The organism is Nannocystis pusilla (assembly GCF_026626665.1).
Taxonomy (GTDB): domain Bacteria; phylum Myxococcota_A; class Polyangia; order Nannocystales; family Nannocystaceae; genus Nannocystis; species Nannocystis pusilla.
This window is the reverse complement of sequence record NZ_JAPNKE010000002.1, coordinates 1878395-1934789: the sequence shown is the minus strand read 5'-3', so window position 1 is coordinate 1934789 and position 56395 is coordinate 1878395. Positions and strand designations below refer to the sequence as shown.

54 protein-coding genes and 6 pseudogenes (1 of these 60 only partly in view) are annotated in these 56395 nt (G+C 71.3%); 31 read left to right on the top strand and 29 right to left on the bottom strand.

Annotation, left to right across the window (positions count from 1 at the left end):
* Positions 1-374: the start of a S46 family peptidase gene (locus OV079_RS08600; RefSeq protein ID WP_267767355.1), read on the bottom strand. Its footprint begins 1900 nt before the window's first position; only the first 374 of its 2274 coding nucleotides appear in the window; it begins with the start codon at positions 372-374; the stop codon falls past the left edge of the window.
* 189 nt (positions 375-563) lie between these two features.
* Between OV079_RS08600 and OV079_RS08595 the strand changes: the two genes are divergently transcribed.
* From OV079_RS08595 to OV079_RS08580, 4 genes are all read left to right on the top strand, one after another.
* The gene (locus tag OV079_RS08595; protein WP_267767354.1) at positions 564-1763 is read left to right on the top strand and encodes a diacylglycerol/lipid kinase family protein; all 1200 of its coding nucleotides are present in this window, start codon (positions 564-566) and stop codon (positions 1761-1763) included.
* A gap of 725 nt (positions 1764-2488) precedes the next feature.
* Entirely contained in the window at positions 2489-3055 is a 567-nt protein-coding gene (locus tag OV079_RS08590) for a DUF3829 domain-containing protein (RefSeq protein ID WP_267767352.1), read from the top strand.
* Between the two features lie 68 nt (positions 3056-3123).
* Positions 3124-4164, top strand: coding sequence for a zinc-binding dehydrogenase (locus OV079_RS08585; protein WP_267767351.1), 1041 nt, complete (start codon positions 3124-3126; stop codon positions 4162-4164).
* Between the two features lie 175 nt (positions 4165-4339).
* A complete protein-coding gene (locus OV079_RS08580; protein ID WP_267767350.1) occupies positions 4340-6421 on the top strand; it encodes a GAF domain-containing protein in 2082 nt (693 codons plus the stop codon).
* 489 nt (positions 6422-6910) lie between these two features.
* On the opposite strand, the gene OV079_RS08575 is transcribed toward OV079_RS08580, so the two are convergent.
* The 3 genes and pseudogenes from OV079_RS08575 to queF all read right to left on the bottom strand — a co-directional run bounded on the left by OV079_RS08575 (position 6911) and on the right by queF (position 10124).
* The gene (locus OV079_RS08575) at positions 6911-7231 is read right to left on the bottom strand and encodes a hypothetical protein (RefSeq protein ID WP_267767349.1); all 321 of its coding nucleotides are present in this window, start codon (positions 7229-7231) and stop codon (positions 6911-6913) included.
* A gap of 1009 nt (positions 7232-8240) precedes the next feature.
* Complete coding sequence (locus OV079_RS08570) at positions 8241-9674, bottom strand: OmpA family protein (RefSeq protein ID WP_267767348.1); 1434 nt, start codon at positions 9672-9674, stop codon at positions 8241-8243.
* A gap of 43 nt (positions 9675-9717) precedes the next feature.
* Positions 9718-10124 (bottom strand): annotated as a pseudogene (queF, locus tag OV079_RS57470) (preQ(1) synthase).
* 266 nt (positions 10125-10390) lie between these two features.
* Here queF and OV079_RS08560 point away from each other — a divergent pair.
* The gene (locus tag OV079_RS08560; RefSeq protein ID WP_267767347.1) at positions 10391-10867 is read left to right on the top strand and encodes a hypothetical protein; all 477 of its coding nucleotides are present in this window, start codon (positions 10391-10393) and stop codon (positions 10865-10867) included.
* 902 nt (positions 10868-11769) lie between these two features.
* Here OV079_RS08560 and OV079_RS08555 read toward each other — a convergent pair.
* From OV079_RS08555 to OV079_RS08530, 6 genes are all read right to left on the bottom strand, one after another.
* A complete protein-coding gene (locus OV079_RS08555) occupies positions 11770-12069 on the bottom strand; it encodes a hypothetical protein (protein WP_267767346.1) in 300 nt (99 codons plus the stop codon).
* Positions 12030-12632: a hypothetical protein gene (locus tag OV079_RS08550; protein ID WP_267767345.1), complete on the bottom strand. Its 603-nt coding sequence runs from the start codon at positions 12630-12632 to the stop codon at positions 12030-12032. Before OV079_RS08550 ends, OV079_RS08555 begins: the two co-directional genes overlap by 40 nt.
* A gap of 116 nt (positions 12633-12748) precedes the next feature.
* Complete coding sequence (locus tag OV079_RS08545) at positions 12749-13033, bottom strand: hypothetical protein (RefSeq protein WP_267767343.1); 285 nt, start codon at positions 13031-13033, stop codon at positions 12749-12751.
* On the bottom strand, positions 13027-14268 hold the full coding sequence (locus OV079_RS08540; RefSeq protein WP_267767341.1) for a UPF0158 family protein: 1242 nt from the start codon (positions 14266-14268) through the stop codon (positions 13027-13029). Before OV079_RS08540 ends, OV079_RS08545 begins: the two co-directional genes overlap by 7 nt.
* Positions 14269-14583: 315 nt before the next feature.
* Positions 14584-15372 (bottom strand): hypothetical protein, encoded by a 789-nt coding sequence (locus OV079_RS08535; RefSeq protein WP_267767340.1) that lies wholly within the window; start codon positions 15370-15372, stop codon positions 14584-14586.
* Positions 15369-15872: a hypothetical protein gene (locus OV079_RS08530; protein ID WP_267767339.1), complete on the bottom strand. Its 504-nt coding sequence runs from the start codon at positions 15870-15872 to the stop codon at positions 15369-15371. The genes OV079_RS08535 and OV079_RS08530 overlap by 4 nt, the downstream gene beginning before the upstream one ends.
* A gap of 346 nt (positions 15873-16218) precedes the next feature.
* Between OV079_RS08530 and prfA the strand changes: the two are divergent.
* From prfA to tyrS, 3 genes and pseudogenes are all read left to right on the top strand, one after another.
* Positions 16219-17296, top strand: a pseudogene (prfA, locus tag OV079_RS08520) (peptide chain release factor 1).
* On the top strand, positions 17293-17637 hold the full coding sequence (locus tag OV079_RS08515; protein ID WP_267778484.1) for a cell division protein ZapA: 345 nt from the start codon (positions 17293-17295) through the stop codon (positions 17635-17637). The pseudogene prfA and the gene OV079_RS08515 overlap by 4 nt, the downstream one beginning before the upstream one ends.
* Positions 17638-17642: 5 nt before the next feature.
* On the top strand, positions 17643-18917 hold the full coding sequence (gene tyrS / locus OV079_RS08510) for a tyrosine--tRNA ligase (protein ID WP_267778483.1): 1275 nt from the start codon (positions 17643-17645) through the stop codon (positions 18915-18917).
* A gap of 313 nt (positions 18918-19230) precedes the next feature.
* Here the strand turns inward: tyrS and OV079_RS55670 are convergent, their stop codons facing one another.
* Entirely contained in the window at positions 19231-20310 is a 1080-nt protein-coding gene (locus OV079_RS55670) for a ribonuclease H-like domain-containing protein (protein WP_267767337.1), read from the bottom strand.
* A 300-nt stretch (positions 20311-20610) separates the two neighbouring features.
* On the opposite strand from OV079_RS55670, the gene sppA reads away from it, so the two are divergent.
* Entirely contained in the window at positions 20611-22365 is a 1755-nt protein-coding gene (gene sppA / locus OV079_RS08500) for a signal peptide peptidase SppA (RefSeq protein ID WP_267767335.1), read from the top strand.
* Between the two features lie 112 nt (positions 22366-22477).
* On the opposite strand, the gene OV079_RS08495 is transcribed toward sppA, so the two are convergent.
* On the bottom strand, positions 22478-23284 hold the full coding sequence (locus OV079_RS08495) for a hypothetical protein (RefSeq protein ID WP_267767333.1): 807 nt from the start codon (positions 23282-23284) through the stop codon (positions 22478-22480).
* 100 nt (positions 23285-23384) lie between these two features.
* Here OV079_RS08495 and OV079_RS08490 point away from each other — a divergent pair, with 100 nt between their 5' ends.
* The gene (locus OV079_RS08490; protein WP_267767331.1) at positions 23385-23720 is read left to right on the top strand and encodes a hypothetical protein; all 336 of its coding nucleotides are present in this window, start codon (positions 23385-23387) and stop codon (positions 23718-23720) included.
* Between the two features lie 25 nt (positions 23721-23745).
* Here the strand turns inward: OV079_RS08490 and OV079_RS08485 are convergent, their stop codons facing one another.
* Complete coding sequence (locus OV079_RS08485; RefSeq protein WP_267767330.1) at positions 23746-23979, bottom strand: hypothetical protein; 234 nt, start codon at positions 23977-23979, stop codon at positions 23746-23748.
* Positions 23980-24054: 75 nt separating this feature from the next.
* Between OV079_RS08485 and OV079_RS08480 the strand changes: the two genes are divergently transcribed.
* Together OV079_RS08480 and OV079_RS55665 are read left to right on the top strand one after the other, a co-directional pair.
* Complete coding sequence (locus OV079_RS08480) at positions 24055-24225, top strand: hypothetical protein (RefSeq protein ID WP_267767328.1); 171 nt, start codon at positions 24055-24057, stop codon at positions 24223-24225.
* Between the two features lie 107 nt (positions 24226-24332).
* Positions 24333-25589 carry a sensor histidine kinase gene (locus tag OV079_RS55665; RefSeq protein ID WP_267767326.1) on the top strand — a complete coding sequence of 419 codons (1257 nt, stop codon included), beginning with the start codon at positions 24333-24335 and terminating at the stop codon, positions 25587-25589.
* Positions 25590-25935: 346 nt separating this feature from the next.
* Here the strand turns inward: OV079_RS55665 and OV079_RS08470 are convergent, their stop codons facing one another.
* Complete coding sequence (locus tag OV079_RS08470; protein ID WP_267767325.1) at positions 25936-26853, bottom strand: hypothetical protein; 918 nt, start codon at positions 26851-26853, stop codon at positions 25936-25938.
* A 143-nt stretch (positions 26854-26996) separates the two neighbouring features.
* Between OV079_RS08470 and OV079_RS08465 the strand changes: the two genes are divergently transcribed.
* Positions 26997-27737: a hypothetical protein gene (locus OV079_RS08465; protein ID WP_267767324.1), complete on the top strand. Its 741-nt coding sequence runs from the start codon at positions 26997-26999 to the stop codon at positions 27735-27737.
* 132 nt (positions 27738-27869) lie between these two features.
* Here OV079_RS08465 and OV079_RS08460 read toward each other — a convergent pair whose 3' ends face one another.
* The 8 genes from OV079_RS08460 to efp all read right to left on the bottom strand — a co-directional run bounded on the left by OV079_RS08460 (position 27870) and on the right by efp (position 38148).
* Complete coding sequence (locus tag OV079_RS08460; RefSeq protein WP_267767323.1) at positions 27870-31955, bottom strand: thrombospondin type 3 repeat-containing protein; 4086 nt, start codon at positions 31953-31955, stop codon at positions 27870-27872.
* A gap of 59 nt (positions 31956-32014) precedes the next feature.
* A complete protein-coding gene (locus OV079_RS08455) occupies positions 32015-32416 on the bottom strand; it encodes an ExbD/TolR family protein (RefSeq protein WP_267778482.1) in 402 nt (133 codons plus the stop codon).
* A 285-nt stretch (positions 32417-32701) separates the two neighbouring features.
* The gene (locus OV079_RS08450; RefSeq protein ID WP_267767321.1) at positions 32702-33226 is read right to left on the bottom strand and encodes an ExbD/TolR family protein; all 525 of its coding nucleotides are present in this window, start codon (positions 33224-33226) and stop codon (positions 32702-32704) included.
* Complete coding sequence (locus tag OV079_RS08445; protein WP_096332814.1) at positions 33226-33963, bottom strand: MotA/TolQ/ExbB proton channel family protein; 738 nt, start codon at positions 33961-33963, stop codon at positions 33226-33228. Before OV079_RS08445 ends, OV079_RS08450 begins: the two co-directional genes overlap by 1 nt.
* 327 nt (positions 33964-34290) lie before the next feature.
* The gene (locus OV079_RS08440) at positions 34291-35094 is read right to left on the bottom strand and encodes an energy transducer TonB (RefSeq protein ID WP_267767320.1); all 804 of its coding nucleotides are present in this window, start codon (positions 35092-35094) and stop codon (positions 34291-34293) included.
* Between the two features lie 50 nt (positions 35095-35144).
* Positions 35145-36218 carry a tetratricopeptide repeat protein gene (locus tag OV079_RS08435; protein ID WP_267767318.1) on the bottom strand — a complete coding sequence of 358 codons (1074 nt, stop codon included), beginning with the start codon at positions 36216-36218 and terminating at the stop codon, positions 35145-35147.
* Between the two features lie 364 nt (positions 36219-36582).
* Complete coding sequence (locus OV079_RS08430) at positions 36583-37584, bottom strand: amino acid--tRNA ligase-related protein (protein ID WP_267767317.1); 1002 nt, start codon at positions 37582-37584, stop codon at positions 36583-36585.
* A gap of 3 nt (positions 37585-37587) precedes the next feature.
* Positions 37588-38148 carry an elongation factor P gene (efp, locus tag OV079_RS08425; protein WP_224192084.1) on the bottom strand — a complete coding sequence of 187 codons (561 nt, stop codon included), beginning with the start codon at positions 38146-38148 and terminating at the stop codon, positions 37588-37590.
* Here efp and OV079_RS57465 point away from each other — a divergent pair.
* From OV079_RS57465 to OV079_RS57460, 4 genes and pseudogenes are all read left to right on the top strand, one after another.
* A pseudogene (locus OV079_RS57465) lies at positions 38147-38644 on the top strand (hypothetical protein); the annotation flags it as partial. The gene efp and the pseudogene OV079_RS57465 overlap by 2 nt on opposite strands.
* Before the next feature lie 59 nt (positions 38645-38703).
* On the top strand, positions 38704-38931 hold the full coding sequence (locus tag OV079_RS08415) for a helix-turn-helix domain-containing protein (RefSeq protein ID WP_267767314.1): 228 nt from the start codon (positions 38704-38706) through the stop codon (positions 38929-38931).
* Between the two features lie 16 nt (positions 38932-38947).
* Entirely contained in the window at positions 38948-39895 is a 948-nt protein-coding gene (gene cysK / locus OV079_RS08410) for a cysteine synthase A (protein WP_267767312.1), read from the top strand.
* Positions 39896-39901: 6 nt separating this feature from the next.
* Positions 39902-40144, top strand: a pseudogene (locus tag OV079_RS57460) (HesA/MoeB/ThiF family protein); the annotation flags it as partial.
* 16 nt (positions 40145-40160) lie between these two features.
* Here the strand turns inward: OV079_RS57460 and OV079_RS08405 are convergent.
* A complete protein-coding gene (locus tag OV079_RS08405; RefSeq protein ID WP_267767310.1) occupies positions 40161-40322 on the bottom strand; it encodes a hypothetical protein in 162 nt (53 codons plus the stop codon).
* Here OV079_RS08405 and OV079_RS08400 point away from each other — a divergent pair.
* From OV079_RS08400 to OV079_RS08375, 6 genes are all read left to right on the top strand, one after another.
* Positions 40245-40643: a ThiF family adenylyltransferase gene (locus OV079_RS08400; RefSeq protein WP_338089058.1), complete on the top strand. Its 399-nt coding sequence runs from the start codon at positions 40245-40247 to the stop codon at positions 40641-40643. The two genes, OV079_RS08405 and OV079_RS08400, sit on opposite strands and share 78 nt — an antisense overlap.
* Before the next feature lie 31 nt (positions 40644-40674).
* Positions 40675-40947 (top strand): ubiquitin-like small modifier protein 1, encoded by a 273-nt coding sequence (locus tag OV079_RS08395; RefSeq protein WP_267767305.1) that lies wholly within the window; start codon positions 40675-40677, stop codon positions 40945-40947.
* Positions 40948-40960: 13 nt separating this feature from the next.
* Positions 40961-41941 (top strand): PLP-dependent cysteine synthase family protein, encoded by a 981-nt coding sequence (locus OV079_RS08390; protein ID WP_267767304.1) that lies wholly within the window; start codon positions 40961-40963, stop codon positions 41939-41941.
* Between the two features lie 5 nt (positions 41942-41946).
* The gene (locus tag OV079_RS08385) at positions 41947-42426 is read left to right on the top strand and encodes a M67 family metallopeptidase (RefSeq protein ID WP_267767303.1); all 480 of its coding nucleotides are present in this window, start codon (positions 41947-41949) and stop codon (positions 42424-42426) included.
* 251 nt (positions 42427-42677) lie between these two features.
* A complete protein-coding gene (locus tag OV079_RS08380; protein WP_267767302.1) occupies positions 42678-43169 on the top strand; it encodes a YcbK family protein in 492 nt (163 codons plus the stop codon).
* Entirely contained in the window at positions 43169-44323 is a 1155-nt protein-coding gene (locus OV079_RS08375; RefSeq protein ID WP_267767300.1) for a hypothetical protein, read from the top strand. The genes OV079_RS08380 and OV079_RS08375 overlap by 1 nt, the downstream gene beginning before the upstream one ends.
* Before the next feature lie 6 nt (positions 44324-44329).
* Here the strand turns inward: OV079_RS08375 and OV079_RS08370 are convergent, their stop codons facing one another.
* A complete protein-coding gene (locus tag OV079_RS08370; RefSeq protein WP_267767298.1) occupies positions 44330-44620 on the bottom strand; it encodes a hypothetical protein in 291 nt (96 codons plus the stop codon).
* Between the two features lie 254 nt (positions 44621-44874).
* On the opposite strand from OV079_RS08370, the gene OV079_RS08365 reads away from it, so the two are divergent.
* The 4 genes and pseudogenes from OV079_RS08365 to OV079_RS57455 all read left to right on the top strand — a co-directional run bounded on the left by OV079_RS08365 (position 44875) and on the right by OV079_RS57455 (position 48529).
* A complete protein-coding gene (locus OV079_RS08365; protein ID WP_267767296.1) occupies positions 44875-45591 on the top strand; it encodes a vWA domain-containing protein in 717 nt (238 codons plus the stop codon).
* A gap of 133 nt (positions 45592-45724) precedes the next feature.
* Complete coding sequence (locus OV079_RS08360) at positions 45725-46966, top strand: vWA domain-containing protein (protein WP_267767295.1); 1242 nt, start codon at positions 45725-45727, stop codon at positions 46964-46966.
* An 80-nt stretch (positions 46967-47046) separates the two neighbouring features.
* A pseudogene (locus tag OV079_RS08355) lies at positions 47047-48132 on the top strand (glycoside hydrolase family 18 protein); the annotation flags it as partial.
* A gap of 16 nt (positions 48133-48148) precedes the next feature.
* Positions 48149-48529 (top strand): glycosyl hydrolase family 18 protein, encoded by a 381-nt coding sequence (locus OV079_RS57455; RefSeq protein WP_420829396.1) that lies wholly within the window; start codon positions 48149-48151, stop codon positions 48527-48529.
* 50 nt (positions 48530-48579) lie between these two features.
* Here the strand turns inward: OV079_RS57455 and OV079_RS08350 are convergent, their stop codons facing one another.
* The 4 genes and pseudogenes from OV079_RS08350 to OV079_RS08335 all read right to left on the bottom strand — a co-directional run bounded on the left by OV079_RS08350 (position 48580) and on the right by OV079_RS08335 (position 51478).
* Positions 48580-49347, bottom strand: coding sequence for a sensor histidine kinase (locus OV079_RS08350; RefSeq protein WP_267767291.1), 768 nt, complete (start codon positions 49345-49347; stop codon positions 48580-48582).
* Positions 49296-50315, bottom strand: coding sequence for a PAS domain-containing protein (locus OV079_RS08345; protein WP_267767289.1), 1020 nt, complete (start codon positions 50313-50315; stop codon positions 49296-49298). The genes OV079_RS08350 and OV079_RS08345 overlap by 52 nt, the downstream gene beginning before the upstream one ends.
* Positions 50312-51024: pseudogene (locus OV079_RS08340) on the bottom strand (response regulator). The gene OV079_RS08345 and the pseudogene OV079_RS08340 overlap by 4 nt, the downstream one beginning before the upstream one ends.
* Positions 51025-51052: 28 nt before the next feature.
* The gene (locus tag OV079_RS08335) at positions 51053-51478 is read right to left on the bottom strand and encodes a CBS domain-containing protein (protein WP_267767287.1); all 426 of its coding nucleotides are present in this window, start codon (positions 51476-51478) and stop codon (positions 51053-51055) included.
* Positions 51479-51554: 76 nt separating this feature from the next.
* Here OV079_RS08335 and OV079_RS08330 point away from each other — a divergent pair, with 76 nt between their 5' ends.
* A complete protein-coding gene (locus OV079_RS08330; protein WP_267767286.1) occupies positions 51555-51998 on the top strand; it encodes a universal stress protein in 444 nt (147 codons plus the stop codon).
* A gap of 302 nt (positions 51999-52300) precedes the next feature.
* Here OV079_RS08330 and OV079_RS08325 read toward each other — a convergent pair whose 3' ends face one another.
* Positions 52301-54094: a hypothetical protein gene (locus OV079_RS08325; RefSeq protein ID WP_267767284.1), complete on the bottom strand. Its 1794-nt coding sequence runs from the start codon at positions 54092-54094 to the stop codon at positions 52301-52303.
* A 250-nt stretch (positions 54095-54344) separates the two neighbouring features.
* On the opposite strand from OV079_RS08325, the gene OV079_RS08320 reads away from it, so the two are divergent.
* Genes OV079_RS08320 through OV079_RS08310 form a run of 3 tightly spaced genes read left to right on the top strand, consistent with a single transcriptional unit; the run spans position 54345 to position 56295 of the window.
* On the top strand, positions 54345-55550 hold the full coding sequence (locus tag OV079_RS08320) for an NAD(P)-dependent oxidoreductase (protein WP_267767282.1): 1206 nt from the start codon (positions 54345-54347) through the stop codon (positions 55548-55550).
* Complete coding sequence (locus OV079_RS08315; RefSeq protein ID WP_267767280.1) at positions 55547-55948, top strand: sirohydrochlorin chelatase; 402 nt, start codon at positions 55547-55549, stop codon at positions 55946-55948. The genes OV079_RS08320 and OV079_RS08315 overlap by 4 nt, the downstream gene beginning before the upstream one ends.
* Positions 55945-56295 carry a hypothetical protein gene (locus OV079_RS08310; protein WP_267767278.1) on the top strand — a complete coding sequence of 117 codons (351 nt, stop codon included), beginning with the start codon at positions 55945-55947 and terminating at the stop codon, positions 56293-56295. The genes OV079_RS08315 and OV079_RS08310 overlap by 4 nt, the downstream gene beginning before the upstream one ends.
* Positions 56296-56395: the final 100 nt, after the last annotated feature.

The window sequence follows — 56395 nt, the reverse complement described above, 5'->3', positions numbered from 1 at the left end:
TTGGCCTGCAGGTAGCGCGTCACGCAGTGGTGGTTGGTGACGATCAGGCCCTCGGGCGACACGAACGAGGCCGAGCAGCCGCCGAGGCTGACGATCGCGCCGAGCGGGAACGCCGTCGGGTCGGTCAGCGCGGCCGGGTCGTAGGCGAGCCCGAGGCTCTTCAGCGTCTCGGCGTGGGCCGTCATCTGCCCGGGCATCCACATCCCGCCGGGGTTCTCGAACTTGACGGCGGGCGTGGTCGGACCTGTCTCTTGGGCCACGCTCTCGCCGCCGCCGTTCGGACTGGCCGAATCGGCGCCCTTGCCGGCGCAACCGGCGATCAGGAGCACGAGGGTGAGGCTGGAAGGCAGCGCGGCGGGGAGGGTGCGGAGCATTCCGGATGGGTATCAGATCCGCGCGGCCGCGGCGCGAGACGCTCGCGTGACCTCCCCGGGTGAAGGGCGCTGAAACCCCGCAGCGGCAGGCGGGACGCGGGCGGCCCGCGCGACCGCGTACGCGGCCCCGGTGCGCCTCCGCGCACGGACTTGCCCCGCGCGGCCCCTGAGGTTTAGCCTTCCGCCGCCGTGCCTCGCCCTCGCGTCTCGCTGCTCGTCGGCAACCCCACGGCCCGCAGCGGCAAGGCCGAGGCGGCCATCGCCGCGGCCATGGAGGGCCTCGCCCGCGCCCGCCTCGAGCCCGAGTTCTTCTCGACCCTGCCGCAGGGAGCCACCGTCGCGGCGCTCGCCGACCGGCTCGAGCGCGGCGACGTCGCCCGGGTGATCTACCTCGGCGGGGACGGCACCTTCGCCGAGACCGCCAAGGGCATCATCCTCGCCCGCGAGCGCTGCGGCATCGACACGCCGATGGGCATGTTGCCGATGGGCACCGCCAACGACCAGGGCCGCAGCTTCGGCGTCCACTCCGGCCTCAAGGCCCTGCCCGACAACATCGCCATCATCGCCGGCGGCGTCGAGCAGTGGCTCGACGTCGGCGAGGTCGAGGCCTGCGACGCCGCCGGCGAGGTCGTCGACCGCGACCTCTGGTTCGACAGCTGGGGCCTCGGTCTGTCGGCGCAGATCCTGGCCAAGCGCAACCGCGACCGCAAGATCGTCGCCAAGATCCCGGTGCTGCGCCAGCTCTACCGCGACAAGCTGGTCTACATCCGCGCCGGCCTGTCGAGCCTCGCCAAGAACGCCCTCAAGTCGCTGATCGGCAAGGCCCGCTTCGCCGCGCTCATCACCATCGACGGCGAGACGCGCGAGCTCGGCGGCATCAACGACATCGTCATCAAGGGCACCGTCCTGTACGGCGGCGACTGGATCTTCGACCCCACCTCCAAGCCCGACGACGGCAAGTTCGAGGTCATCATCGTCGAGAACCCCGCCGACTGGGGCGCCATCACGATCCGCGCCCACAAGCGCAACCCGGTGACCCAGGACGACCTCGCGGTCCTCGGCGTCGCGCCCAAGCAGATCCCGCGCGGCTCGCAGATCGAGGTCAAGATCTTCCGCCCCGCCGGCATGGGCCCGGTCCCTCGCAGATCGACGGCGAGGAGTACGTCTCGACCGACCACTACCGGATCCGCAACCTCTTCCACTACCTGCGCATCATCGTCCCCGAAGACCCGCACTGGGTCTGACGCGCACGAGCATCGCCCGCCCGTCGCGCCGTACCGCGCCGCCGACCCGCGTCGCGCCGCTGCGCCCACGCGCTCGCGTCAAGCCGCCGACCCGCCTCGCGCCGCTGCACCCGCGTCGCACCGCGCCCCCGCGCGCCTCTCGTGACTCGGGTTGCGCCGGCAACCCGTGTCGCGCCTGCGACCCGCGTCGCTCCTGCGACCCCGCCTCGCGCCGCCGACCCGCCTCACACCGCTGCACGCGCGTGCACCTCTCGTGACTCGCTCCGCGCCGGCGCCCCGCGTCGCGCCCCGACCGCGTCGCGCCGCCGTCCCGCCTCGCGCCGCTGCTCCCGCGCGCACCTCTCGTGACTCGCGTCGCGCCGCCGCGTCGCATCGTCGGGCTCGCTGGCCGCCCGGGCGCTTGCGGGGCGCCGGCGGCCCGTGGCACGCTGGTCTGCCGGTTCGGCATGACTTCGGGCCCGGCCACGCATCACTCTCGGCTCCGCGGGCCTTTGCTCGCCGCGCCGCTGTGCGCCGTCCTCGCCTGCAACGGCGGGGTCGCGGGCCTCCAGCGTCAGATCAGCGAGCGCCTGCAGCAGGGCCTCACCGCCACCGACAGCAAGCGGCCCGAGGAGCCCGACCGCCTGCCGCCCGAGCTCGTCCTCAACAAGCTGCGGCTCTACGTCGACTGCGTCGGCGCCACCCGCGTCCCGCTGTACGACGCCTACCGCGAGGGCGCGGCCGCGTTCGCCGGACGCACGCGCACCCCACCGGCCGAGATCCCCGGAGGCGATCGGCGAGTGCGACAAGGCCGAGCACGAGGGTCCGCTGCTGAAGCCGCCGCAGCCGGCGCTCGAGCAGGCCGCCGCGGTCTACGTCGACACCTCCAAGGTGTTCGCGGCCACCATCGACGCTGTCCGCGAGGACATGTCGCACAAGTCATCCTCCATCGAGGAGGACGGCGAGCGCTCGCCGATCTACAACAACTTCAGCGACGCCTACCGCGCCTGGGACGACTCGCGGCGGGCGCTCGAGGAGCAGATCGCCGCCCGCCAGGGCCGGCTCGACGCCGCGGTCCTGGCCGAGATCGAGGCGCGCGCCGGCGCCGGCCTCGAGTGGCACACGCGCAACGTCATCATCCAGGCCAAGCCGTACGTGCGCTGCATCGGCGACCACGACGAGTTCACCGCCGGCGTGTGCGAGGCGTTCCACACCGCCTACAACGCCGCCTACGCCGAGTTCCGCGCCGCCTACGACTCCGACCCGCAGGCCGCGGGCACCGTGTTCTGGCTGCCGCAGTTCGCCGCCAGCCTGGCCCAGTACACCGCCGCCGCCGACGCCCTGGCCCAGGCGATCCGGGCCGGCAAGGCCCGCTCGGGCGACATCAGCGCGGTCGTCCAGGAGTACGGCGACGCCGTCCACGACGGCGAGACCGTCAACTTCGCCCGCCTGCGCTGAGCCGACCTGCGCTTTCATACCTGTCTCTTTCACCCTGTCCTTCTCGACCTGTCCTTCGGAACATCGCCATGAGAGCCGTCGTCCTCCGCCGCCACGGCGACCCCAGCGTCCTCGAGCTCGCCGACCTGCCCGACCCCGAGCCCGGCCCCGGCCAGGCGTTGGTCGAGGTCCGCGCCTGCGCCCTCAACCGCCTCGACCTCTGGGTCCGCGGCGGCCTGCCGGGCCTCAAGCTGCCGCTGCCGCACGTGCTCGGCTGCGACATCGCCGGCGTCGTCACGGCCGTGGGGCCCGGCGTCGACGCCGGCAAGGTCGGCGCCGAGGTCGTCGTCAGCCCCGGCGTCTCGTGCGGCCAGTGCGAGGCGTGCCTGTCGGGCTGGGACAACCTGTGCCCGAAGTACGGCATCCTCGGCGAGCAGCTCGCGGGCGGCTACTGCGAGAAGATCGCAGTGCCGGCGCAGAACCTGCTGCCCAAGCCCGACAACCTCGACTTCGTCGGCGCCGCCGCGGTGCCGCTGACCTTCCTCACCGCCTGGCAGATGCTGGTCGTGCGCGCCCAGGTCAAGCCCGGTCAGACCGTGCTGATCCACGCCGTCGGCAGCGGCGTCGGCGTCGCCGGCCTGCAGATCGCCCGCCTGTTCGGCGCCCGCGTGATCGCCCTCGCCAGCAGCGACGCCAAGCTGGCCCGCGCCCGCGAGCTCGGGGCCGAGCTCACCTTCCGCAGCGACGACTCCGAGTGGGAGCGCCGCGTGCGGGCCGTCCCGTGGGTGCAAAAGCGCGGCGTCGACATCGTGTTCGAGCACACCGGCGCCGCCACCTGGGAGGCCAGCCTGCGCCTGTGCAAGCGCGGCGGCGTGGTCGTCACCTGCGGCGCGACCTCGGGCCACGCCGCCACCACCGACCTGCGCCAGGTGTTCTTCCGCCAGCTCCAGGTCCTCGGCAGCACCATGGGCAGCAAGTCCCTGCTGTTCCCGATCCTCGCCCACGTCGGCCGCGGCGAGCTGAAGCCGATCCTCGACCGCACCTTCCCGCTGGCCGAAGCCGAGGCGGCCCACCGCTACCTCGACCGCCGCGAGCAGTTCGGCAAGGTCGTCCTCACCCTCGACCGATGACCTGCGCCCCGCTCCACCATCTGTCCTTTCGACCAGCTGCCGCGACGACCTCGACCGGTGACCCGCACCGATCCATCACCTGTCCTTTCAGCCAGACCCCGCGACGACCTCGACCGACGACCTGCGCCGATACATCACCTGTCTTTTCGGCCAGACTCGTCGACGACCTCGCCCGATGACCCGCCCCCTCTACCACCTGTCCTTTCGGCCATCCGCCGCGACGACCGCGATCGATGACCCGCCCGCCTCACCACCTGTCCTTTCGGCCAGCCGCCGCGACGATCCTCGACCGATGACCCGCACCGATCCATCACCTGTCCTCTCGGGCAGCCGCTTCGACTACCCCCTGCGCCGCGTCCGCGAGCTGTGCGGCGGCGTCGTCGTCGAGCTCGACGTGGTCTCCAGCCTCGACGCCGCCATCGACGCCCTGTGCGACGAGGTCGGCCGCAGCCTCGACGACGCCCAGGCGCTGCGCCTGGTCCCGTACTTCGGCACCCTGTGGTCGGCCGGCCGCGCGCTGGCGTCCCACCTCGGCGAGCGGCCGGCCCTCGTCCGCGGCCGCCGCGTCATCGAGGTCGGCTGCGGCGTCGGCCTGCCCGCCCTGGTCGCCGCCCGCCTCGGCGCCCACGTCCTCGCGTGCGACGCCCACCCCGACGTCCTCGCCCTGCTGCGCCGCAACGCCGCCCTCAACGACGCGGTCATCGCCTATCACCCCGGCGACGTCGCCGACCCCGAGGCCCTGGTCGCCTCGCTCGGCACCGCCGACGTGGTGCTCGCCAGCGACGTGGCCTACGAGGCAGGCCTGGCGGAGCAGGTCGCCCCGGCGCTGGCCCGCCTGTGCCGCCCGGGCGGTCGGATCATCCTCGCCGACCCGGACGTCCCTGTTCCAGACGACCGTCAACGCCCTCGAGGCGCTGGGCTACCGCAGCGAGGTGGAGATCCGTCGCGCACGCCGCGGAGACGACAGCGCCACCACCGGCGCCGCCGGCACCGACAGCGAACAGGAAGTCTTCGTCGTCACCTTCGAGTGACGGCCGGCCGAGCCCGATCGCCGATCGGCCCGCGAAACCGCCAGCGCCGCGGCCGCCGGGACATGTCCTTCCAGACATGTGACGCGGATCCGGCGGCCACACCGCTCGCGCGCCTCGTGTTGCCGGTCATACTTGCCTTGGAGGGAAGCATGAACCTGCTCGACCGAGCCGCGAGGATCGCCGCTGCCGCGCGCATCGCCGAGGACCCGGATCGGGCCCGGGCGCGCGTGCTGGCCGAGCTGATGTGCGGCGGCGACGAAGCGGGCGACAACAAGAACCTGGCCCGCCAGCTGAGCGCCCTGCTCGAGCTGTCCCGCGATCGCGAGCGACCGGACGTCGACCTCGCAACCGGCCTGAGGCGGATCACCGAGACCGCGATCGACATCCTCAAGATCCATCGCGCAGGAGTGTGGTTCTTCACCCCCGACGCTTCGGCCCTCGAGTGCGCGGATCTGTACGACGTGGCGACAGCCGCGCACACCTCCGGCTCCGTGCTCTACCGCTGCGACTTCCCGATCTATTTTGCCACCCTGGCGACCACCCGCGTGCTGGACGCCTCCGACGCGCAGACCGACCCGCGCACCCGCGAATTCTCGGCCATCTATTTTCGCCGCCACGGCGTGTCCGCCACCCTCGACGCCCCCATCCGCTCGCGCGGCGGCCTGTCCGGCGTGCTCTGCTGCGAGTACATCGGCGACCCCCGCGTGTGGACCGACGACGAGTTGGCCTTCGTCGCCTCGCTCGCCGACGCCGTCACCCTCCTGCTCGAGACCGATCGCCGTCGCACCGCCGAGCGCGACCTGTTGCACAAGATGTCGGTCATCCACGCGCAACGGCAAGAGATCGCGCGCCTCACCTCGCCGGTGCTGGAGATCTGGGACGGCGTCCTCGCAGTGCCGCTGATCGGTCACCTCGACGGCGATCGCCAGGCAGCGACGATCGGCGGCCTCGCCGAGGCCATCTCCCGCCAACAAGCCGCGTGGGTGGTGCTCGACCTGCAAGCCCTCGAGGCGATCGACGCCGTCAACGCCGAGTCCGTCGCCCAGATCGCCCACGCAGTCCGCCGCCTCGGAGCCGCCTGCGTGCTGTCGGGCGTCAACCCGGACGCCGTCACCCAGCTGGTCGCCCTGTGCCCCGAGCTGGCCCGCCTGCCCGCGACCGCCAGCCTCAAGTGCGGGCTGCAGCACTGCCTGCAGAGCTCCTGTCCCGAAGGCCAGCTCGCCTGAGGCGAGCCCACGCGATCGGGGGTACGCGCCGCCTCGCGGTTCGGGGTCGGCACTCTCGATCGCATGGGCTCGCCGGCTTCGCATGCCGGACGAAGGCTCGCGCCGGTCACCGAAGCATGAAGGGCGAGGCACGTCGTGCCTCGCCCCGCGATGGCCAGCACACGCGGTGTGCTCGCCTGCTTCGCTCGGTTCGGGCGAGGCACGCGGTCTCGTGCCTCCTCCCGCGATGGCCAGCACACGCGGTGTGCTCGCCTGCTTCGCTCGGCTCGGGCGAGGCACGCGGTCTCGTGCCTCCTCCCGCGACGGCCAGCACACGCGGTCTCGTGTGCTCGCCTGCTTCGCTCGGTTCGGGCGAGGCACGCGGTCTCGTGCCTCCTCCCGCGACGGCCAGCACACGCGGTCTCGTGTGCTCGCCTGCTCCGTCCTCGCCTCTGCGGCCCGGCATGTCCCGAAGGACATCCGCGAGCGGGCGACCCGGCGCGTCGGGCGTCAGCGGGCCCGGGTCTTCTTCGCCTTGGCCGCGCCGGCGGTGGTCTTGCGCGCGGTCGTCGGCGCCGTCTTGGCGGCGCGGCGGCGACGGGTCTCCCAGCCCTTCTTCGCCGCCTCGCTGCGCGACTTCGACGTCGGCGCCGCGGCCTGCTTGCCGGTGCGCCCGGCCGTCTTGCTCGTCGCCCGGCCGGCGGTCGTCTTGCCCTTCACCGCGGGGCTCTTCGCCCTCGTCTTCGCCCCGGTCTTGGCCGGCGCCGTCTTGCGTACTTTCGCGCCGGCCCGCGCCGGCCCACTCTGCTTCGTCCGAGTGCTACGTGCCATGCTCTCACTCCTTCTGTGGCGCAAGTCTGGAACACGTTGGCCGGCCTGCAACCTCTTCATCGATCACAGGCTGCACGTGGGCACCTGCCGCGTGGCGCAGGTCCCAAGGGCCACATCGGCGAAGACGCCGAATTCGCGGCGCCACATGCCTCTCTGCGGCATTTCTCGCTGCAACGAACGCCGGCGATCGCGGCTCGCTCGAGGCCACGACCTCGCGGCTGTCCTCGCGTACCGTGCTCGTGCGCCACCCCCGTCCGCGGCCTCCATCGGTGCGACGCCGCGCGATCCATGCCCTCGTCGATGCATCGGCATCTCGACGCATCGGCCCTCACCGTGTGCGACCCGTGGGGCAACCGTCCTGCATCGGGCCTCGGAAGCACGACCCTGCTGCCCGCCGGACGGCAGTGAAGCCGTCGCGCACGTGAAGCGGACCGCAAGCCGGAGCTCCGCTCGCGCCGCACGAGCAAGCAGGAGGAACCGCGGGCCCGGGCGCCCGTCCTCCGGATCGCCGACTGCCGTACGAAGAACAGCGGGCCCGAGCGCGCCGCGCCCCCGAGGAGAGGAAGCGCGGGCCGGGCGACCGATGGCTTGTCCCATCCACCGCGAACGCGCCTGCGAAGGAATGAGAACGGCGACGACCCGGCCCGGCCCGCACACGTCAACGACGGGCATCCGCCCGCACGCCGCGAGCACGAGACCACCGAATCCCAGCAGCCCCCGTTCCGCGCCGTGTCAGCGAAGGAAGAAGGCCCGACAAGTTCAGCCGCGACCGGGTGGCCGAGACGATCCGCGACCTCTCCAGGGGTCAGCGAACTGCTCCGCTTCGAGCGCGCCGGCCTGCTCGCCGACCCCCGATCGGGTGCCGTGTCAACGGTGGCCGAGTCGATTCGCGACCTCTCCAGGGGCCCGCGCGTTGCTTCGCTTCGAGCGCGCCGGCCTGCTCGCCGACCCCCGCTCGGGTGCCGCGACGACCGAGCCCGGCGCGCACGAGCGGCCGGGCCCGCGGGCCTCAAGCAGCGTGCCCGCGACGGCGACGCAGCGTCAGCAGCCCCGCGAGCAGCAGGATCGTCGCGCCCGGCGTCGGCTCTGCGCTCACGTTGCAGCCCTTCTTGCTCGCCCCCGGCTCGCCACCGACCTCCGGCGGGCCTTCGGCCGAGCCCAGGTACGGCTCGCCCGATCCACTGCTGCTGCTGCTGCCCGACGTGCCCGAGGCGTCGTCGCCGGACGACGAGTCACTCGAGCTGCTTCCACCGCTGCCCTCGCTGGACGACGAGCCGCCGTCGGGCTTCCCGTGGCGCTTGTTGTCCTCGTACTCCTTCCACTTCTCGGGGTACGGCGGCAGCTCGGACGGGCGCGGGCGCGCGTTGGCGACCTTCTTCCACGCTCCGGGCGACGGGAACCACGGCCCGGTCGGCGGCTGGAAGCTGATGACATAGACCGCCCGGCGGTTCTTCTCCTCGTCGAACGAGTCGGGCGTCTGGACCTTGAGGCCCTTCTCGCCCATGCCGGTGTAGTAGATCTCGGCCCACACGCCCTTCTCGTGGAAGCGCTCCGCGATCGCCCGCGCGCGCCCTTCCGAGAGCTTCTGATTGTCGCCGGGCTTGCCGACGGTGTCGGTGTAGCCGGCGATGAACAGCTTGGGCACGTAGCCGGCGCCCTCGAGCGCGTTGCCCACCGCCTTCTTGGCGTTCTCGACCGCGGCCAGCTTGTGCATCGCCACCGCCGCGGCCTCGTCGATCTTCGGCGCCTGCTCGCCACGGATCAGCGCCTTGCCGCTGTCGAACACGACCTCGGTGTGCGGGATCTCGATCGCCATCGGCGCCAGGATGTGCTCGCCGAACTGGCCCTGCGCGCCCTCGAAGCGGACCTTGACCAGGAACACGTCGTCGTTCGTGTCCCACTTGAGCTCGATGCGCTCGTTGGCCTTCCAGCCGCCGGTGCCCGAGTCGTTGTGGATCACGTCGCCGTCGGTGTTGTAGACCTTGAACTCGTAGCCGCTGACCTCGAAGCTCGTCGTGTACGCGACCTTGTGGTCGTAGAGGATGTCGGCCGCGGACGCCATCGCCGTGACCTTGCCGGCCGCACCGCCGCCGCCGCCGCCGCCACCACCGCCGCCGGACGGCTTGCCGGCCCCGCGCGCGACCTCGAAGTTGGCGTTGGCCTCGCCGGCGGACGACACGATCGCCATCTCGTAGGCCGAGTTGTCGCCGTTCTGCGTCCAGACGATCTTGAACTCTTTGCCCGCCTTGAGCGCCGGGATCTTCTTGCGGATCGTCTGGCGGTCGCCGGTGATCGTCACCTCCATCGCCTGCAGGTCCTCGTTGGCCCGCAGGAGCACGTGGGCCTGGCCCTTCTCGTCGGTGACGCGCGAGAACTCGTAGTTGAAGGGACCGTCGAGGAGGAGAGCGATCAGGGCGCCGGCGAGGGTCGAGAACATGGGCATGGCAGCGAGTCCGGGCGGACGTTATCACGCCCGCCCGCCGCTTTCAGCCCGGCAGCGGCGCGCCCACGTGGCGAGCCCGCACGACCGTGTGGATCCCGCCGCGGACCAGGAAGTCGCCCTCGACCTCGAGCAGCTCGGGGTCCAGGACCGCGACCAGATCGTCGAGGATCTGGTTGGTGACCGCCTCGTGAAACGCCCCCGTGTCCCGGAACGACCACAGGTACAGCTTGAGGCTCTTGAGCTCGACGCAGCGCGCCCGCGGGCGGTAGCGGATCCGGATCGTGGCGAAGTCCGGCTGGCCCGTCATCGGGCACAGACAGGTGAATCGGGGCAATCGAAGCGGACCTCGTAGTCGCGCCCGGGGCGCGGATTGGCGAACGTGGCGAGCTCTCGGAGGGCACCGTGGACACGGCGCGCACGCTGCCATGGTCCGCGGGCCGCGGGCCAGATCTCGGGCCGTGAGCTTGAACCGCGCCGCCGCGGCCGGCATCATCCGACCCTCATGGGTGAGCATCCGCCCGGCGCCCGCCTCGCCCGCCTCGCCGCGCTCGCGCTGGCGGCCTCGTTCGCGTGCGAACCCGCGCCAAAGCCCGATTGCGCGGCGCCCTGCGGCCCTGGGAGCACCTGCGTCGAGGGCCAGTGCGTCGCCGACGCGCCGATCACTCCCCGTCGCCGACGACGGCAAGAAGAAGAAAAAGCGGCGCAAGAAGAAGCGTGTGCGCCGGACCACGCCGGGCTCGGCCGCAGGCGGCGGGGGCTCCGATCCGGCGCCCGCCCCCGAAGACGAGGTCGAAGAGGCCGAGCCCGCTGGCGAGAAGCTGCCCCCGTTCGTCCCCGTCGACGATCGCAAGATCCCCCAGTTCTCCAACGACAAGGCGCAGACGATCGATCTCGAGGCCGGCAGCGAGCGACCGAACGAGCGGGTCCTCGACCAGCACTTCGCCAAGATCACGCCGAAGATCACCGACTGCGTGGTCACGGCCAGCCGCTACGGCGACGTCGGCAGCGGCCGCCTCGCGGTCCAGCTGCGCCTCCTGCCCTCCGGCAAGGTCGAGAGCGTGTCGGTCAAGGCCCCCGCGAGCCTGAACGTCTGGGGCATCGTCCCCTGCGCGCGCAAGGCGGTCTACGACCACCGCTTCCCCAGCTACGACGGCCCGAGCGTCGGCGTCGACTTCGCGGTCGACGTCGACTGAGCGCTGACCTGTCCTTTCGACCAGCTCGCCGGTGACTCGGCCAGAAGTCATCCGACGCGCGCGCGAGGCCGGCGCATCGACCTGCCCCTTCCGCCAGCTCACGGGCGGACTCGGCCGGTGGTCATCCTCGACACACGTGAGAGCCGCCGCGCATCGACCTGCCCCTTCCGCCAGCTCACGGCGAACTCGGCCGGTGGTCATCCGCGATGCAGGCGAGAGCGCCCGCGCATCGACCTGCTCCTACCGCCAGCCCGCGGCGGGCTCGGCCGGTGGTCATCCTCGACGCACGTGAGAGCGCCGCTGCATCGACCTGCCCCTTCCGCCAGTTCACGGCGGACTCGGCCGGTGGTCATCCTCGACGCACGTGAGAGCGCCGCTGCATCGGCCTGTCCCTTCCGCCAGCTCCCGGCTAGCTCGGCTGGTGCTCATCCGCGGTGCAGGCGAGAGCGTCCGCGCATCGACATGACCTTTCGGCCAGCCCTTGAGCGAACCCTGTTTGGGCTCACGCGCGACGCAGCCGTCGTGCTCCGCGAGCGCCGACACCGGTTGTCACTCGATAGCCTCACCTCACAGACATGTCCTTTAGGCCATATCATGAGCTTCGCCGGCTCGCCAGCTCCTGCTCGAGAGCTGCGGCGCCTCCACTCGCCACGGGCGGGCGCGCGAGTGAATCGGCGCTCTCGCCTCGCCGACGCTTCACCTGTCCTTCGAGCCAGGATGAGAAGCACCGCCGACGCTCGCGCCGGCCCTCCGGCTACAGCCCCTCGCTCTTGGGCTTGGCCGCCTTCACGGCCTTCTTCTTCACCACTTCGGTCTCACCGCCGATCCAGCGCTCCACGCTGGAGTCGAGCGCGAGGGCTGCATCGAAGTAGCGCTCGGCGTCGGCGGCCTTGCCGGCCGCCTCACGACACAGGCCCAGGCCTGCGAGGGCTCGCGCGCTCGGCCGCCGGACCGTTGCTGTTGGCGACCGCCGCGTACTCCGCCTCGGCCACGTCGCAGCGGCCCTTGTGGCGGGCCCGGTCGCCGCTCTCGAGCTGGTCGCGGACCGACTCCTTGTCGGCGTCGACGCGCTGCTCCTCCGGCACGCCGAGGCCGGGCAGCGGCCCCGCGTCGACCTCCATCGCCTTCTTCTTCGCCGGCGCCCCGCCGCGCGCGGCCTTCATCATCGGCGAGGGCGGCTCCTGCTCGATGGCCCCCGGCACGCTCGCAGCGTCGGCGGCCGGCATCGTCGGCGCGGCCTCGGCGGGCGCTTCGGCCTTGGGTTCGTCTGTCGGCGGGGACATGTCCTTACGGGCATCCGCCTCGGGCGCCGCTCGCAGCTCGCGGGCCGCCTCCGAGCAGCAGGCGCGGGCGACGGCGCGGGCGCAGCTTCGTCGCGGATCGAAGGCCCCGCCTCGTCGACCGGCCGCGCGACCCACAAGAGCAACGCCGCCGTGCCCGCCAGCGCCACCCCCGGTAGCAAGAACGAGCGCCGCAGCCGCTCCCACAAACTCGGACCCGGCGCGGCGGCCGGCGCCGGCGGAGGCGCCGCCCTGCGGGCCTCGGCGAGGATGCCGTCGAGCACCCCGGGCGAGACGTCCTCCTCCGGCATCACCTCGCGCGTCATCGCCAGGATCGCGGCGTACTCGTCGGCGCGCTGGCGCAGCGGCGCGGGCATCGCCTCGAGATCGCCGCGGCGCGCGGGATCCTCCACCCACTCGAGCGCGTCCTCCAAAAGATCGAGCTCGTCGGGGGTGAAGTCGCTGCCGTGGGCCGGGTCTCGCATGCGTCTGGGGTCCGAGGGCCTGTAGCCTGTCTACTGTGCACCTGGCGGCGCATCGCAGGCAAGCAGGGGAAGCAACGACCCGCGCGAGCCCCCGGTCTGCGCCAAATCGTGCAGAATCACACGCGTCCGCCTCCAGGAGCCGGTGGGGCCCAGATCCAGCCGTCTTCGAGCCAGCGATCCTCGAGCCCCGCGATCGCGGCGCGCAGAGGATCGGGCGTGACGGCCTCGCTGGTGGCCGCAGACTGCGCCGGCTGGAGATCGAGCGGCCCCTGCCAGCCCTGATGCGCCCACAAGAACGCAGTGACGCCGGCGATGACGGCGTCGAAGACGTGCGGGCTGCGGACCACAACCTCGGGCCAGACGAAGTCGAACGCGAGCACCGAGTCGAGCGCGGTCAGCATCCGCTTGCGCAGCTCCACGCCTGCTCGCTGTCGCTGCGCCGATGCCGATGCTCGACCTCGGCCCCGAACAGGCGCGTCACGGTCGCCGGCGGGTAGACCTCGATCAGGTTCTCGTGCAGTCGCAGCAGCGGCGACAGCACGCGCCGCAGATAAGCGGCCCGCGCCGCCAGCGGCCCCATGCCCTGCCCCAGCGACTCGCGCGGCGACAGCCCCACGTGCGTCAGCAAGACGTCGACCGCCCGCTGCGTGTACGGCGTGACCGCCGGCTTGCCCGGGTCCGAGCGCCGCGCCGCGTGCAAGGCCGGCGCGTGCTTCCGCATCCACGCGACCACCGGCACGGTGCACGCCTGTACTCCGGGACAGGCCAGCGGGCAGCGGATGCACGGCGGCAACGTCAGCGGCGCGTCGATCGCCACCACCGTATCGTCCGACACCCACCGCTGCAGGTACGCGACCAGCACCTCGTCGCGAAACAACGGATCGCCGCCGCCCTCGCCGCCCTCCTCGCCGCTGCCGCGGTGGCCGTGGCGGAGTCGGGCCTCCGCCAGGCGCACGCGCGGCGCATCACCCTCCGCCTCGACGCGCTCGAGCCGCGCGACCGCGGTCGTCTTGCCGCGGCCGCCGCCGAGAGCCACGCCGATGAAGCGGGTGAAGCGTCGCGCCGGAGATGTCGCAAGGGACAGCTCGATCGGACGGATCACGTGGTCGGCTCGTGGTGGACCGAAGGCTGCTTGTCGAGCAGGTACTGCAGATAGGCGATCGCGGCCGGCAGCTCGATCGCGGGCAGACGATCGATGAGATCGCGCGCGGTCCGGCGCAGCGTCTCCGACGGCCCCGGCGCGCTCGCTCGTCGGCTTCTCGAGCGGGATGTTCGGCTCCGGCGGATCCTCGGGCTTGCCCCACGGCGGATACGCGCCGAGCACGACATCCTGGTTGGCCAGCCAGCCGTCGATGTAGATGTGCAGCAGGTTCGCCCGGTACGAGAACCACCGGTCGCGCTCGACCGGGTACGACAGCAACACGTCCTTGAAGCGACGGAACGCGCCCTTACCGTCTATCGCCAGCGTCAGCCGCTCGCGCAGCGCGGGATCTTCCACCGAGGCGACGAAGCGCTCCATCCAGCGGTACTGCTCGCGCGACGACGCCGGGTCGAGGTGGATGAAGCGCCCGGTCGAGCGCGCGATCTGCTGCCGCTTCTCCTCGTCTTCGGGGCGGGTGTCGTTGATCGTCACCACCTGCCCGTTCTGGAGATCCAGATAGGCGTGGTGGTCGGGGGCGTTGTGCTCAAAGAGGTCTCGAGGGCCGACCAGTCGGGGATCGGCGCTTCCGGGGAAACTCGCATGGCTAAGTCGCTTCCGCTCTAGGGGGGTGATGGTTCGGTGCGCACAACCGTGACCGGCCCGAAGTCCGCGGTGGTCAAGCGCAGACGTGCTTGCGGCCGCACGGCGAGGCACGCGGGTCTGGGTCACCAGCGCGCCTCGGCCAGGATAGTCCGGCGCGCCCGGCCCCGGCAACCATGTCGCGGCACGGCCGGTCGGCGACCGACGCCGCTACGAGGGCTCGGCCGTCCCGGTCGGCGGCGGTCCAGCGAGCTCGAGCAGACGGTCGCGGACGGTCTGCAACTCGCCCGCCAGGCCCTCGTCCGCCCCGGCTCGCTGCGCCAGCGCCTCGACGGTGGCCGCGCAGGCGTGCAGCGCCCCCAGCCGCGCCTGGGCCGCCGCCAGCGACCGCTCCAGCTCGTCCGCCGGCCGGGCCGTGACCCGCCGCAGCTCGCCTTGCAGCTGTTCGAGCTCCCAGCGGGCGCTCTGCAGCGCCGCCGCCGCCGCGTCAATTCGCCGCGGCCCCTCCTCGTCGGGCTCGCTCGCCTTCGCCGGAGCCGGCGCCCGGCCCGCCAGTTGGTCCTCCAGCGCGTCGATGCGGCCCTGCGCCGCGTCGAGCTGCTCCACCAGCGACTGGCGGGCGATGCTCGCCAGCTCGATCTGCCGCCGCGCCTGCGCCAGCTGCCCGCGCAGCGCTTCGCCCTCCTCGTCGCGGGCCCGCTCCGGCCGCGCCCGCTCCGGACGCGCCGGCTCCGGCCGGGCCGGCTCCGCGGGCCCTGTCGGCGGCAGCTCGAGCAGCGTCACCCCGCGGGGCACGTCCCTGGCGCCGACCACCGCGAGCAGGCACTCGAAGCCCGCGTCTTCGCCGAGGCTGTTGTCGAAGGCCAGCGGCACCGGTCCGCGCTCGTCGGCCTCCTCGTCCTCGACCTCGTCGCTGGTGACCTCGCCGCAGTCGATCACGCTGGCCGCGCGGGTCAGGGAGAGCGCGTAGATCCGCGCCCGCGGGAAGTGCTGCGTCACCAGCTCTGAAACAGCCCCAGCTCGAGCCCGCCGGCCGCCTCGCCCGGGGCGCTCACCACCACCACGCGACCGGCCTCGGCCCCCTCGGCCAGGGCCGTCAGCAGGCGGAACGCTCGCGTCTCGAGGCGATTCTCCAGCCGGCTCTGGGCCCGCGCCGCGAACCGCGACAGGTTGGCCGCGTCGACGAAGTGGCGGGCCAGGTCGACGATCGCCACCTGCCACGGCGCCTCGGCCAGCAGCTCCTCGAACGCGTCGAACTCGGCCACCCGCGGCCCCGTGCGTCCGCGCCCGGTCCCGGGCCTCGCCTCGTGCGCCAGCAGCCACGCCTGGTTGCCGCCGCCCGGGAGCAGCTCGGCGAGCAGCGCCGCGAACGGGGCGGGCAACGTCTTTGCGCCGCGCAGCGCCGCCTCGAGCGCGGGGTCGGCCAGCACGCGGCTGCGGCCGGCCCACAGCTCGCGGAGAAAGCCGTAGCGGGCGGCCCAGCGGTCGGCGTGGAGCATGGCGCGCACACGGATAGCGCGCGCCCCGGCCGGGAGGCAAGGGCGCTCGCCGCCCGCGTGCGCTTCGGCGCACCGGGCCACGCCCCCGCGGACTGCCCCCGGCCTCGCGGCGGCCCGATGCGTGGGCTCGGCGCCGGCCCGCGATCGCGCGCAAGGCAGCTGCTCCTGGGCCGCTGCGGCGCCTCGCCGGCAAAATCACGCCCGCGTCGCCCTCACCGCGGACACGTGTGCTCGCCGCCGGCCGTGCTTTGTCGCGTCGCCCCGTTCATGGTGAGCCGTTGGCGCCGGCCGCGGCGGCGTGGCCCTTGAGCGCCACAGGCCCTGGTGCTAGCGTCGCGCGCTCGCCATGGACCCTGCCCTGCGCGCCAAGCTCGAGAGCATCGCCGAGCGTCACGAAGAGCTGGGCGTCATGCTCTGCGCCCCCGAAATCGCGCAGGACAAGACCCGCCTGCTGGCCCTCTCGCGCGAGCACGCCGAGATCGCCCCCATCGCCGCCGCCGTCGCCCGCTACCGCGACCTCGAGGCGCGCACCCGCGACGCCGAGGAGCTGCTCGCCGACCCTGACCTTCGGGACATGGCCGAAAGCGACCTGCGCGATCTCAAGCAGCAGCGGGCCGAGCTCGAGGCCGAGCTGCAAGCTGCTCCTGCCCAAAGATCCCAACGACAGCCGCGACGTCGTGCTCGAGATCCGGGCCGGCACCGGCGGCGAGGAGGCCGCGCTGTTCGCCGCCGATCTCTGGCGCATGTACACCCGCTTCGCCGAGCGGCAGCGCTGGACCGTCGAGCCGCTCAACATGTCCGAGGCCGGCGCCGGCGGCTTCCGCGAGATCTCGGCCATGATCCACGGCCGCGACGTCTACGCCCTCCTCAAGTTCGAGAGCGGCGTGCACCGGGTCCAGCGCGTCCCGGCCACCGAGGCGCAGGGCCGGATCCACACCTCCACCGCGACCGTCGCCATCATGCCCGAGGCAGAGGAGGTCGACATTCAGATCAGCCCCAAGGATCTCGAGGTGCAGTTCATGCGCGCCTCCGGGGCCGGCGGTCAGAGCGTCAACACCACCGACTCGGCCGTGCGGATCACCCACATCCCGTCCGGGTTGGCGGTGCACTGCATGCAGGAGAAGTCGCAGACCAAGAACCGCGAGCTGGCGATGAAGCTCCTGCGCTCCCGCCTGCTCGACCGCGAGATCCAGCGCGTCCAGGCCGAGCGGGCCGCCCACCGCCGCAGCCAGGTCGGCACCGGCGATCGCAGCGAGAAGATCCGCACCTACAACTTCCCGCAGGACCGCGTCAGCGATCATCGGATCGGCCTCACCCGGCACGCGATCACCGACTTCATGGCCGGCGACATCGACGACGTGATCGCCGCCCTGCGCGCCAGCGACGAGGCCGATCGCCTGGCCGAGGCCCAGGGTCAGCCATGAAGCGCTCGGTGCAGGTCGAGATCGCCGGGCAGACCCTCACGATCCGCAGCGACGAGGGCCCCGACTACGTCCAGCAACTGGCCGAGTTCGTCGACGGTCACCTGCAGCTGCTGAGCGGCAACAAGCGGGTCAACAGCGCCGCCAACGCCCAGCGGGTCGCCCTGCTCGTCGCCATGCAGATCGCCGACGAGCTGTTCCGCGAGAAGGACCTGCACCAGCGGTTCCGCCGCAAGGTCCACGAGCGCCTGCTCGGCCTGCGGATCGCCCTCGACCAGCACGAGCAGCGGCTGGCCGCCGCCGAGGCGGCCACCGACACCCTCGACGAACCCCCGACCGCGTGAACGTCATGAACGCCACCCCGCCGCAGCCGCCCCGCTCCGCCGCCCTTCAGCGCATGCTCGAGCGCGGCTATTTCGAACAGGCCAGCGACTTCGCCGCCACCGACGCCGCGCTGGACAGCGGCATGGTCACCTTCTACGTCGGCTACGACCCGACCGGCGCCTCGCTGCACGTCGGCCACCTGGTCCAGATCATGGGCATGCGGGCCCTCCAGCGGGCCGGTCACAAGCCGATCGTCATCGTCGGCGGCGGCACCGGCATGATCGGCGACCCGTCCGGCAAGATGGAGACGCGCAAGCTGCTGACGCGCGAGGACGTGGCCGTCAACGCCGCCGGGCTCAAGGCCCAGCTCGGCCGCTTCCTCCACTTCGACAGCGGCCGGCCCAACGACGCGGTCATGCTCGACAACGGCGACTGGCTGCTCGGGCTCAAGTACATCGAGTTCTTGCGCGACGTCGGCCGCCACTTCACCGTCAACCGGATGATCGCGGTCAAGACCTACCGCGACCGCCTCGACGCCGAGATCCCGCTCAGCTTCCTCGAGTTCAACTACCAGCTGCTGCAGGCCTACGACTTCCTGCACCTGTTCCGCCACCACGGCTGCACCCTGCAGTTCGGCGGCTCGGACCAGTGGGGCAACATGGTCGCCGGCATCGAGCTGATCCGGCGCATGACCCCCGAGGGCCAGCCCAACGCCGCCTACTGCCTGACCCTGCCGCTGCTGCTCACCGCCGACAACCGCAAGATGGGCAAGACGGAGCGCGGCGCCGTTTGGCTCGACCCCGAGCGGCTGACCCCGTTCGAGTACTACCAGTTCTGGATCGGCTGCGACGACCGCGACGTCGCCCGCCTGCTCAAGACCTTCACCGACGTCCCGATCGCCGAGATCGAGGCGCTCACCGCCGAGGGCGGCGCGGCCCTCAACGCCGCCAAGGCCCGCCTCGCCTTCGAGGCCACCGCCCTGCTCCACGGCCTCGATCACGCCACGCAGGCCAGACAGGCCAGCGAGCAGGCTTTCGGCAGCAGCGAGGACTGGAGCGCCGTCCCGCTCGTGACCGTCCCCGGCCCCGAGATCCGCCTCGTCGACCTCGTCACCCACCCCGAGATCGAGGCCTTCAAGTCCAAGCGCGAGGCTCGCGAGCGGATCGCCGCCGGCGCGGTCAAGCTCAACGGCGAGCCCGTCACCGACCCGGCCCACCTCGTCATCGCCGCCCACGCCGGCGATCAGGGCCTGCGCCTGCAGTCGGGCAAGAAGTGCCGCTTCCGCGTGACGTTCGCCTGAGCTGACCGCACGGGCATGTTTTTGACGGCATGCCCCTGCGGACATGCCTGAAAACACATGCTCGTACGGACATGTCCCTGCGAGCATCCACGGCACGCGGCGTCTCTCCGCGTCGCTCGTCCGACATGTCCTTGCGAGCACCCACGGCACGCGGCGTCTCTCCGCGTCGCTCGTCCACCTTGTCCTTGCGAGCACCCGCGAGACGCGGCGTAACGGAGCGTCGCTCCTCCGACATGTCCTCGCGACCATCCACGAGACGCGGCGCCTCTCGACATCGCTCGCCCTGGCGCATGTCTCTTCAGACATGTCCGTTCTACCAGTCGTCGCGGAAGCGCAGCACCGTGTCGCGCACGCGCTGGTACACGCTGGCGGTCGCGCGCACGTCGCCGCGGTTGTACGTGGCGATCGCCCCCAGCTCGCCGCGGGCGTAGGCCGGGGCGACGTCGGCCCCGCTCATCCCGTCCTTCGGGCTCTCGACCCCGAGCGCCCAGCAGACCGCGTCGAGCGAGGCCGGGGCGACCGAGCGGCCGGTCGCGACCATGCGGTAGAGATCGAGGTGCGGCCGCACCTGGTACGGGCTGCCGAGCAGGTCGACGCGCGCCGGCACCTCGTGGACGAGGCTGCGCCCGAGCAGGAACGGCACGTCGAAGTTGCGCCCGTTGTAGCTGACCACCACCTCGGCCTGCGCCGCCAGCAGCCAGAACGCCTGCAGCAGCTCGCGCTCGCTGACGAGCTGCAGCCACGGCGGCACCTCGCCGACCAGCCGCCGCGGGTCGTTCCCCGGCGGCACCCCCAGCGCCCACACCTCGCTGTCGAGATCGTCGCCGTCCATGAACGCCAGCGACACGATCTGCCCGAACAGCGGCGACAGGCTCATCACCAGCTCCGGCTCGCAGCCCTCGCGCGTCGCGTGGCGGCGGATCGCCTCGACCACGCTGGCCGGCATCGTCGCCGGATCGTGCGCCGGCGCCGTCTCGAGGTCGAACACCAGAGTGCGGCACAGCTTGCCCGCGACCCGCTCGAAGCCGTCGCCGAACACCCGCGCCGGCGCGTAGCCGTCGTCGTCGTCCTGCGCGCCGCGGAGCTTGCGGACGTTGAGCTGCAGCGCCCCCTGGTACTGCTCGACGCGGAACAGCAGCTTGACCGGCTGCCCCCGCCGCGCCGCCCTGGCCGCCTCCATCGCCTCGGGCGCGTCGTCCCAGATCTTCGCGGCGATGGTCCGCGCGGCGTCGCTCACCACGAGGTCGAAATAAGGACGACCCTGGCGGGTGCGGCCCTCCTGCACCTGCATGAGACTCGCATAGGCCACGAACAGCCGGTTCGGGTCGGGCACCAGGGTCGTCAGGTCGGCGAGGAGTTCAGGCCCCTGAGGCCGCGGGACGAGCTCGGACACGGGAGTTTGCATGGACGAGTGCCGGGAGGATACTTGCGCGGAAGCGACCCGCCCAGCCGTCCGCTCGCGACACCACGCGCGCCCGGTCCGGGTCCACATCGCCCGGAGGAAACCCCTTGCGCGTCTCGCGAGCCACCACCGTCCTGCTCAGCCTCGCCACTCTGTGCGCCACCGCCTGTCGCGGCGACCAGAAACCCGGCCAGCCCCCCGCCCGAAGCCACCGACAAGCGGGACGTCGCCCCATCTTCGCCGCCGCCGCCCGCGAGCGGCCCGCTCGCCAACCTCGGTCCGCTGAGCAGCATGCTCGCCGACAAGCTCGACGCCCCCGGTCCCTACGACCCGCCGCGCCAGTCGCCCGGCTTCGACGCCGGCAAACCGCACTGGCTCACCCTCGACCTCGGCGGCGAGATCGGCGAACTCGCGCCGATGTCGCTGTTCGGCGGCGGCGCCCTCATCGAGCTCCACGCCCTGCTGCAGCGCCTCGACCGCCTGGCCGCCGACGGCAACGTCCAGGGCCTTTTGGTCCGCTTCACCGACGTGAACCTCGACATGGCCACCGCCGAGGAGGTCCGCGGCGCCTTCCTCGCCTTCAAGGCCGAGGGCAAGCGCAAACTCGTCTGTCACGCCGACGTCCCGACCAACGCCGTCTACTACCTCATGAGCGCCTGCGACGCCGTCGGCGTCCAGCCGGTCGGCGAGGTCCTGATCCCCGGCCCGATGGCCATGCCGCTGCACCTGCGCGGCCTCCTCGACAAGCTCGGCGTCGTCCCCGACTTCGTCCACGTCGGCGCCTTCAAGGGCGCGGCGGAGCCGCTGACGCGCACCGAGCCGTCGAGGGAGATGCGCGAGACCCTGGCCGCCGTGGTCGACCAGGCCTACCTGACCATGCAGTCGGGGATCGTCGCCGGCCGCAAGCTGTCCCCCGAGACAGTCGCGCAGCGCATCGACGAGGCCGTGTTCACCAGCGAGGCCGCGCTCGCGGCCGGCCTCGTCGACGGCGTCGCCACCTACGAAGACTTCCGCACCCAGCACACCAGCGGCGCCCCGTGGAAGCAGGTCAAGCTCAAGGACAGCCCGAGCGGCGGCGGCTTCGACATGGAGAAGCTGCAGACCTTCCTCGGCCTCGTCCCGCCCAAGCGGCCCAAGGAGCCGCACATCGCCCTCGTCTACGCGCTCGGCGGCATCATCGACGGCCGCGGCCAGGGCACCATCGGCGCGCGCAACCAGATCGCCGGTCGCACCCTCGCCGCCGCGATCGACAACCTCACCGACGACGCCAACGTCGCCGCGATCCTCCTGCGCGTCGACTCGGGCGGCGGCAGCGCGATGGCCTCGGAGCAGATCTGGCGCGCGCTCCAGCGGGCCAAGGAGAAGAAGCCGGTCATCGTCTCGATGGGCGGCGTCGCGGCCTCGGGCGGCTATTACATCTCGTGCGGCGCGACCAAGATCTTCGCCCTCGCCAACACCCTCACCGGCTCGATCGGCGTCGTCGGCGGCAAGATCGCGCTCGAGGGCATGCTCGAGAGAGTCGGCATCCGCACCTTCCCGATCACCAAGGGCAAGCGGGCCGCGATGTGGTCGGCGATGACCCCGTGGACCGAGGGCGAGCGGGCCAGCGTCCTGGCGATGATGGAGGATGTCTACAAGATCTTCGTCGGCCGCGTCGCCAGCGGCCGCGGCAAGTCGCCGGAGGAGATCCACGCGATCGCCCAGGGCCGCGTGTGGACCGGCGCGGCCGCCAAGGAGCGCGGCCTCGTCGACGAGCTCGGCGGCCTCACCGAGGCGCTCGCCGAGGCGCGCAAGCTGACCGGCATCGCCCCCGAGGTCGCGCTCGAGGTCTACCCGCCCGAGCCGACGATCAAGGACCTCATCGAGGGCTTCGACAGCGGCCCCAGCCTGCTCCGCGCCGCCGCCGACCACGAGCTCGTCCCCGGCCTCGCCGCCGCTCTCGGCGCTGACGGCGTCGCGGCCGTCTCCGGCGTCCTCGCCCAGCTCGACGCCCTGCGCGACGACCCGGTCCAGACCGCCCTCGTCTGGCCGGTCCTGCTGCGCTGAGCGGCGGTCCGAGTCGCTGTCTGAAGGGACATGCCCGCCTGGGCATGTCCCTTCGCGCATGTGCCATCGGGCATGCTCGAACGGACATGCCCGTCGATCCGGGTCGCGCCCGCTAGCCGTCGCCGATGTCGATCACGTCGCCCTCGTCGGTGACCTCGAACAGGCGGTCGCGGCGGCCGCCGTTGGCGCGGACCTGGGCGCCGCCGGCCTCTTGCGTGAAGTCGAGCACGATCGTGTGGTTGAAGGGCGTGTCGACGGCCGCGAGGCCGGCGAACGGCATCAGCGCCTCGGGCCCGAGCAGGAGGCCGGCGAGGTCGGCCTCCCAGGTGCCCATCAGCGTCTGCCAGCGGCGCCAGCCCTCGACCTTGAGCGCGTCGTCGACGCGGGACAGCAGGCGGTCCGACTGGATCTCGACCTCGCGCTCGGTCGCAGTGTCGACGCGGATCTCCGTGACCAGCCGCTGGCTGCCGTCGGCCGCCCACGTCAGCTGCGAGAAGCCGTCGAGCAGCGTCGAGTCGCCGCGCAGCGGCTCGTAGTAGATCGAGGCCAGCAGGCCCTGGCCGTCCGGCCGCGTGTACACCACGCGCATCGTCCCGCTGAGGCCGATGCCGGCGTAGGGGCACGGCGAGTCCTTGCTGCCGAACCAGATCCGCAGCGCCACCGCGCCGGGGCGGCTGACGACCGCGCAGGGCGTGTGCATCGCCACGCCGGCCGCCACCTCGTCGGTGATGCCGGCCAGGCCGCCGTCCGGGTCGACGCTGCCGACCAGCGCGACCATGGCGTTCTCGATCGCCATCGCGCGGCCCTGGTCGACCACCTCGACCACGGTCTGGCGCATCTCGACCGTGCTCGCCGGCTCGGGCGTACACGCGAGCAGCGCGGCCGCGGCGGACAGGGTGAGGGCTGCGAGGCGGCGCACCGCGGGATCTTGCACGGGGTGGCGCGGACCGGCAAGCACGCGGCTCGCGGTCCGCCGACGATTGCCTCGTGGGGCCGGCCCTGCAACAGTATGCCCACGCATGGCCCCCCGCGTCCTTCCCGTGCTCGCCGCGCTCGCGCTCCTGTCCGCTCCGGCGAGCGCGACCGCGGGCGTCCAGGCCCCGCCCTCGCCGCACGTCAGCAGCAGCGGCAGCGCCGACCTGGCGCCGATGCCCGCGACCCAGCCGATCCAGGGCAACCCGCCCGATCTCACCCAGCCCGCCAGCGTCCCGGCCTGGCAGCCGCCGCCGCCCGACGTCGCCGCCCCCGCGGTCCCGGCCACCGCCGGGCCTGCCCCTGCGACCATGGCCCCAAAGCCAGCCGAGCCCAAGGGGGGCCGAAGCGCGGGCCGCTGTGGACCGAGGGCAAGCCGCTGATCGGCGGCGGCTCCAAGGTCGGCGCCTACATCGCTCCCACCTTCAAGCTGACCGGCTTCGGACGCTCGCCCGGACTGATGCTCGGCGCCGACTTTGCCGTCATCGTCAACGAGCGCTTCATGTTCGGCGCCGCCGGCACCGCGCTCGCCACCCCGCTGCCGGCCCAGCGGAGCGACGATCGCACCTTCAACATGCGGACCCAGTACGCCGGCGTCACGCTCGCCGTCGCGTTGCTGCAGGTCCGATTCTTTCGCTCCAAATCGGCGCGCTCATCGGCGGCGGCCGGGTCTGCCTCAACGACGAACGCCTCGACCGCTGCGTCAATCGAGCCGCGATGTTCGTGGCCGAACCGGAGCTCGGCCTGTCGTTCGCGCTGACTCGCGTGCTGCGTCTCGTGCTCTCGGGCGGCTATCGCTTCGCCGTGGCGCAGCCGTGGAGCGGCCCGAGCGACCGGATCCTCAGCGGTCTGACCGGCACTCTCGGGCTTCGCCTCGGCAAGTTCTGACAGCGACGACAGTCGCTCGCTCGAACAGCTGCCCGCGGACAGCCGTACGTGGCAGATGGCGATGAAGACGACTTGCTGGGCTCGAAGCGGCGAGTATCGTAGAAGCCGTGGAGTGGGCCGCGTCGTCTGAGCTCGAGGCCAAGCCTGCGGCCGCGCCGGAGCGTGCGGCCGTCGGCTCTGCGCGCGAGCAGGCCTTCGACGACCTCACGCGCCTGGCCGCCACGCTGCTCGGCGCGCCGATCGCCCTCCTCGCGCTCGTCGACGAGGGCTCCGCGTGGCTCGCCGCCAGCGTCGGCCTCGACGTCGTCGACGCGTCGCCCTACCTGTCCTTTTGTACCTCCGTGATCCAGCGCGACGAGCCGCTCGAGCGCAGCGATCTCGCCGCCGATCCGCGGTTCGCCGCGCACCCGCTGGTGACCGCCGGGCCCCGGCTGCGCGCCCTCGCGGCCGTCCCGCTGCCGGGCCTGGGCGGTCCGCCGCTGGGCGCCCTGTGCGTCCTCGACGTCGTCCCGCGCCGCTTCACCGAGGACCAGCGGCGCGGCCTGCTCGCGCTGGCCCGCCAGGTCGCTGCGCGCCTCGAGCTCGATCGCCGCGAGCGCGAGCTCGCCGAGCAGCGGGTCGACCTGGCCCGCGCGCGCGCCGAGGCCGTCACGTCGGCCCGCGCCAAGGACGTGTTCCTCGCCAACATGGGCCACGAGCTGCGCACCCCGCTGAACGCGATCCTCGGCTGCGCCGAGCTGCTGCGCGAGGAGGCCACCGCGGCCGGTCTGGGCCAGCTCTTGCCCGACATCCAGACCGTCGACCGCTCGGGTCGTCACCTCGTCGCCGTCATCGAGGACATCCTCGACCTCGCGCGCCTCGAGGCCGGCGTGCCGCAGCTGCGGCGCGAGCCGGTCGCGGTCGCGCCGCTGGCCGAGGAGATGGAGGCCGCCGTGCGCCCGCAGCTGCGCAACAGGCCGCTGCGCTGGCGGCTCGCGCTCGAACCTGGCCTCGGGGACATCACCACCGACGCGACCAAGCTGCGCCAGATCTTGCTCAACTTGCTGAGCAACGCGATCAAGTTCACCGCCCGCGGCGAGATCGAGCTGGCGGTGCGGGTCGCCCACGAAGGCGACCGCGAGTTCATCGCCTTCCGCGTCGCCGACACCGGCATCGGCATCGCCGCCGACAAGCTGTCGCTGCTGTTCCGCGACTTCTCGCAGGTCCACGACGCCCGCCACGGCTACGGCGGCACCGGCCTCGGCCTCGCCATCAGCCGTCGCTTCGCCCGCCTGCTCGGCGGCGACATCCTCGTCGACAGCGAGCTCGGCCGCGGCTCCCGCTTCACCCTGCTGCTGCCGCGTGGCCCGCAGGGCATGTCCTGAACGACATGCCTTGAAGGGCATGCCCATTGGGACATGTTCTTTCAGACATACGAACGCCTCGGCCCGGGCGCGCCATGCCCGCACGCCTCACGCCGTCGCTTCACTGCGCCCGCTCTTGACCGAGCGACCCTTCGGGTCGCTATCGCTATCCCGGCGTGACTTCCATGCAGCGGCTGAGCGACGGCTATCCAGGGCCGCTCGATTCGAGCCGTCCAGTCCTGCTGCAGGCTTCTCGAGCCACGGCGTAGCCGTCGTCGGGTCGAGTCCTCGTCACCCGCCGCAGCGCCCCGAACCACGAGGTGACCGACGCACGCCCGCGCCGCTCCCGGTCAACCCCGCTCGCCGCCTAGAAGCGGCCCTGCAGCACGAACCCGCCCATCGTCGGCAGCACGCGCACGCGGGCGCGCTGGCTCGACTCCCACTCGGCGGTGGCCCGCTTGCTCTGGGCGAACGCCACCGCGCCGCCGATGAGCAGGCCGAGGCCGACGACCCCCACGGCCATCATCCCGAACGCGACCCCGTTGGCGCGCGCCCCGTCGGTCTTGAGGTCCTGGCGTTCGCTGCGAAGCGCGTCGCAGGTCATCGTGTCGGCGCCCTGCGCGTCGTCGACCTGCGTCAGCCCGCAGCCGCCCGCCTCGAGCTGGTCGTAGATCCCGCCGTCACCGTTGAGCTGGTCGTGCAGCCGGGCGCCCTTGCTGGCGAACGCGGCGCTCACCGCCACGCCGACCACCGTCAGCGCCCCACCGCCGCTCATCAGCCCGATGCCGAGCATCCGCTTCGGCTTGCCGGGGTCGACCGGATCGGGCGCCGGCGGCGGCGGTTCGGGCTCGGGCGCCACTTCGGGCGGACGAATCCGCTCGATCTCGGCGTCGATCTCGGCCAGCACCGGCTTCACCTCTTCCGGATCGGCGCCGAGCGTCGGGTCCTTCTCGATCGCGTCGACGTACTCGACCAGCGCCTTCTTGGCCGCGTGCAGCAGGTCGGGCTGCTGCTCGGTGTCGTAGAGCCGCTTGTAGGCCAACCCGATGTTGTAGAGGATCAGCGGGTTCTTCGAGCACTTGTGGGCCGCCTCGAACTTCTCGATCGCGGCCTTGGTGAACTTCTGATCGTAATCCTTGAGGCCCTCTTCGTAGAGGGCGCTCGGGTTGCGGCAGTTGGACGCTGGCTTGTCCTTGATCCGGCAACGGGACTCGCGGCGAAGTTGGCCGCGAGCACGAGGTGGAGCGTGAGCCGCAACATCGGGCGCGAGGCAGACCCATACCACGGATCAGCGAAGGGCGGCGGGATTCGGAACGGCCGGGCCCGCTCGCGCGCGAAAATCCCTGCGCGCCGCGTCGCCCTGGTCTCGCGGCCGCCCGTCGCGGGCCCGCTCTGGTCGCCCTCGGATGTTCGCGTTACTGTCCTCGCGTGTTGCGAGATCTGCTGCGCAAGGCGCAATCGATGGCGGAGAAGCACCTCCCCGAGGGTGTCCGCGAGACCGGCCGCAAGCTCTTCGAGCAGGTGCAGGAGCGCGCCGCGGCGCTCGGAGGGCGTCACGACGCCCCCCCGGAGCCGCCCGTCGAGGAGGCGACGCTGCAAGATGAACCATTGGACAGGTCCGATCCGATCGTCGTCGTCGTGTTCGGCTACCCCGGCGACGCGGCCACCGATCGCGTGGCCGCCGTGTTCACCGCCGAGGGCATCCCGTTCCGCCGCATGAACCTCCACGATCAGCCGCAGGCCGCCCGTCAGATCGCCGGCGTCACCGGCGTGATGGCCCCGCCCTACGTCTACGTCCGCGGCCGCTTCTGGGGCGGCGAGGGCGAGGTCGACGGCCTGCGCGCGCTCGGAGAGCTGCACACGGTGGTCGCCGGCGACCTCGCCGGACTCAGCGACGAGGCGCGCCGGATCGGCAAGCTGCGCGAGGAGTTCGACGACGCCCTGACCGCCGAGAACATCATTCTACGGCTCCGCCGCGGCCATATCCTCACCCTCGACGACCTCGACTGCTGGTTCGAGCCAGGTCCCGAAGGACAGGGCCGATTGTTCTACGAGGGCGCGCCGCGAGCCGCGGACGAGCTCGCGGAGGTCGCAGCCGAGATCGCCGCGCGCAGTGCCGCCGGCGATCTGCGCGCGGTCTGGCGCTTCGAGCCGGCCGTGTCGATCTGAACCGCGGGCCAGGCCCGCCTCTCCTCGCCCGCGCACGCGGGCTTTTTGCGGCCACGCGCCCGACGCGAGCCGCAAAGCAAAAAGAAGAGGCCGCGTGAAGCGGCCCTTCTTCGTCGGTCCGTCCAGCTCGGCTCAGCCGCCGGTGGTGCTCGAGCCGCTGGTCGTCATCATCGTGTCGGTGCCGGTCATGCCCACGTCCTCGGACAGGTCACCGCACTGCGAGAGCAGGCGCGGCGCCACGTCGACGGCCCACACGCCGCTGCAGTACTGGCCGTAGTTCGGCCACACCTTGTTGTTCTGGTCCTTGTACAGGGTGTTGTCCTGGTCGAAGGCGAACGGGCACAGGTCGCACGAGTCGCCGATGCCGTCGAAGTCCTGGTCGCGCTGCGGCAGCGTGCACATGAACTTGTACAGCTCGTCGGCGTTGCCGTTGATGCTCGGGCTGTCGAGCGTGAGCGGCTGGCCGGCCTCGGCGCAACCGGGCGGCAGGTTGACGACGCCCGGCGTGTTCAGGACCTTCTCGGGCAGCTTACGGCACTTGTCGGGGCCCTCGCCGCCGCAGTCGGCCTTGAGCGGGACGAACAGCGGGGGCTTGGGCGGCTCGCTGCCGTCCATCGCCATCGTCCACGCCTCGCGAGCGGCCTGGTACTCCATCATCAGGCGCTCGACCTCGTCGCGCTCGAGCGGCTCGCCGTCGGGCATGAGGCGCGGAGCGTCGAGCGTGTCGGTCGGGAACACGGCGGTGCAGCACATGCCCGAGGGCGCGACCTTGTCGTAGAACGCGATCGGGCGCGCGTCCGGGGTCTCGTAGCACTCGCTGTTGGTCTCGCAGTTGAAGCCGACGAAGTCGCCGTCGGCGTCGTTCTCCTCCGACATGCCGACCTGGACCTGCTGCGGGTTGCCGACGTACGGGCAGGTGTCGCAGATGTCGCCGACATCGTCGCCGTCGAAGTCCGAGTGGTTGCTGCAGAAGCCCGCGTTGCAGGTCACGTTCTCGTCGCCGCAGTCCGCGTCCTCGGTGCAAGCCTTGACGCGCTGGCGCGGGCACTTGTCGTCGCCGTTCGGGATGCCGTCCTGGTCGAAGTCGTCCTCGAGCCCGAAGCCGACCGGGCCGGCCGCGCCCTGATCGGGCATCGTGATCAGGCCGGCGCACGCGTCACCGATGAACGGGTTGGCGTCGTTGTCGACCTGGCACTGGCCGTCGTTGTTGAACGGGATGGCGTCGCCGATCTTCGCCGGGGTCAGGTTGCCCGTGTTGCCGAAGTCGCCGCAGTTGGGCACGGTGATGCAGTTGTCGCAGACGTCGCCGATGCCGTCGCGGTCGAAGTCCGACTGGTCCGGGATGTTGCGGACCCGCATGCGCTCGGGCGCCATGGCCGCCTGCGCGTTCTTGTTGTAGGTGTTCACCGGGCGCGTGCAGAAGTCGCACTCGTTGCCGATACCGTCCTTGTCGGTGTCGGCGAGCGTGTTCATCGTCGCGATCGTCGGGCACAGGTCGACCACGTCGCCGGCCTCGTCACCGTCGCTGTTGAGCTGATCCGGGTTGAAGTCGTCGGGCGCGTTGTCGCAGGAGAACGGGAAGCCGTCGAGGTCGAGGTCTTCCTTGCACTTCGGCGAGTCGATCTCGAAGTCGTACCAGAAGTCGGGCTTGCTGGCCTTGCCGCCCTTGGCCACGTTCCCCTCGGCGTCGATCTTCGGCATGCTGAGCACGAGCGGCATGCCGCACGCGTCCCAGAACGCGGCCGCGTAGTCGGCCGGGCGGTTCTTCATCGCCTCGTACACGTCCTCGCCGTCGGCGAGCGTGAGGCCCGGGACCTTGAAGCGATAGCGGACCGGGTTGTCGCCGGTGTTCGGCTGCAGGATGGCGCCGAACTCCTTGGCGTCGATCTCGACGCGGACCGAGCCGATGTCCTGGTCGCGCACGTTGACCGACAGGCACGGGACGGTGCCGTTGCCGGACTCGAGGTCCTCGGCCGTCTTGGCGCAACCGGGGCCGCCGGCGATGACCTTGCCCTCGACCGGCGCCTCGTCGGTGCCGCCGAGCTCGACGATCTGGAGCTTCTGCAAGTTCGACGGGCTCATGTCGTACTTGTTCGAGAAGCGCAGCTCGAAGTCGTCGCACGCGCCGATGCGCAGGTTGTTGGTCGGGAAGCCGCTGCCCGGGACCACGTGGAAGTCGGGCGTGTGGATGACGTAGGTCGCCTTCTTGAGCAGCGTGTTGCCGACCTTGTCGCGGATGTACTGCAGGATGTTGCCGTCGTCGTCCTTCGAGTTCTCGTGGTTGAAGACGATCTTGTAGGTCGAGCTCGAGCACATCGCGCGGTCGAAGTTCTCGTAGTTCTCGAAGAACCCGTTGTCGTTGCCGCGCCAGCCGTCCTTGATGTTGAGGGCGCCGGCGCCCTTGGCCCGGCCCGCCGAGCACGTCTCCGCGAAGCTCCGCGGCATCGCGCCGAGGTCGGCCGGCAGGAACAGCACGCCCTTGATCGCCGGGTCGTAGATCACGCCGCCGTTCTTCGACACGAACTTGAGCGCGTACTGGCCGATCTTCTCCTTGATGAGCGGCTTGCTGATGTCGCCGCCCTCGTGGCACAGCGACGCGACCAGGTCGGTGCAACCCGCCGCCGGCGACTCCTCGCACACGCAGTTGCGGGCGATGCTCGGCAGGGTCTCCTTGCGGTCGTAGCGGGGCGTCGGCTTCACGCCGGACTGGAAGTACGGGTCGCACTCGGCCGGCAGTTGACCGCCGCTGAGCTCGCCGCGGCAGCCCTCGAGCGCCGAGATCGTGTTGCTGATGTCGGCGTCGGCGAAGGCGAAGCGGCGGCCCTTGGCATTGTTGCCCGACTCCGCCTTGGTCTGCGTGCAGCTCTCGTCGAGGCAGATCGGGTACGGGACGTCGGTCTGGAAGCACGCGGCGGTGCCGGTGCCGTTCCAGCGCTTGTCGACGCAGTAGCCCTGCTCACCGGTCGTGGCCGGCTCGGCGCGGCACTCGACGAACCACTCGGCGCGGCAGTGCTTCTCCACGCAGTCGGGATCGTTGCCGGTGCACGCGGCGCCGTCCTTGGTGCCGACGCAGTTCATGCCCGGCAGGTTCGGCGACGGCTTGGCCGCGCAGTCCTCGTCGGTCTGGCACGGGACGGTCTCCTGCTCGACGTCGGCAGGCCGCAGGTCGGGGTGGGTCTCGCGCAGCTTGTCCTGCAGCGGCAGGCGGAACGTCTGCTTCCCGTCCTTCCCCCACACGTACGAGAACTTGCGCACCTCCTCGGTGCGGTTCACGTACGGGATGAAGTCGCGACACTGAGCGAACTTGTCGCCCATCAGGTCGCACTTGATCGCGGTGCCGGCGTTGGGGCTGGCCAACTGGTTACGGCTAGCCTCCTGATCCTCGGGCACGCTCTGGGTCACGCCGTACTTGGCGATGTTGACCGCCAGTTCGTAGTCACACGCGTCGCAACAGGTGTCGACGCCGTCCTGCGGGGTCGTGCACGACTGCGAGGCGCGGCGGGCGTCGGTCTCGCCGGTGTAGGTCTTGACCTCTTCGCCCATCCGCATCTTCAGCGGGATGGTCTTCTTGCTCTTCGAGTCGACGAACAGGCCGTCGCAGGTGTTGTCGTCGACGTTGGTGTGGTCGAACAGCTTGCCCTGGTCGTTCAGGTTGTCGATGCACGCCAGGTTGACGAGGCGGTTGATCTGGTCGGGCTGGGTCTGCGAACCCGGGCGGTAGTCGCCGTTGTAGCGGGTGATCGGACCCTCGAGGTGGACGATGTTCGTCTTCCAGTCGTAGACCTCGAACAGCTGCGGGTTGACCGGCGACTTGCGGACGAGCTCGACCGACTGCGGATCCAGCAGGTTGTTGAAGATGAACTGCAGGCCGTCGGTGACGATCAGCGGCGAGACCTTGCACCACTCCTGAGCGCCGCGCGGGGCCTCGATCGCCTCTTCGGTCTCGAGACAGGGGATGACCTTCTCGACGAAGTAGTTGCCGCTGTTGATCTCGCCGGGACATTCGTCGTCGTCGCACTCGGGGCCGAGCAGCTTGACGACCTTGCCGGCGTAGTTCACGCCCGCGACGGTCTCGAGGATCAGATTCTCGGGATCACACACGCCGCAGTCGGGGTCGGATACACAGCCGCCCAGCGCGGTCGAGGCGCCGAACATGGCGAGCGCGGCGAGGGCCCAAGCGCCGGTGCCGGCGTCGCCGCGGTGAATCGGGCGCGACAAGCGGGGAATGCTTCGAAGGAAGTTGTTACGCATGGCGACGGTCCTGCTCATCGAGTCGGTTAGGTTTTCTGCCGCAGGGTGTCCGGAGTCGGCTTGTCCTTGTTCTTCATGATGCCCAGCACGTCGGCGCCGGAGTGCTTGGCGATGTCGAGCACCTCGACCGCGAGCCCGTAGACGGCGTCGTCGTCGAAGTTGACGAAGATGACCTTCTTGTCGCGGAACTTGAGCTGGTTCTCCAGCGTGTCCTTGAGGCTCGACTTCTCGACCGGCGTGCGGTTGAGCGTGATGGCCCCGTCCTTCGTCAGACCGAGGACGAGGTTCTCACTCTCGGGTTGCGGCTTCTGCCGCGTCTTGCTCTCGGGCGGCACCTTGACCGAGAGCTCGGGCACGTTCTTCGGCAGCATCACCATGAAGATGATGAGCAGCACGAGACAGACGTCGACGAGAGGGGTGACGTTGATATCGCTCTGGGCTCCTTTTGGAGCCGCCTGCTGACATGCTCATGAGGCGATCCTTCGCAGCCGCCGGGGGCTCGCGCTGTTGTTAGCCTACCGCCGTTTGCCGCTGAGGTATAGGAAAAACGCAAGCGGCGCGCCTCGGGGAGGGGCGCGCCGCGGGGTTTGGAGGGGGTTTGGTTCGGACTGAGTTCGGACGCGGGGAGGTCGTGATGTGAAGGTCGGTGACGGGGCCGACCGCGCCGGGTCGGTGCGGCCCGGCCGCTCGACCGGCCGCGACATCACAGACCGTCAGGTCGGGGGTCCGGACTGATTGGCGACCTCGACCACGAGGGCCACGTCCTGCATCTGGACGTTGCTACCCGTGATCCACTCCATGACCGTCTTGACCCGGCCCCACTGGGTCCCCTTGTCGCCTTTGACGAACAGGATCGGGCCCTTGTAGTCGTTGGCCAGCGCCTTGCCCGAGGCGATCTTGAGGTCCTCGTCCAGGCGGGCGAGGAACGGCTCCTTCTCGGTGTACATGTCCGTCTCGACCCAGGCCCCGTCGTCGTTCACCGAGACGAACACCTGGTCGCCCTCCTTGTGCATCGTCGCGGTGCTCAGCGTGGGCAGCTGGACCGCGACGCCACGCCCGAGCATCGGCGTCACCACCATGAAGATGATGAGCAGCACCAGACACACGTCGACCAGCGGGGTGACGTTGATGTCGCTGTTGGCCTGCGCCGGCTGGATGCCGTGGTCGCTCTTGTACGCGACGTGTCGGCGGTGCTTGCCGCCCTTGCCGCCACGGCGCGAGCTCGTGGAAGCGGACATCAGGGGTAGCGCCCTTCCTTGAGGACGAAGTCGATCAGCTCCGACGCCACGTCGTTCATGTCGATCTGGAAGCCCTCGACCCGCGCGTTGAAGGAGTTGAACATCACGACCGCCGGGATGGCGACGAGGAGGCCCACGGCGGTGGCGACGAGGGCCTCGGAGATCCCGCCCGCGACCGACGACAGACCGCCGCCGCCGTCGGACGAGATGCCCTGGAACGAGTTGATGATGCCGACCACGGTGCCGAGGAGGCCGACGAACGGGGCCGTCGTGCCGACCGTCGCCAGCGAGGTCAGGCCGCGCTTGAGGTTGGCCGTCTCACGCTCCTTGGCGCGCTCCAGCTGGCGGTTGACCGCGTCGACGAGGTCGAAGTCGCCGACGTCCTCGGGACCCTCCTCGTTGAGGGCCTCCATGCCCTTGATGTACTCGTTCAGGCCGGCGCCCACGACCTTCGCCAGCGGGCTGTCGCCGTGGGTCTGCGCCGCCGCGACCGCCTCTTGCAGCTTGCGCTCCTGCAAGAAGTTGCGCAGCAGCATGATGTACTGGATCGAGTGCCGCCGCGACCGCGAGTAAGCCCGCAGGCGCTCCAGCACGATCGCCAGAGACAGCAGGAACATGAGCAGGAGCAACACCAAGATGACCTTGGCGAAGATGCCCATCTGCTCCCACATGCCTGCGAGGGAGAAGTCCGTTCCGCCGGTGTTGGCGAGTAGCGTGGTGATGTCCATGAGCTCCATGTCGGATGCCTGTCTTCTCGTTGGGGTCGGCTGAGGGCCTGAAGGCCGTGCGGTGGATCAGGCCCAAGGGGCCGTGCAGTGGGGTCTTTTGGGGGCCGGCGGCCTGGGACCGCGAGGCCGGAAGTCGAGGGGGCTGGGCCGGGAGACGGAGGAAGGTCGAGTACCCGCGGAGGTCGCCGTCGAAGCAGCCCGAAGGGCCCAATCAGGCCCCGGATGGGGCCGTGTGGCGAGCAGGCCCGGAGGGCCGTGTGGCGAGCAGGCCCGGAGGGCCGTGAAGCGAGCAGGCCCGGAGGGCCGTGAAGCGAGCAGGCCCGGAGGGCCGTGAAGTCAGTTGAACTTGATGTTGAAGTCGACCTCGGAGCACACCTTGGTCGCCTTGCCGCCGACCATGAAGGGCTTGAAGCGCCACTTCTTGACCGTATCGCGGCAGATCTCGTCGACCTTCGGGTCGTTGTGGGGGAACTTCTTCTTGAGCTTCACGTCGGCGGTCTTGCCGTCGACGTCGACGCAGAAGAAGACCGAGACGGTGCCGGGCCGCTTGTCGAACATGCCGGCCTTGGTCGCGGCGAGCTTGTTGGCCTCGGGGTCGGGCTTGTAGATCGCGTTGCCCATGACGACCGCGATCGGCTTCGGCGCGGTCGCCTGGGTCGCGTCGCGCTTGGTCGCCACGCCGCCGAGCTGACCGCCGAGCTGACCGCCGAGGACGCCGCCCAGCACGCCGCCGGGGACACCGCCCGGGACACCGCCGGGCACGCCGCCGGGCACCGCGTTGGTCTTGGCGCCGCCCGCCGACTTCTTCACGTCGGGCACCTTGTCGGGCGTCTCCTTCGGCTGGACGATCTCCTCCGGGACATCCTCCTCGGGGATCTCTTCCTTCTCTTCCTCTTCTTGCGTCTCCGCAGCGGCCGGCGGCGGCGGCGGCGGCGGTGGCGGTGCCGCCTCCTCGGCGCTCATCTGCACCATCAAGAACTGGACCGTCGGCGGGTCCACCTTGGTGATGTTCATCTTGTTCGCGGCCCAGACGAAGATGATGCCGGAGAAGGTGAGCGTGCCCGACACGACCGAAGCGATGGCGATCCGGCGCTGACGCCTGGGGTCGGACTTTTGGTACGTGAGATAGTGTTCAAACATGGTGCGGTCTCACTGGCCCCGAACGCCCGCGTCAGAGGCGGGCGCTGCGGCTACTTGCTCCCCTGCCCCTTGCCCTTCTTGCCCTTGCCCTTGACCGGCTCCGGTTCGGCGCCGCTCTCGAGCAGCCGGATCTCCTCTTCGATCGCCTTCTTGCGCTCGGCGTCGGACGCTTCCTCTTCGAGGGAGATCGGGCGCGGCGCCAGCATGCAGCACGGGCCCTCCGGCGGCTTGTCGGTCGGGCACTCGGGCTCGACCTTGATGTCGCAGATGGCTTTCTGCTGCCGCCACGCCGACAAACCGTCCTCGCGCGCGAGGATCATGTTGAGGTTCTCGTGGGCGGTGTTCTGCGTCGGATCGTCGCCGTACCGCCGCGCCAGCTGCCGCTGGGTGTACGCGATCGATCGATAGATGTACGCCTCGATGAACTTGTGGTCGATCATCGTCGCCTTGTCGAGGAGGGCGATCGCCTCGTTGGCCAGCGCCAGGCGCTCATCCTCCGACAAGTTGGCGTTGTACTGCACGCCGCTGTCGGGCTCGGGGTAGAGCCGCTCGAGCTTGCGGATCGCCAGCGACAGGTAGGCGCGCACGCTGGTCGGGAAGTCGACCGTGCGCTTGACGAACCACTCGTCGGCGTCCTTGGTGCGCCCGCACGTCTCGTACTGCTTGGCGATGCGCGTGTACCAGCCCTCTTCCTTCGGCTCCTGGTTGTGCTTCTCGAGGAAGTACGACAGCAGGTCGTCGCAGCGCTCGTCGGCGTCGAGCAGCGCGAGCCGGTGGTTGAGGTACGCCTCGCGGTCGGCCTCGGTCACGTCGTTGCCGGCGCGGTCGAGCCACGTCTTGAAGTCGGACAGCGCGAGGTCGGTGAAGACCTTGCGATCGGCGAGCTGGTTCGGATCCTTGATCTTCAGGACGATGCTCTCGGCCGCGCACGCGCGGTTCCAGAACAGCGTGACCAGGTCGGGCTCCAGCTTCTCGGCCTCGTTGTACTTCTCGATCGCCTCGCGATACTGACCGTTGGCGTAGAGGGTGTTTCCTTCGCGGATGAAGTCGCGCGCGGCGATCTTGGTGCAGCCGGGCGCCAGGAACAGGGCACACGCGGCAACTGCGGCGAGAATCGGACGCATGGAGAGCGCCAGTGTACAGAGATGTGAGGGGAGTTCAAGACGCCCCGCGGTTCCGAGCGCGACCGTGACGGCGACCTTGAGTGCGGGCGGCGGGGCCGCAAGCCCACGACGCCCGTGCGAGGCGGTTTGCACGGGGGGGCGTCCGAACTCGGTCCGATCCGCCGATCTTCGTTCGCCCTAGCCATCCGTCCAGCGCGCGCCGCACCGTGGCCCCGCGGCGCCGTCCAGGGCCGCGGCGCTGTCCAGGGCCGCGGGCGTCGGTCCTCGGCGGCGGGTCGGGTCGGCGGCGGCGCCCTCCCCTGCCCGCGTCACTGCCTGCCGGGCCGCGGCCGAGGATCGCCCGGGCCCCTTCTGCATCGGGTCTTCACCCGCCGCCGAGGGCGAGCGAGACGTCGGCGAGGCGCGTGCGGCAGGCTGCGAGGGTGATCAGGCGGTCGAGGCCGAGAGCGATCCCGGCGCAGGGCGGCAGCCCCGGCAGCTCGGCCAGGAAGTCCTCGTCGATCGGCAGCGCCGGCGCCCCGTGGACCCGCCGCAGCTCGTTGACCGCGGCGAACCGGCGCCGCTGCTCCTCGGCGTCGCGCAGCTCGACGTAGCCGTTGGCGATCTCCAGCCCGCCGACGTGGCACTCGGCCCGCCGCGCCAGCCACGGCCGGGCCGGGTCGGTGATCGCCAGCGCGGCGAGCGGCGCCGGGAAGTCGACCAGGTGCGTCCCTTCATGTCCTTTCAGCCATGGCTCGAAGAACATGTCCGACCAGGCAGTGAAGAACGCGGTCCAGGCCAGCAGCGTCCGCGCGCGCGGCTCGGCGTCGGCGCTCGTGTCCGCCGCCCGGCTGACCTCGTCGGCCAGCGCCGGCGGCAGCGCGGCGAGCAGCTGCCCGGGGTCCTCGTCGCCGCGCAGCGCCGCGCCGCAGGTCGCGGTCACGACCTCGAGGAAGCGCGCGCGCTGCCAGGTCTTCGGGACATGTCCGTTCGAACCTGTCGCAACGAACACGCGGGCGACGAGCGCCTCGACGTCGGCGAGCAGCGGGTCGAGGTCGGCGCCGAGGCGGTACCACTCGACGAGGTGGAACTCCTCGCTGTGGCGCTCGCCGATCTCGGCGCGGCGGAACACGTGCGCGATCTGGAAGATCGGCCCGCTGCCGCGCACCAGCAGCCGCTTCATCGCCAGCTCGGGGCTGGTCGCCAAGAGGCCCGGCGGCGCGGCGATCGGGTCGATGAACGGCTCGACCGCGACCGCCGGCACGCGCACCGGGGTGCTCACCTCGCGCAGGCCCTGATCGCGAAAATAGCCGCGCACGGCGGCCAGCGCGGCGTCCCAGATTTGCACGCGGGCGGGCCAGGCCAGCCCGCCGAGCTCGGCCGCCATCGACTAGGTGTTGATGCGCTCGACGTAGGCGCCGGTGCGGGTGTCGATCTTGACCTTGTCACCCTCGCGGATGAACAGCGGGACCTGGATCTTGTGGCCGGTCTCGACGGTCGCGCTCTTGGTCGCGTTGGTCGCGGTGTCGCCCTTCACGCCCGGCTCGCACTCGGTGATCGTCATGACGATGTGGCTGGGCAGCGTCACGCCGACCGGGCGGTCGTTGTAGAAGAGGACGTCGACCGAGATCTGGTCGAGCAGGAAGGCCGAGTCGTCGCCGACGATCTCATCGGCGAGGGCGACCTGCTCGTAGCTCTCGTTGTCCATGAAGGTGAACCCGTTCTGGTCCTTGAACAGGTACTGCATCTTGCGCGACTCGACGTTGGCCGGGTCGAACTTCTCGCCCGAGCGCCAGGTCCGGTCGAGGACCGCGCCGGTGATCATGTTCTTGAGCTTACACTTGTAGAGCCCCTGCCCCTTGCCCGGCTTGACGAACAAGAATTCGACGACGACGTAAGGGTGGCCGTCGAGCTGGACCTTTGCGTTCTTGCGGAGTTCGGAGACATCCATGGGCGTCGGGTGGGTAGTATCTCCGCGGCCTCGCTGTCAACGGCGATCGCCGCCGGGCCCGCCCGAGAGAAGTCTCGTTCGAAGCCGTCGCGCCCACTGCGCGTTTACGCGGGGGCCGCGCAGGGCGGATCCCGGTTGGGCCCCGCGGATCTCCCCGACCGGCCCGAGCGATTTCGCTCATTTGCCCATGAGGCCAGCGCAGACCCATTCTGCGCGCGGACGCCCGCAAATTCTCCGAATTCTAAACGGTGAAAAGGTGTCGCGCCGGGGTCCCTGCACCACTGTTTTCCCGCGAGAATTCGGTGACGGACGCGGCGAAGTTGTGGCAAAGTCCGGGGCCAGATTTTTCATCGAGGCTCACCGGAAAATGCAGCTTACGACCAAAGCCCGATACGGCCTGCGCGCCCTTTGCCATGTCGCTCACCGTGGATACGCCTCGGCCCACGTCATCGCGGAGCAACAGGCGATTCCCTCGCGGTATTTGGAGGAAATCATCGGCGAGCTGCGCAAAGCCGGCTTCGTGGTGGGCAAGCGCGGACCGCGCGGCGGCTACAATTGGCCCGCCCGGCCGCCGACATCTCGATCGCCGAAGTGCTGCAGGCGCTGTCGACCCCGACCAGCAGCGGCCCCGTCACGGGTGATCCGCAGGACGAGATCACGCGGATCGTCGAGCGCTCGGTCGACGCCCGCTTCGAGGCGGCGGTCGGCCAGCTCAGCCTCGAGCAGCTGCTCGGCGAGGCGCGCGACAGCTTCCGTCGCCGCTCCGCTGACTTCATCATTTGATCCGCCCATTGTCCGCATGCCGCCGGTCTGTGTCGACGACATCCTGAGCCTCATCGGCAACACGCCGCTGGTCCGGATCCGCAAGCTCCACGCCGGTGACGGCCACGCCACGGTGTGGGGCAAATGCGAGATGTTGAACCCCGGCGGCTCGGTCAAGGACCGCATCGCTCTGGCGATGATCGAGGCCGCCGAGGCTCGCGGCCAGATCCGTCCCGGCGAGAGCGTCCTCGTCGAGCCGACCAGCGGCAACACCGGCATCGGCCTCGCCCTCGTCGCGGCGGTCAAGGGCTACCGGCTGATCCTGACCATGCCCGAGAGCATGAGCCTCGAGCGCCGCAACCTGCTCAAGGCCTACGGCGCCGAGATCGTGCTGACCCCCGAGGTCGAGTGGATGGAGGGCGCCGTCGCGCGGGCGCGTGAGCTGTGCCAAAGGCCAGGTCACGTCATGCTCCACCAGTTCGAGAACCCGGCCAACCCGGAGATGCACCGCCGCACCACCGCGCTCGAGCTGATGGCCCAGCTCGGCGAGCGCCGCGTCGACGGCTTCGTCGCCGCGGTCGGCACGGGCGGCACGCTCACCGGCGTGGGCGAGGTCTTGCGCGCCCGCTGGCCCGACGTCGTCATCGTCGCGGTCGAGCCCGATCGCAGCGCGGTGCTCAGCGGCGGCGCTGCCGGCCCGCACAAGATCCAGGGCATCGGCGCCGGCTTCGTCCCGCCCGTGCTCAACACCGCCGTGTTCGATCGCGTGGCCCGGATCCGCGACGAAGAGGCGTTCCGCATGAAGCAGCGGCTCGCCCGCGAGGAGGGCCTGCTCGTCGGCATCTCGGCCGGCGCGGCGATGGTCGCCGCGCTCGACCTCGCGGCCGAGCTCGGGCCGGGCAAGGACGTCGTCACGATCCTGTGTGACACCGGCGAGCGCTACTTCTCGCTCGACGAGCAGTTCGCCGCAGCGGCCGGCGCCTGAGGCCCGATGGCCGGCGGTCGCTTCCTCGTGCTCGGCGCCGGCGGCCTCGGCTGCCCTGCCCTGCTCGGCCTCGTCGGCGCCGGCGCGCGCCACATCGCCGTCGTCGACTGCGACGCCGTCGACGCCACCAACTTGCACCGCCAGGTCCTCTACGACCTCGGCGACGTCGGAGCGCCCAAGGTCGAGGCCGCGGCTCGTCGCTTGCGCGCTCTGGATCCGCGGCTGCAGGTCGAGCCGATCCCCCTCCGGCTCGACGAGCGCACGCTCATCGCTGCTCGCGGCCCAGCCGGCGGGCACCGTCGTCCTCGAGTGCAGCGACCAGCCGGACCTCAAGTTCCTCGTCCACGACCTGTGCGGCGAGCATCACCTCGACCTCGTCATCGGCGGCGTCCAGCGCTGGGGCGGCCAGGCGATGGCGGTGCGTCACGGCGCCGGCGCGTGCTTCCGCTGCGTCTTCGAGGCCGCGCCGCCGGCCGAGCTCGCGCCGTCGTGCGCCGCCGTCGGCGTGCTCGGCGCCGCGGCCGGCGCGCTCGGCTTCATGATGGCTCACCTCGCGGTCGCCCTCGACGCCCAGCAGGAGGTCGCCGGCACGCTCGTCGCGCTCGACCTCCGCGAGCTTCGCCCGCAGCAGATCCGCCCCGCTCGCCGCGCGGGCTGTCCGGGCTGTGATCCTCACGCGCCTGCGCCCGCCCGGGGCCCGCTGGGGCCGGCCTGCGCGACGGCGGCGGGAGCGGCTTGCAGTCGCTGACAGCCCTGTTCATTATACTGAACACACCGTCATGCCCAACGTCCGGATCCCCACTCCCCTGCGCAAGTACACCCAAGGCCGCGAAGAGGTAGCGATCGACGGCGAGACCGTCGGCAGCGTGCTCGACGGCCTCGAGCAGAGCTACCCGGGCATCAAGGAGCGGATCTGCGACGAGGCCGGCAAGGTGCGGCGGTTCGTCAACGTGTTCGTCGGAGAGGACGACATCCGCTTCCTCGACAACCTCGCCACCGCGGTCAAGGCCAGCGACGAGATCAGCATCGTCCCCGCGATCGCCGGCGGCTGAGCGTCCACGCCACATGCTGCCCACCGGCCGCGAACAACTCCTCGGCGACCTGCGTCCCGCGCGAGCTGTCCGAACGGACAGCATCGTCGACCTCGTCGGCAACACCCCGCTGGTGCGGCTGCACCACATCGAGCGCGACGCGCCCGGCGTCGAGATCTGGGCCAAGTGCGAGTTCTGCAACCCGGCCGGCTCGGTCAAGGATCGCGCCGCCCTGCGGATCGTCCGCGACGCGCTCGATCGCGGCCTGCTGCGCCCGGGCGTGCGCCTGATCGACAGCACCAGCGGCAACACCGGCATCGCCTACGCCATGGTCGGCGCCGCCCTCGGCGTCCCCGTCACCCTGGTGATGCCCGAGAACGTCAGCGCCCCGCGCAAGCAGGTCACCACCGCCTACGGGGTCGAGATCGTCTACAGCAGCCCGATGGAGGGCAGCGACGGCGCGATCGTCCTGGCGCACGAGATGGTCGAGCGCGAGCCCGATCGCTGGCACTACGCCGACCAGTACAAGAACCCCAACAACCCGCTGGCGCACTACCACACGACCGCGCCCGAGATCTGGCAGCAGACCGGCGGCCGCGTCACCCACTTCGTCACCGGCATCGGCACCAGCGGCACGGTCGTCGGCACCTCGCGGCGGCTGCACGAGCTCGACCCGGCGATCCGCTGCATCGCCATCCAGCCCGACGACGCCATGCACGGCCTCGAGGGCATGAAGCACCTGCCCTCGAGCATCGTGCCGGCGATCTACGATCCGAGCGTGCTCGACGACACCATCTGGATGCCGACCGACGAGGGCTGGGACATGGCCGAGCGGCTCGCCAAGGAGGAGGGCCTGTTCGTCGGCCACTCCTCCGGCGGCAACGTCGCCGGCGCGCTGCGGGTCGCCAAGCAGCTGTCCGCCGAGGGCCGCCGCGGCGTGGTCGTCACCATCCTGTGCGACCGCGGCGACCGTTACTTCGTCCCGCTGCGCTGGGAGAAGCGCTACCTGTGGTGAAGGACATGTCCGAAACGCCAGCCTCCGAATTCGCCATCCCCGCCGAACTGCTGGCCCGGATCTACGCCCAGTCGCGGGCCGAGTTCCCGAGCGAGTGCTGCGGCTACCTCAAGGGTCGCGGCGCCGACATGCAGCTCTATCCGTGCAAGAACTTCATGGACAGGCTGCACGCGATGGACCCCGAGACCTACCCGCGCACCTCGGCCAACGGCTACAACTTCGGCGGCCGCGAGCTGATGGACTTCACGCGCGCGTTCGACGGCGACGACCCGCCGACGATCATCTACCACTCGCACCCGCGGGTCGGCGCCTACTTCTCCGCCGAGGACGAGGCCGCGGCGCTGGCCGCCGGCTATCCGGTCGACTACCTGGTCGTCGACGCGCAGGAGCACGCGATCGGCGGCGCCGTGCTGTTCCGCCGCGTGCGCGACGCCGGCCCCGGGGCCTACGTCGAGGTCGCGCGGTTCCCCGGCGACGCGCGCTAGAGCCGCTCGGTGACGGTCGAAAGACCGTGTCCGGGCCTTTTCGAGCCGCTGCGGCCGCGTCTCGTCGCGACGCAGCTCGAAATGCCCCGCTCACGGCACTAGACTGTGCGGATGCTGGTCGCCCTCCTCGTCGCCGCGCTCGTCGCTCCCGCCGCAGGTCCGACGGGCGAGCACGACGGCGACAAGAAGGCCGCCTACCTCGCGGCCAAGCGGCCCCGCCGCCGGCCCGGCGCGCGTGTTGCCCGAAGGACATGTCCGATGGCACATGTCTCATCGACCCGGCCTGCCGCGACTCGCCGCGCGCCGGCGCCGAGGCCGAGCCGGTGCTGTTCGCCCGTCACCTGCACACCCTCGAGGTCATCCCGCTGCAGGGCCCGCACCCCGAGGGCGCGCTGGCGCGGTTCTTCCGCTGCCGCTTCACCGACGAGCTGGCCAGCCACCCGGCCGAGCTGATCGCCGGCGTCGTCGCGGCCGCCGACCACTTCGGCGCCCGCGAGGTCCACATCGTCAGCGGCTTCCGCCACCCCAAGTTCAACCTCATGCTGACCAAGAAGGGCCGCGAGGTCGCGCGCGACAGCCAGCACGCGCGCAGCCAGGCGATCGACTTCTCCCTGGTCGGGATCAAGGCCGACAAGCTCTACAAGTACGCGCTCAAGCGGTGGAAGGGCGGCGTCGGCTACTACCCCGTCAGCCAGTTCGTCCACCTCGACACCGGCAAGCGCCGCACCTGGAAGGGCCACTGATGGCGCGCGCGGCCCTCGTCGGCTTCGCGGTCGCCCTGGTCCTCGGGTCATGTTTCGAGGGACAGGCGCTGTGGGGCGAGCGCTGCGAGGCGGACGCCGACTGCGGCCCCGGCTTGCCGTGCCAGGCCGACGGCGTGTGCGCCCGCGAGCGCCGCTGCAGCGGCATGACCATCGACCTGCCCGCCCTGCGGCCGCAGGTGGCCTGGCTGCTCGATCACTCGAAGTCGATGCGCCGCTGCCTGGACGACCCCGAGGAGCGCGAGCGCTGCGCCCAGGCCGACGACCCGCCCGGCCCGTCGCGCTGGGACGGCGTCCACCAGATCGTCCACGCCGTGGTGCCCGAGTTCGCCGACCGCGTCGACTTCGCCGCCGTGGTGTTCCCCACCCCGACCCTTATCTCCGAGCAGGGCATCTGCAACCTCAACGACAACTCGCGCGTCCCGTTCGACGCCGAGGACGCCGCCGCCGCCATCCTCGCGGCTGTCCCCGAGGACACCTCGTCGCCGCCGATCGGCGAGAACCCGCTGCGCGAGGCCTGGTCGAACCTGTTCGAGGCGGGCGAGAGCGGCCCGGTGCGCGCCCGCGCGATCGTCCTCGTCAGCGACAACCCGCCCAACTGCACCGCCAAGCCGCAGATCAGCTCGGACTTCGCCGAGAAGCTCGACGTCGAGGTCTACCCGCTGGTCGAGCAGAGCTTCGCCGCCGGGATCCCCACCATCGTCGTCGGCATCAGCGTCATGGACGTGATGGCGCCGCCGGCGGCCGGCGACAGCATGATCGACGACGTCAACCCGCACGAGTACTTCAACAGCCTCGCGCTGGCCGGCGGCGCCGCGCTGGCGGGTCCCGAGCACTACCTCCACCTGCGCGACAGCGCTGCAGTCTCGGAAGTCATCGCCGGTCTGCGCGAGCGCCTCGCCCCGCTCGCCGACGAGGTGGAGGCGTGCCGGATCCGCATCGACGCCGCCCCCGACTACCCGGACCTCGTCGCCCTCGACGTCGACGGCCGCATGCACCGCGCCGACCCCGACTGCAGCGACGAGCAGGCGTGGCGCTGGCGCGACGACAACCACCTCGCGCTCGAGCTGTGCCAAGGCGCCTGCGCTCGCCTACACGCGGGCGCGATCGCCCGGCTGCGCTTCGGCTGTCCGTAGCGATCGTCACGCGACCCGCAATTGATCGTGAGGCGGCGGGTACTGCCCGGTCATGCCGCGCTCACTCCTATCCATGGCTTGGTTTGCGCTCCTCTTATCCGCCTGTCCCGACGGCAAGGCCGACAGCGACAGCGACGCCGCCTCGGAGGTGATGACCAGCATCCTGCCGCCGACGACGCTCGACGACGGCACCAGCACCGGCGAGCCGGGGACCACCACCCAGGACGAGCCCGATCCGACTTCTTCTACCAGCAGCAGCACCGGCGACGACGGGCCGCTCAAGTGCGACGACTTCATCCCCGCGAAGCCCGAGCCGCTGGTCCCGCGGGTCGTCCTGGTGCTCGACAAGTCGGGCTCGATGCTGTTCGAGTGGGACCACGACGGCGATCCTGCCACCGCCGCGGTGACGCGCTGGTCGAGCCTGCGCGCCGTCGTCGAGTCGATGGTCGGCGGCCTCGACAGCGTCGTCCAGTTCGGCGCGGTGCTGTTCCTCGCTCGCCGCGAAGGCCAAGCCCACCATCGACGCCTGCGTCGTCGGCTCCGACCTGCTGGTGCCGGTCGGGCCGCAGGCGGGCGCCGCGATCCTCGACGCCATCCCGCCGGCCGACACCACCACGATCGCCGGCGGCACCCCGTCGACCGACGGCATCCTGGCGGCCGTCAGCGCGCTCGACGGCCTCGAGGGCGACGAGCCGAAGTTCATCATCTTCATCACCGACGGCGCCGCCAACTGCGACCCCGACAACGCGCGGCTGTTCGACGACTACGACGACCGCCTCGCCACCACCGTCGCCGACGCGCGCGCCGCCGGCTATCAGACCCACGTCGTCGGCATCGACATCTCGAACGCGCTCACCCCGGTGCTGCAGGACGGCAACCCCGACGGCATCAATCCATACGAGAAGCTCAACGAGCTGGCCGAGATCGCCGGCACCGCGCGGCCGGGCGACGAGAAGTTCTACAACGCCACCAACGAGCAGGAGCTGCAGGCCGCGTTGATGGCGATCACCGGCGTCGTCGTCTCGTGCGAGATCGGCCTCGGCAAGCCCGTCCCCGACCACTTCTACATCCAGCGCGTCGAGATCGGCGAAGAGCCCGACCCGCAGGAGTACGACGGCCAGGACACCCAGGTCGGCGATTGCAGCAGCGAGAGCGGCTGGCAGTACACCTCGCCGGCGCGCGACGCGATCCTCCTGTGCGGCGCCGCTTGCGAGCACTACAAGGCCACCGGGCTCATCGAGATCGAGTACGGCTGCTTCATCCCCTAGAGTTCGGCGCCGCGCGGGTCCGGGCGAGCGAGGGCGCGCGCGCTCCGGACCCGCCGCGGTCGCCTCTTGGCTTGGCTTAACGTCCTTTTTTCGCCGCCCCAATTGAAAGCCCGGCCGCGGGTACTGCCCCGGCATGCAGCGCCCTCTGTTCGTAACCGTAGCTTCCGTCGCGCTCCTGAGCGCGTGCCCTGGCGAAGACAACGACACCGCGGGAGCCAACTCGACCCCCGGCACCACCGGCATCGAGCTGCCTCCGCCGACCGGCACCACCACCGGCACCACCGAGCCGGACGAGCCGACCACCGCGGGGCCCACCAGCACCGGGCCCGACACCGGGACCACCACCGACGACGGTCCGCTCGTGTGTGACGAGTTCGTACCGATGGAGATCGAGCCCGTCATCCCGCGGGTCGTGCTCGTGCTCGACAAGTCGGGCTCGATGATCTCGGAGGAGTCGGGCTTCTGGGATCACGACGCCGATCCCAACACTCCGGACATCACCCGCTGGATGAGCCTCCACTCGGTGGTCGAGTCGATCTTCGCCGGCCTCGACAACGTCATCAACTTCGGCGCGGTGCTGTTCCCGTCGCTCACCGCGACCGGCTCCTACGGCCCGGCGGCTTGCCCGGTCGACGCCGACCCGCTGGTGCCGATCGGCCCGCAGAGCGGCGCCGCGATCCTCGCTGCCCTGCCGCCCGCCGACACCATGACGATCGCCGGCGGCACCCCGGCGGCCGCCGGCATCAAGGTCGCGCTCGACGAGCTCGCCGGCCTGCAGGACGACGAGCCGAAGTTCATCATCCTCGTCACCGACGGCGCCGCCAACTGCAAGGAGGGCACGATGACGCCCGAGCTGTTCAACGCCTACGACGACAACCTGCCGATGGTGGTCGCCGAGGCGGCGGCGATGGGCTTCCCGACCTACGTCATCGGCATCGACATCGAGGACGTGTTCTCGCCGACAGTGGTCGACGGCAACCCCGACAACACCAACACCTACGAGAAGCTCAACGAGCTGGCCGAACTCGGCGGCACCGCCCGACCCGGCGACGAGAAGTTCTACAACGCGCTCAACCAGACCGAGCTGCAGGCCGCGCTCAACTCGATCACGCAGCAGGTCGTGTCGTGCGAGATCAAGCTCGGCGAGCCGGTCCCGGACATGTTCTACATCCAGCAGGTCGAGGTCGGCAGCGACGGCGACGCGGACCAGCAGGTCTACGAGGGCCAGGACACGCAGGTCGCCAACTGCGACGACGAGGCCGGCTGGAAGTACACCACGCCCGACCGCGACGCGATCATCCTCTGCGGCGACGCGTGCGAGTACTACAAGGAGACCGGCGTGGTCCAGATCGAGTACGGCTGCTTCATCGGCTGAGCCCGGCGTTCGGGGGCGAGCGCCCTCGCGCGCCCCCGCGCCCGCTTTGTCCTCGATCTCCGGCCGCGGGTGCCGCCAAGATGGCAGCACCCGCCATGACCTCGTCGCCCGCACCCCGCCCCGCTCCCGCGCTCCTGTTGACCGCCGCGCTCGCCGTCGCATGTCCCGGAGGACAGGGCGATTCGACCATGTCCGGTTCGACAGGCTCGGGCCCGACCAGCGACGCCTCGACCGCCGCGACCGATCCTGCCACCAGCGAGACGACCGCCGGCCCGACCGGCACCGCGACCGACAGCGACAGCGGCGAGCCGACCGGCACCGTCACTTCGACCACCGGCGATCCGCCCACCAGCACCACCGTGGCCACCGCGACCGGCCCCGGCACCACCACCGACGACACGACGACCACGACCACGACCACCGGCGATCCGGTGCGCGGCAGCGGCCGGATCGTCGGTTACTTCACCGCGTGGGCCGTCTACGACCGCGACTACCACGTCAGCGAGATCCCGGCCGACAAGCTCACCCACGTCAACTACGCCTTCGCCAACCTCAGCGCTCAGGGCGAGTGTGTGCTCGGCGACAGCTACGCCGACATCGAGAAGGCCTACGACGGCGACGATCCGAACGCCCCGCTGAAGGGCAGCTTCAACCAGCTACAGAAGCTCAAGCAGCAGCACGGCCACCTGCGCACCCTGATCTCGGTCGGCGGCTACACCTGGTCGACCCAGTTCGCTCCGGCCGCTGCCACCGAGCAGGGCCGGGCCAAGCTGGCCGCCTCGTGCGTGAAGTTCATGCGCGACTACGGGTTCGACGGCGTCGACATCGACTGGGAGTTCCCCGCCTCGCCGCAGGAGGGCCAGCACTACAGCGCCCTGCTGGCCGCCCTGCGGGCCGAGCTCGACGCCGCCGAGGCCGAGGACGGCGCCGAGTACCTGCTGACGATCGCCGCGCCCGCGGGCCCGGGCAACCTCGCCAACCTCGACCTCCCGGGCATCGCCGCCAGCGTCGACTGGATCAACCTCATGGCCTACGACTTCGCCGGCCCGTGGATGGGCACCACCACCCACAACGCCGCGCTCTACAGCCCGGCCGACGACCCCGACCCGAACAACGCCCTTCTCAGCGACGACTCCGCCGTCACCGCGATCCTCGACGCCGGCGTCGCGCCCGACCAGCTTCGTGCTCGGCGTGCCGTTCTACGGCCGCAGCTTCGCCGGCGCCGGCGGCGGCCAGGACGGCCTCTACTCGAGCTTCAGCGGCCCCGGCCCCGGCACCTGGGAGCCCGGCATCGTCGACTACCACGACATCGTCGCCAACTACGAGCCCGAGCTCGAGCGCTTCTGGCACGACGACGCTCAGGTCCCGTGGCTGTACGACGCCGCCGACGACCTCTTCATCACCTACGACGACCCCGAGTCGATGCAGCGCAAGACCGACTACATCGCCGCCAAGGGCCTCGGCGGGGCGATGTTCTGGGAGCTCGCCGGCGACACCCAGGACAGCGCCCTGCTCGACGTCCTCGCCGACGCGCTGCTCCCTGACCTTGGGGACATGCGATGAAGGGCATGCCCGAACGGACATGTCCTTCACAACCTGTCCCGACGGACCGCTCAGTCCGAGGCCGCCGGCAGCGTCAGCCAGAACAGCGAACCTTGCGGCTCGGCCGGCTCGACGCCGACCTGGCCCTCCATCGCCTCGGCCAGGTGCTTCACGATCGCCAGGCCCAGGCCGGTGCCGCCGACCTCGCGCGAGCGGCCCTTGTCGACCCGGTAGAACCGCTCGAACACCCGCGCGCGGTGGCGGGCCTCGATGCCGGGCCCGTTGTCTTCGACCTCGATGCGGACCATGTCGTCGCGCTTCTTGGCCCGCACCACGATCTTGCCGCCGGTCGGCGTGTACTTGACCGCGTTGTCGATCAGGTTGAGCAGCACCTGCTCGAGCGCCTGCTCGTCTGCCCACACGGTCATGTCCTCCGGGACATCCGACGTGATCTCGATGTGCTTCTCCTGGGCCAGGCGCTCGACCTCGTCGATCGTGTGGGCGACGATCGGCTCGAGCTCGATCTCGTCGGGGCTTATCTCGTAGGTCCCCGCCTCGATGCGCGAGATCTCGAGCAGGTCGGCGACCAGCGCGGCCAGGCGGTCGGCGCTGCGCAGCTGCGCGTCGAGGAACCGGCGCGCGACCTCGGGCTTCTCGATCGCCCCGTCGAGCAGCGTCTCGGCGTTGGCGCGGATGATGCTCACCGGCGTGCGCAGCTCGTGCGACACGTTGGCGACGAAGTCGCGGCGGACCCGCTCGAGCCGGCGGATCTCCGTCACGTCGTGCATCACCACCACCGCGCCCTGCTGGTTGCGCAGCGGGCTGGCGTACGCGAGCACCTGCCGCGGCGGCGTCGTGCGGGTCTCGAACTCGCGGCGCTCCGGCTGGCCGGCCAGCGCGCGCTGCACCATTCGTGGAGCGCGGGGATCGGGATCCGCTCGGCCAGCGTCGAGCCGCCGTGCTCGATCGACAGGCTGAGCAGCCCGAGCGCCGCGCGGTTGATGAGCGTCAGGCTCTGCGCCTGGTCGACCGCGACCACGCCCTCGTCCATGCTCTCGAGCACCGCCTCGAAGCGGCTGCGCTCGGCGGCCAGCATCCCGACCGTCGTCTCGAGCTCCGCCGCCATGCGGTTGAGCGAGCCGGCGATCCCCGGCTCGTCGCTCGGCTCGCTCGGCACGCGCGGCTCCTCGCCGTCGACCGCCCGGCGGGCGTCCTCGACCAGCGTGCGCAGCGTGCGGGCCAGGAAGTGCGACGCCAGGCCGCTCAGCACCACCGCGCCGGCCAGGCTCAGCAGGCCGGCGATCCCGAGCGCGATCCGCAGGCGGCGCACCGCCGCGTCCATCTCCTCGAGCGGGCGGGCGATGCGGACCGTGCCGGTCACCGCGCCGGCCGAGAACGGCACCGCGATGTACATCATGTCGGTGCCGAGCGTCGCGCTGTAGCGGACCGCCCGGCCCTCGCCCTCGGCGATCGCGGCGATCACCTCGGGGCGGTCGCTGTGCGAGTCGACGGTCCCGAGCTCGTCCGCCGCGATCTCGGAGTCGCCGAGCACCTTGCCGGACGCGTCGATGATCGTCACCCGCGCCCCGCTGGCGGCGCCGAGCTGATCGGCGATCGCGTCGGCGGGCGCGTTGTCGTAGGCCAGCGCGACCCGGGCGACCCGCGCCTGGGCCAGCAGCTCGGCCTCCGCGCGGCCGTGGGCCCACTCGCGGATCTGGCCCTCGAGATAGCCGCCGGCCACGAGCACGACGGACAGCACCAACAGGACGGAGACGAGGAACAGCCTGCCGCGGACGTCGAGCCTCACGGTTCGTCGTCCTCGACCGCGCGCAGGTCCGTCGTGAAGCGGTAGCCCACGCCGCGCAGCGTCTGCACGTAGTCGGCGATCTCGCCGAGCTTCTTGCGCAGGCGACGGACGTGGGTGTCGACCGTGCGCGTCGTCAGCCCGGGCTGCACGCCCCACACGTCGGCGAGCAGCGCGTCGCGGGTCTGGACGCGGCCGCGGCGGGCGATCAGCGTCGTCAGCAGGCGGAACTCGAGCGCCGTCAGCGTGACCTCGCCGTCGTCGACCCACACGCGGTGGCCGTCCATGTCGACGCGCAGCCGGCCGTAGGCGTCGGCGCCAGCGCCGTCTCGGCCGGGGCCTTGCGCCGCAGCACCGCGCGGATCCGCAGCATCAGCTCGCGCAGGCTGAACGGCTTGACCACGTAGTCGTCGGCGCCGACCTCGAAGCCGACCACGCGATCGACCTCTTCGGCCTTGGCCGTCATCATGATCACCGGCATCGCCCGCGTGCGCTCGCCGGCGCGGAGCTGTTGGCACACCTGCGTGCCGGACATGTCGGGCAGCATCAGGTCGAGCAGCACGAGGTCGGGCGCCGGATCGGTGACCGCGATCTCGAGCGCTTGCCGACCCGTGTAGGCCGACCGGGTGCGGAAGCCCTCGCGCTCGAGCGCGTACTCGAGGGTCGCCACCAGGTCGCGTTCGTCTTCGACGATGAGAATCAGCCCGCTCATGTTCGCCCCGAACCTCGGCCCGGGCGCATCATACACCCTTGGCCTGCGGGGCGGCGGCGGGCGCCAGGACCGCGGCCAGCAGGTTCAGGGCGTCGACCGTGGTGAAGATCCCGGCCACGCGGCCCTCGTGCATCACCACCGCCGACCCGTACTTGTGGGCGGCCATCTCCCGGACCACCTCACCCACCGTCACGTCGGGGCCGACGCGGTACGGGTCCTGCGTCATCGCCTCCTCGACCTTGACCGCGTCGGGGTCGACGTCCGGCAGGCTCTCGACGAGGTCGATGTCCCGCTCGCTGAGGACCCCGAACAGGTACCCGCCCTCGAGCACGGGCAGGTGACGGATGCGGTGCTCGTGCATCCGCCGGGCCGCGTCGGACAGCGTCTGGGCGCGGCCGATGGTGATCGGGGCCGGCGTCATCACGTCGCGAACCGGGGTGGAATGGTCGACCATGGCCGGGAGGCTACGCTCTCCCGCGCGCACGGAAAAGGTGAACAACCTCGCGCCGGCGATCTAGAATTCGCCGCGCATGTACACCCGCATCCTCGCCGCCCTCGACGGGTCCTCGCGGACCGACCTCGTCCTCCGCCAGGCCGCGGAGCTCGCCGCCAGCCACGGCGCCGCCCTCGATCTCTGCCGGGCCGTCAACGTCCCGCTCGGCATGCCCGTCGAGGCCTGGTCGCTCAGCGGCGAGGAGCTCGGCTCGCGCCTGGTGGAGCTCGCGCACCAGGATTTGCGCAACCTGCGAGGCTCCCTCACGGTCGCGTTTCCCGGCGAGATCCACGTCCGCCTCGGCCGACCCGCGCAAGTGATCTGCGAGGTCGCCGACGCCGTCGGCGCCGACCTCATCGTCATCGGCAGCCACGGCTTCGACACCCTCGATCGCTTGCTCGGCACCACCGCCGCGCGCGTCGTCAACCACGCCCCCTGCAGCGTCCTGGTCGTCCGTCCGCCGCGCGACGCCGCCGCCTAGATCCGGCCAGCTGTCCGGACGGCGCGCAGCTCCTGCCGCCGATCATCTTCTTCCTCTTCATCGACCGCGGCGATCACCGATCGCCGCGGCGCGATCGTCGAGCCCGATCTCCGCGTCGCTCACGTCCCGCGCGCCGGCCGCTTGCGGGCCGAGAACCACTCCCGGTAGCGCTCCATCTTCGCCTGCTGCTCGTTCGGCGCCCGCCGCGAACACGTCTTGGCCTCCTCGCTGCCGGCGGGCGCGCTCCAGCGGTACTCGGGGCAGTCGTTGGGGTTGTAGGCGACCTCGAGCGCGCGCGCGCGTCACTGCTCGGCGAGCCCGAGCGGCCACTTCGAGCCGTCGCTGCGCACGTATTCGAAGCGGAACTTCGGATCGGCGAGCAGCTTGTCGCGCGCCTCCTCGAGCCGGCGGACGGTGCCCTCGAGGTCCTGCTCCGCCGCGAACACCGCCGGCTGGCGCCGCACCTTGTCGGCGAAGCCGCGGACCACGTCGATAGCGATCAGCAGCCGGAGGTCGCGCGCCGGCGTCGAGTACGACTCCCACGAGCCCGTCGTCTCGAACACCGCGAAGCCCTCCGGCATCGCGATCGTCGCCCCCGGGCTCTGCTTGAAGAACGCGTCGCCGTTGCCGACCGACGTCACGCGCACGCGGGCCTGCTCGAACAGCGCCGCCACCGCCTCCTTGAGCGCGAGGACCGGGTCGCGCGTGCCCGGCGAGACGATGGCCTCCATGCGGTCGTAGAACGCCGGCGCCGTCAGCGAACCTTGCTCTTGGGACAGGTCGCCGTAGTCGGCGTGGGCCGCGATCTCGGCGTCGCTCAGCGGCGTCGCCGCGCCGTCGCGGATCGTGATCGGGCGGAAGTTCTTGAACCCCGAGCCGCCCAGCAGCGGGTCCGGGTTCCACAGGAAGTTGCCCTCCCAGAACCGCTTGCGGGTGATGCTGCCGTCGGGCTGACCGTCGACCGCGTACAGCACCCCCGGGCGCCCGCCCTCGCCTGCGAACAGCTCGACCAGCACCAGGATGTGCCCGTACGGATCGGCGTAGACGGTGCCCGGCCGCAGCGAGCGGCGATCGAGGCGCACCGGATACAGATCGCTGCGCTCGTCGCCCAGCGCCACCCGCCCGTTGCCCGTGTGCACCCCCCACGCCAGAGTGCGGCGCATGAAGTGCTGCACCGCCCCTAACTGCCCCGGCTGCGGCCCCGAGCCGCCCGGCGCCGCCAGGTTCGACGTCGCCTCGCCGCAGCGCGGCGGCTTGCCGGGCCCGCCGCGCGAGCAGCCGCGGAATCCGAACGGCAGCGCCCGCTTCCAGCTGTAGTACGCGCGCAGGAAGTACGGCGTGTCGGCGCAGTCGGGCCGCATGTGCAGCCCGCCCTGCTGCGGCGCCGCGTCCTCGCCCCACGCGTACGCGTCGTGGAGGATGTTGCGCGCCGGGTCGCGCGTCACCTGATCGAGCGCCGTGTACGCCAGGTCGACCCCCGGCTCGGCGTGGAACAGCGCCCGCACCCACGCCGAGTACAGCGCCTCCTCGCCGCTGTCCCACGCCCGCTGGCTCGGCCACACCGCCGTGCTCGCCGGCGGCGGCGCGTCGCGCCCGGCCCGCTCGCGCACCTTCACCTTGAGGCAGGCCTTGCCGACCCCGCCGCGGCCCGCGACGATCACCAGCTCGCCCGGCTTGTCCGGCGTCACCGTCGCCAGCGCCGCCGCCGGAGCGCCTGTCCAAAAGCGCATGTCCGAAGGGGCAGCCCCGCCGTCGACCCGCAGCGCCAGCGCCTCCTCGCCCGCCAGCGTCGCCGCCAGCACGCGCATCGGCTGCCCGACCGCCGGCCGCTGCGGCGACACGAGGATCCCGTAGGCCCGATCGTCCGTCGCCGGGCACGCCCCCGCGTCGGCCGCGGTCGGCAACGTCGGCGGCGCGACCGGGACGGCTGCCGCGACCGGCGATGCCGGCGCCTCGGCGACCGCCGGCTCACTCGCGGCAGCCGGCGTGGCCGGGCTCGCCGTCGTCGGCCGACCCGCGGAGGTATCAGCCGTCGGCGTCGCTCCGCACGCCGTCAGCGAGGCGATCGCGATCCACTCGAGGCGCAGGCGAGACATCGGCGACCCATAGCGAGATCTCGCAACCACCGCCAGTCTCTCGCGCCACCGCGGTCGCGCCGCGCCTCGCGACCCCTCACCGACGCCCCCGCCGACCGCCCCGGCGCCACATCGCTTATCACTTCAATATTTGCGGACCAACGATTCACGATCACTGCAAAAAACTGCTAACCATGAAACATGCTCCGCAGCCCGCAGGAGCGCGCGAGATCGCGACGGAGCCCGCGCCGGCGTGGTATGGATCGCCGCCATGCTGGTGCTGATCGCCGACAAGTTCCCTTCGAGTGGTCGTGAGGTCTTAGGTCGCCTGGGCGAGGTCGTGTACCGGCCGGAGCTGAACGCCGAGCAGCTGCCGGCCGCGCTGGCCGAGACGAAGGCCGACATCCTGGTCGTCCGGTCGACGGTCGTCAGCGAGACCGCGCTTGCCGCCTCGCCGCCGCTCTCGCTGGTCGTGCGTGCCGGAGCCGGCACCAACACCATCGACACCGCGGCCGCCAGCCGGCGCGGGATCTTCGTCGCCAACTGTCCCGGCAAGAACGCGATCGCCGTGGCCGAGCTGACCATGGGCCTCATCCTCGCGCTCGACCGGCGGATCGTCGACGCCACCCTCGAGCTGCGCCACGGCACCTGGAACAAGAGCAAGTACGGCAAGGCGCGCGGCCTCAAGGGTCAGACCCTCGGCCTCGTCGGCTTCGGCATGATCGCCCGCGAGGTCGCCATCCGCGCCCGCGCCTTCGGCCTCAAGATCCTCGCCTACGCCCGCAGCCCGATCGCCCCCGACGTGCTCGAGGCGCACGGCGCGGTCCAGGTCGCCGACCTCGGCGCGCTCCTCGACGCCAGCGACATCGTCAGCATCCACGTCCCCTACTCCAAGGCCTGTCACCACCTCATCGGCGCCGAACAGATCGCGCGCATGCGGCCGGGTTCCACATTGATCCACACCTCGCGCGGCGGCGTCGTCGACGACAAGGCCCTCGCCGAGGCCGTGCGGTCGGGCCGCCTGCGCGCCGGTCTCGACGTCTTCGAGGGCGAGCCGGCCGGCGGCCAGGCCGACTTCAAGAACATCGCCGGCGACCTCGGCGACATCTACGCCACCCCGCACATCGGCGCCTCCACCGAGCAGGCCGAGTCGGCGATCAGCGACGAGGTGGTGCGGATCATCGAGAGCTTCGTCGCCCGCGGCACCGTCCACCACGCCGTCAACCTCAACGAGCGCCTCGCTCGCTACAGCCTCGTCGTCCGCCACCTCGATCGCGTCGGCGTGCTCGCCGGCATCCTCCAGGCGCTGCGCGAGGAGCGGGTCAACGTCCAGGGCATGAGCAACACCATCTTCGCCGGCGGCGAGGCGGCGTGCGCCACCATCACCTTCGAGCAGGCGCCGAGCGACGAGTGCCTGCAGCGGCTCCGCGATCACGAGGCCATCCTCGCCGTCGAGCTGCGGGCCGCCCGCGCATGAGCGCCCCGGCTCCCGCGCAGGCGCTTCTGCTCCTCGCCCACGGCAGCCCCGATCCCGACTGGCTCAGGCCGGTCGAGCAGATCGCCGAGCGCCTGCGCGTCCTCGCCCCGGCGCTCTCGATCGCGATCGCCACCCTCGAGCACGGCCCCGCGCTCGCCGACGTGATCGCGCGGCTCGGCGAGAGCGGCGTGCGCCGCGTCGTCGTCGTGCCGGTGTTCCTCTCGGGCGGCGGGCGCCACTTGAAGCGCGACGTCCCGAAGCTGGTCGCCCGGGTCCAGCGCGAGCACGCGAGCCTCGAGATCGCGCTCGCCGGCGACGCGCTCGCCACCGACCCCGACGTGCTCGACGCCCTCGCGGCGGCAGCTCTGCGGCGAGTGGCGCTATCCTCCCCGGCATGAGCGCGTACGACGTCGTGTTCTCCAACCCCTCGCTGGACCCCAACCACCCGGCCGAGGGCCCCGTGTTCGTCAATGCCTCGCCGCGGAGCTTCGTGGTCGTCCTGTCCGTCGAGCTGACCCGCGACCCGCAGCAGCCCGACGCCCGCGCGGTCCTCCACGGCATCGACAGCAGCGAGAAGGCCCAGCAGCACGTGATCGGCTTCGCCGCCCCCGCGACCGTCCTCCGCAGCACCGTCGCCGTCCGCCTCGCCGCGATGGAGGACGGCAAGCCCCGCCCCCTGAGCGTCGAGGTCGCCACCCCCGGCGCCGTCTGCACCGTGCGCGTCCTGTCGGCCACCCCGCTCTGACGAACATGTCCTTTCGGGCATGTCGCAAAAAACATGTCCGAAAGGATAGTACGAGCAGCGATGCGGCCCTCCGCCGCACATGTCTCGAGAGACATATCGT

Bases quoted from the DNA above. Each gene is read 5' to 3' on its own strand.
- OV079_RS08585 (WP_267767351.1), top strand. From the start codon at position 3,124: ATGAGAGCCGTCGTCCTCCGCCGCCACGGCGACCCCAGCGTCCTCGAG.
- OV079_RS08580 (WP_267767350.1), top strand. From the start codon at position 4,340: ATGACCCGCCCCCTCTACCACCTGTCCTTTCGGCCATCCGCCGCGACG.
- OV079_RS08575 (WP_267767349.1), bottom strand. From the start codon at position 7,231: ATGGCACGTAGCACTCGGACGAAGCAGAGTGGGCCGGCGCGGGCCGGC.
- OV079_RS08570 (WP_267767348.1), bottom strand. From the start codon at position 9,674: ATGCCCATGTTCTCGACCCTCGCCGGCGCCCTGATCGCTCTCCTCCTC.
- OV079_RS08550 (WP_267767345.1), bottom strand. From the start codon at position 12,632: ATGCGAGACCCGGCCCACGGCAGCGACTTCACCCCCGACGAGCTCGAT.
- OV079_RS08545 (WP_267767343.1), bottom strand. From the start codon at position 13,033: ATGCTGACCGCGCTCGACTCGGTGCTCGCGTTCGACTTCGTCTGGCCC.
- OV079_RS08530 (WP_267767339.1), bottom strand. From the start codon at position 15,872: ATGCTCCACGCCGACCGCTGGGCCGCCCGCTACGGCTTTCTCCGCGAG.
- OV079_RS08515 (WP_267778484.1), top strand. From the start codon at position 17,293: ATGAAGCGCTCGGTGCAGGTCGAGATCGCCGGGCAGACCCTCACGATC.
- tyrS (WP_267778483.1), top strand. From the start codon at position 17,643: ATGAACGCCACCCCGCCGCAGCCGCCCCGCTCCGCCGCCCTTCAGCGC.
- sppA (WP_267767335.1), top strand. From the start codon at position 20,611: ATGCTCGCCGACAAGCTCGACGCCCCCGGTCCCTACGACCCGCCGCGC.
- OV079_RS08490 (WP_267767331.1), top strand. From the start codon at position 23,385: ATGGCCCCCCGCGTCCTTCCCGTGCTCGCCGCGCTCGCGCTCCTGTCC.
- OV079_RS08480 (WP_267767328.1), top strand. From the start codon at position 24,055: ATGTTCGTGGCCGAACCGGAGCTCGGCCTGTCGTTCGCGCTGACTCGC.
- OV079_RS08450 (WP_267767321.1), bottom strand. From the start codon at position 33,226: ATGTCCGCTTCCACGAGCTCGCGCCGTGGCGGCAAGGGCGGCAAGCAC.
- OV079_RS08445 (WP_096332814.1), bottom strand. From the start codon at position 33,963: ATGGAGCTCATGGACATCACCACGCTACTCGCCAACACCGGCGGAACG.
- OV079_RS08440 (WP_267767320.1), bottom strand. From the start codon at position 35,094: ATGTTTGAACACTATCTCACGTACCAAAAGTCCGACCCCAGGCGTCAG.
- OV079_RS08435 (WP_267767318.1), bottom strand. From the start codon at position 36,218: ATGCGTCCGATTCTCGCCGCAGTTGCCGCGTGTGCCCTGTTCCTGGCG.
- OV079_RS08430 (WP_267767317.1), bottom strand. From the start codon at position 37,584: ATGGCGGCCGAGCTCGGCGGGCTGGCCTGGCCCGCCCGCGTGCAAATC.
- efp (WP_224192084.1), bottom strand. From the start codon at position 38,148: ATGGATGTCTCCGAACTCCGCAAGAACGCAAAGGTCCAGCTCGACGGC.
- cysK (WP_267767312.1), top strand. From the start codon at position 38,948: ATGCCGCCGGTCTGTGTCGACGACATCCTGAGCCTCATCGGCAACACG.
- OV079_RS08395 (WP_267767305.1), top strand. From the start codon at position 40,675: ATGCCCAACGTCCGGATCCCCACTCCCCTGCGCAAGTACACCCAAGGC.
- OV079_RS08390 (WP_267767304.1), top strand. From the start codon at position 40,961: ATGCTGCCCACCGGCCGCGAACAACTCCTCGGCGACCTGCGTCCCGCG.
- OV079_RS08385 (WP_267767303.1), top strand. From the start codon at position 41,947: ATGTCCGAAACGCCAGCCTCCGAATTCGCCATCCCCGCCGAACTGCTG.
- OV079_RS08380 (WP_267767302.1), top strand. From the start codon at position 42,678: ATGTCCGATGGCACATGTCTCATCGACCCGGCCTGCCGCGACTCGCCG.
- OV079_RS08375 (WP_267767300.1), top strand. From the start codon at position 43,169: ATGGCGCGCGCGGCCCTCGTCGGCTTCGCGGTCGCCCTGGTCCTCGGG.
- OV079_RS08370 (WP_267767298.1), bottom strand. From the start codon at position 44,620: ATGAAGTCGTCGCACTTGAGCGGCCCGTCGTCGCCGGTGCTGCTGCTG.
- OV079_RS08360 (WP_267767295.1), top strand. From the start codon at position 45,725: ATGCAGCGCCCTCTGTTCGTAACCGTAGCTTCCGTCGCGCTCCTGAGC.
- OV079_RS08335 (WP_267767287.1), bottom strand. From the start codon at position 51,478: ATGGTCGACCATTCCACCCCGGTTCGCGACGTGATGACGCCGGCCCCG.
- OV079_RS08330 (WP_267767286.1), top strand. From the start codon at position 51,555: ATGTACACCCGCATCCTCGCCGCCCTCGACGGGTCCTCGCGGACCGAC.
- OV079_RS08325 (WP_267767284.1), bottom strand. From the start codon at position 54,094: ATGTCTCGCCTGCGCCTCGAGTGGATCGCGATCGCCTCGCTGACGGCG.
- OV079_RS08320 (WP_267767282.1), top strand. From the start codon at position 54,345: ATGCTGGTGCTGATCGCCGACAAGTTCCCTTCGAGTGGTCGTGAGGTC.
- OV079_RS08315 (WP_267767280.1), top strand. From the start codon at position 55,547: ATGAGCGCCCCGGCTCCCGCGCAGGCGCTTCTGCTCCTCGCCCACGGC.
- OV079_RS08310 (WP_267767278.1), top strand. From the start codon at position 55,945: ATGAGCGCGTACGACGTCGTGTTCTCCAACCCCTCGCTGGACCCCAAC.